The sequence below is a fragment of the Ottowia thiooxydans DSM 14619 genome (assembly GCF_000422885.1).
Lineage (GTDB): Bacteria > Pseudomonadota > Gammaproteobacteria > Burkholderiales > Burkholderiaceae_C > Ottowia > Ottowia thiooxydans.
Genome location: NZ_AUGX01000009.1, coordinates 115,344 through 171,438, shown reverse-complemented (window position 1 = coordinate 171,438; position 56,095 = coordinate 115,344). Strand labels below are relative to the sequence as shown.

56 protein-coding genes (2 of these 56 only partly in view) are annotated in these 56,095 nt (G+C 59.5%); 14 read left to right on the top strand and 42 right to left on the bottom strand.

All coding sequences use genetic code 11. The features are described from left to right. The 7 genes from G518_RS34195 to G518_RS0106720 all read right to left on the bottom strand — a co-directional run. On the bottom strand, positions 1-187 hold the beginning of the coding sequence (locus tag G518_RS34195; RefSeq protein WP_051236146.1) for an enoyl-CoA hydratase/isomerase family protein. The gene continues 596 nt to the left of window position 1, outside the view; only the first 187 of its 783 coding nucleotides appear in the window; its start codon is at positions 185-187; its stop codon lies beyond the left edge, outside the window. Positions 188-709: 522 nt separating this feature from the next. Next, positions 710-1,162: an HU family DNA-binding protein gene (locus tag G518_RS40930; RefSeq protein ID WP_028601867.1), complete on the bottom strand. Its 453-nt coding sequence runs from the start codon at positions 1,160-1,162 to the stop codon at positions 710-712. 349 nt (positions 1,163-1,511) lie between these two features. After that, positions 1,512-3,173 (bottom strand): MFS transporter, encoded by a 1,662-nt coding sequence (locus tag G518_RS0106735; RefSeq protein ID WP_028601866.1) that lies wholly within the window; start codon positions 3,171-3,173, stop codon positions 1,512-1,514. Between the two features lie 310 nt (positions 3,174-3,483). After that, complete coding sequence (locus tag G518_RS0106730) at positions 3,484-4,119, bottom strand: 2-hydroxychromene-2-carboxylate isomerase (RefSeq protein WP_036593801.1); 636 nt, start codon at positions 4,117-4,119, stop codon at positions 3,484-3,486. An 11-nt stretch (positions 4,120-4,130) separates the two neighbouring features. Then, positions 4,131-4,349: a DUF1289 domain-containing protein gene (locus G518_RS39170; RefSeq protein WP_245597913.1), complete on the bottom strand. Its 219-nt coding sequence runs from the start codon at positions 4,347-4,349 to the stop codon at positions 4,131-4,133. A gap of 55 nt (positions 4,350-4,404) precedes the next feature. Next, positions 4,405-4,893 carry a YbaK/EbsC family protein gene (locus tag G518_RS0106725; RefSeq protein WP_036593798.1) on the bottom strand — a complete coding sequence of 163 codons (489 nt, stop codon included), beginning with the start codon at positions 4,891-4,893 and terminating at the stop codon, positions 4,405-4,407. Between the two features lie 4 nt (positions 4,894-4,897). Further along, entirely contained in the window at positions 4,898-5,806 is a 909-nt protein-coding gene (locus tag G518_RS0106720; protein WP_028601863.1) for a hydroxymethylglutaryl-CoA lyase, read from the bottom strand. A 187-nt stretch (positions 5,807-5,993) separates the two neighbouring features. On the opposite strand from G518_RS0106720, the gene G518_RS0106715 reads away from it, so the two are divergent. Beyond that, positions 5,994-6,761 carry a metallophosphoesterase family protein gene (locus G518_RS0106715; protein WP_028601862.1) on the top strand — a complete coding sequence of 256 codons (768 nt, stop codon included), beginning with the start codon at positions 5,994-5,996 and terminating at the stop codon, positions 6,759-6,761. Next, the gene (locus G518_RS0106710; RefSeq protein ID WP_028601861.1) at positions 6,758-8,224 is read left to right on the top strand and encodes a bifunctional serine/threonine-protein kinase/universal stress protein; all 1,467 of its coding nucleotides are present in this window, start codon (positions 6,758-6,760) and stop codon (positions 8,222-8,224) included. The genes G518_RS0106715 and G518_RS0106710 overlap by 4 nt, the downstream gene beginning before the upstream one ends. 93 nt (positions 8,225-8,317) lie before the next feature. Here G518_RS0106710 and G518_RS38330 read toward each other — a convergent pair whose 3' ends face one another. Genes G518_RS38330 through G518_RS0106680 form a run of 6 tightly spaced genes read right to left on the bottom strand, consistent with a single transcriptional unit; the run spans position 8,318 to position 14,663 of the window. Continuing rightward, positions 8,318-8,902 carry a DUF2799 domain-containing protein gene (locus G518_RS38330; protein ID WP_028601860.1) on the bottom strand — a complete coding sequence of 195 codons (585 nt, stop codon included), beginning with the start codon at positions 8,900-8,902 and terminating at the stop codon, positions 8,318-8,320. Positions 8,903-8,919: 17 nt separating this feature from the next. Next, complete coding sequence (locus tag G518_RS0106700; RefSeq protein ID WP_028601859.1) at positions 8,920-10,926, bottom strand: acetyl-CoA carboxylase biotin carboxylase subunit; 2,007 nt, start codon at positions 10,924-10,926, stop codon at positions 8,920-8,922. A gap of 30 nt (positions 10,927-10,956) precedes the next feature. After that, on the bottom strand, positions 10,957-11,718 hold the full coding sequence (locus G518_RS0106695) for a DUF4126 domain-containing protein (RefSeq protein ID WP_028601858.1): 762 nt from the start codon (positions 11,716-11,718) through the stop codon (positions 10,957-10,959). Positions 11,719-11,752: 34 nt separating this feature from the next. Further along, positions 11,753-12,541 (bottom strand): enoyl-CoA hydratase/isomerase family protein, encoded by a 789-nt coding sequence (locus G518_RS0106690; protein ID WP_028601857.1) that lies wholly within the window; start codon positions 12,539-12,541, stop codon positions 11,753-11,755. Next, positions 12,538-13,053, bottom strand: a complete 516-nt coding sequence (locus tag G518_RS0106685) for a DinB family protein (protein ID WP_028601856.1) — start codon at positions 13,051-13,053, stop codon at positions 12,538-12,540. Before G518_RS0106685 ends, G518_RS0106690 begins: the two co-directional genes overlap by 4 nt. 2 nt (positions 13,054-13,055) lie before the next feature. After that, a complete protein-coding gene (locus G518_RS0106680) occupies positions 13,056-14,663 on the bottom strand; it encodes a carboxyl transferase domain-containing protein (RefSeq protein ID WP_028601855.1) in 1,608 nt (535 codons plus the stop codon). Positions 14,664-15,005: 342 nt separating this feature from the next. On the opposite strand from G518_RS0106680, the gene G518_RS0106675 reads away from it, so the two are divergent. From G518_RS0106675 to G518_RS0106665, 3 genes are read left to right on the top strand one after another with little or no spacing between them, the layout of a single operon-like run. After that, positions 15,006-15,449 (top strand): RrF2 family transcriptional regulator, encoded by a 444-nt coding sequence (locus G518_RS0106675; RefSeq protein ID WP_028601854.1) that lies wholly within the window; start codon positions 15,006-15,008, stop codon positions 15,447-15,449. 2 nt (positions 15,450-15,451) lie between these two features. Then, positions 15,452-16,375: an NAD(P)/FAD-dependent oxidoreductase gene (locus G518_RS0106670; protein WP_028601853.1), complete on the top strand. Its 924-nt coding sequence runs from the start codon at positions 15,452-15,454 to the stop codon at positions 16,373-16,375. Beyond that, positions 16,372-17,046: a class I SAM-dependent methyltransferase gene (locus G518_RS0106665; RefSeq protein WP_028601852.1), complete on the top strand. Its 675-nt coding sequence runs from the start codon at positions 16,372-16,374 to the stop codon at positions 17,044-17,046. Before G518_RS0106670 ends, G518_RS0106665 begins: the two co-directional genes overlap by 4 nt. 31 nt (positions 17,047-17,077) lie before the next feature. On the opposite strand, the gene G518_RS0106660 is transcribed toward G518_RS0106665, so the two are convergent. The 6 genes from G518_RS0106660 to G518_RS34180 all read right to left on the bottom strand — a co-directional run bounded on the left by G518_RS0106660 (position 17,078) and on the right by G518_RS34180 (position 21,570). Beyond that, positions 17,078-17,656, bottom strand: coding sequence for a hypothetical protein (locus tag G518_RS0106660; protein WP_028601851.1), 579 nt, complete (start codon positions 17,654-17,656; stop codon positions 17,078-17,080). A gap of 54 nt (positions 17,657-17,710) precedes the next feature. Next, positions 17,711-18,094: a hypothetical protein gene (locus G518_RS0106655; protein ID WP_028601850.1), complete on the bottom strand. Its 384-nt coding sequence runs from the start codon at positions 18,092-18,094 to the stop codon at positions 17,711-17,713. Positions 18,095-18,293: 199 nt separating this feature from the next. After that, a complete protein-coding gene (locus tag G518_RS0106650) occupies positions 18,294-18,803 on the bottom strand; it encodes a hypothetical protein (RefSeq protein ID WP_156909303.1) in 510 nt (169 codons plus the stop codon). Between the two features lie 565 nt (positions 18,804-19,368). After that, positions 19,369-19,716 carry a RidA family protein gene (locus G518_RS34185; protein WP_036593796.1) on the bottom strand — a complete coding sequence of 116 codons (348 nt, stop codon included), beginning with the start codon at positions 19,714-19,716 and terminating at the stop codon, positions 19,369-19,371. Beyond that, the gene (locus G518_RS0106640) at positions 19,713-20,438 is read right to left on the bottom strand and encodes a GntR family transcriptional regulator (protein WP_028601848.1); all 726 of its coding nucleotides are present in this window, start codon (positions 20,436-20,438) and stop codon (positions 19,713-19,715) included. The genes G518_RS34185 and G518_RS0106640 overlap by 4 nt, the downstream gene beginning before the upstream one ends. Positions 20,439-20,454: 16 nt before the next feature. Continuing rightward, positions 20,455-21,570, bottom strand: a complete 1,116-nt coding sequence (locus tag G518_RS34180) for a 4-oxalomesaconate tautomerase (RefSeq protein WP_051236142.1) — start codon at positions 21,568-21,570, stop codon at positions 20,455-20,457. A gap of 134 nt (positions 21,571-21,704) precedes the next feature. Between G518_RS34180 and G518_RS0106630 the strand changes: the two genes are divergently transcribed. Beyond that, positions 21,705-22,676 (top strand): Bug family tripartite tricarboxylate transporter substrate binding protein, encoded by a 972-nt coding sequence (locus tag G518_RS0106630; protein ID WP_036593793.1) that lies wholly within the window; start codon positions 21,705-21,707, stop codon positions 22,674-22,676. A gap of 130 nt (positions 22,677-22,806) precedes the next feature. On the opposite strand, the gene aliB is transcribed toward G518_RS0106630, so the two are convergent. Genes aliB through badH form a run of 3 tightly spaced genes read right to left on the bottom strand, consistent with a single transcriptional unit; the run spans position 22,807 to position 25,565 of the window. Continuing rightward, positions 22,807-23,973: a cyclohexanecarboxyl-CoA dehydrogenase gene (gene aliB, locus G518_RS0106625; protein WP_028601846.1), complete on the bottom strand. Its 1,167-nt coding sequence runs from the start codon at positions 23,971-23,973 to the stop codon at positions 22,807-22,809. Positions 23,974-23,978: 5 nt separating this feature from the next. Further along, positions 23,979-24,761, bottom strand: a complete 783-nt coding sequence (badI, locus tag G518_RS0106620) for a 2-ketocyclohexanecarboxyl-CoA hydrolase (protein WP_028601845.1) — start codon at positions 24,759-24,761, stop codon at positions 23,979-23,981. Between the two features lie 36 nt (positions 24,762-24,797). Next, complete coding sequence (badH, locus tag G518_RS0106615; protein ID WP_028601844.1) at positions 24,798-25,565, bottom strand: 2-hydroxycyclohexanecarboxyl-CoA dehydrogenase; 768 nt, start codon at positions 25,563-25,565, stop codon at positions 24,798-24,800. Positions 25,566-25,676: 111 nt separating this feature from the next. Here badH and G518_RS0106610 point away from each other — a divergent pair, with 111 nt between their 5' ends. Further along, a complete protein-coding gene (locus G518_RS0106610) occupies positions 25,677-26,189 on the top strand; it encodes a MarR family winged helix-turn-helix transcriptional regulator (RefSeq protein ID WP_028601843.1) in 513 nt (170 codons plus the stop codon). 119 nt (positions 26,190-26,308) lie between these two features. Here the strand turns inward: G518_RS0106610 and G518_RS0106605 are convergent, their stop codons facing one another. The 7 genes from G518_RS0106605 to G518_RS0106575 all read right to left on the bottom strand — a co-directional run bounded on the left by G518_RS0106605 (position 26,309) and on the right by G518_RS0106575 (position 34,316). Next, entirely contained in the window at positions 26,309-27,559 is a 1,251-nt protein-coding gene (locus tag G518_RS0106605; protein ID WP_028601842.1) for an ABC transporter substrate-binding protein, read from the bottom strand. Positions 27,560-27,650: 91 nt separating this feature from the next. Beyond that, complete coding sequence (locus tag G518_RS0106600) at positions 27,651-28,466, bottom strand: ABC transporter ATP-binding protein (RefSeq protein ID WP_028601841.1); 816 nt, start codon at positions 28,464-28,466, stop codon at positions 27,651-27,653. 9 nt (positions 28,467-28,475) lie between these two features. Then, entirely contained in the window at positions 28,476-29,549 is a 1,074-nt protein-coding gene (locus G518_RS0106595; protein ID WP_028601840.1) for a branched-chain amino acid ABC transporter permease, read from the bottom strand. A 3-nt stretch (positions 29,550-29,552) separates the two neighbouring features. Further along, positions 29,553-30,437, bottom strand: a complete 885-nt coding sequence (locus tag G518_RS0106590) for a branched-chain amino acid ABC transporter permease (protein ID WP_028601839.1) — start codon at positions 30,435-30,437, stop codon at positions 29,553-29,555. Between the two features lie 3 nt (positions 30,438-30,440). Beyond that, positions 30,441-32,369: an AMP-binding protein gene (locus tag G518_RS0106585; protein ID WP_028601838.1), complete on the bottom strand. Its 1,929-nt coding sequence runs from the start codon at positions 32,367-32,369 to the stop codon at positions 30,441-30,443. Next, positions 32,356-33,147, bottom strand: coding sequence for an ABC transporter ATP-binding protein (locus G518_RS0106580; protein ID WP_028601837.1), 792 nt, complete (start codon positions 33,145-33,147; stop codon positions 32,356-32,358). The genes G518_RS0106585 and G518_RS0106580 overlap by 14 nt, the downstream gene beginning before the upstream one ends. Continuing rightward, positions 33,144-34,316, bottom strand: a complete 1,173-nt coding sequence (locus tag G518_RS0106575; protein ID WP_051236140.1) for an acyl-CoA dehydrogenase family protein — start codon at positions 34,314-34,316, stop codon at positions 33,144-33,146. Before G518_RS0106575 ends, G518_RS0106580 begins: the two co-directional genes overlap by 4 nt. A 452-nt stretch (positions 34,317-34,768) precedes the next feature. Between G518_RS0106575 and G518_RS0106565 the strand changes: the two genes are divergently transcribed. The 4 genes from G518_RS0106565 to G518_RS0106550 are packed head-to-tail and all read left to right on the top strand — an operon-like array spanning position 34,769 to position 40,744. After that, on the top strand, positions 34,769-36,127 hold the full coding sequence (locus G518_RS0106565; protein WP_028601835.1) for a phenylacetate--CoA ligase family protein: 1,359 nt from the start codon (positions 34,769-34,771) through the stop codon (positions 36,125-36,127). After that, positions 36,124-37,734, top strand: coding sequence for an acyl-CoA carboxylase subunit beta (locus tag G518_RS0106560; RefSeq protein WP_425414277.1), 1,611 nt, complete (start codon positions 36,124-36,126; stop codon positions 37,732-37,734). Before G518_RS0106565 ends, G518_RS0106560 begins: the two co-directional genes overlap by 4 nt. A gap of 21 nt (positions 37,735-37,755) precedes the next feature. Next, the gene (locus G518_RS0106555; protein WP_028601833.1) at positions 37,756-39,750 is read left to right on the top strand and encodes an ATP-binding protein; all 1,995 of its coding nucleotides are present in this window, start codon (positions 37,756-37,758) and stop codon (positions 39,748-39,750) included. 22 nt (positions 39,751-39,772) lie between these two features. Then, on the top strand, positions 39,773-40,744 hold the full coding sequence (locus G518_RS0106550; protein WP_028601832.1) for a hydroxymethylglutaryl-CoA lyase: 972 nt from the start codon (positions 39,773-39,775) through the stop codon (positions 40,742-40,744). Between the two features lie 248 nt (positions 40,745-40,992). Here the strand turns inward: G518_RS0106550 and G518_RS0106545 are convergent, their stop codons facing one another. Next, positions 40,993-41,595: a TetR/AcrR family transcriptional regulator gene (locus G518_RS0106545; RefSeq protein ID WP_028601831.1), complete on the bottom strand. Its 603-nt coding sequence runs from the start codon at positions 41,593-41,595 to the stop codon at positions 40,993-40,995. A gap of 263 nt (positions 41,596-41,858) precedes the next feature. Between G518_RS0106545 and G518_RS34175 the strand changes: the two genes are divergently transcribed. Next, a complete protein-coding gene (locus G518_RS34175) occupies positions 41,859-42,449 on the top strand; it encodes a TetR/AcrR family transcriptional regulator (RefSeq protein WP_169457906.1) in 591 nt (196 codons plus the stop codon). 42 nt (positions 42,450-42,491) lie between these two features. On the opposite strand, the gene G518_RS0106530 is transcribed toward G518_RS34175, so the two are convergent. The 4 genes from G518_RS0106530 to G518_RS0106515 all read right to left on the bottom strand — a co-directional run bounded on the left by G518_RS0106530 (position 42,492) and on the right by G518_RS0106515 (position 48,122). Further along, the gene (locus tag G518_RS0106530) at positions 42,492-44,042 is read right to left on the bottom strand and encodes an acetolactate synthase large subunit (protein ID WP_028601830.1); all 1,551 of its coding nucleotides are present in this window, start codon (positions 44,040-44,042) and stop codon (positions 42,492-42,494) included. Between the two features lie 26 nt (positions 44,043-44,068). Next, positions 44,069-45,034 carry a Bug family tripartite tricarboxylate transporter substrate binding protein gene (locus G518_RS34170; protein WP_051236138.1) on the bottom strand — a complete coding sequence of 322 codons (966 nt, stop codon included), beginning with the start codon at positions 45,032-45,034 and terminating at the stop codon, positions 44,069-44,071. Positions 45,035-45,157: 123 nt separating this feature from the next. Next, positions 45,158-45,982 (bottom strand): enoyl-CoA hydratase/isomerase family protein, encoded by an 825-nt coding sequence (locus tag G518_RS0106520; RefSeq protein ID WP_028601829.1) that lies wholly within the window; start codon positions 45,980-45,982, stop codon positions 45,158-45,160. 13 nt (positions 45,983-45,995) lie between these two features. Next, positions 45,996-48,122, bottom strand: coding sequence for an acetate--CoA ligase family protein (locus G518_RS0106515; RefSeq protein WP_084651536.1), 2,127 nt, complete (start codon positions 48,120-48,122; stop codon positions 45,996-45,998). A gap of 188 nt (positions 48,123-48,310) precedes the next feature. Here G518_RS0106515 and G518_RS41285 point away from each other — a divergent pair, with 188 nt between their 5' ends. Continuing rightward, a complete protein-coding gene (locus tag G518_RS41285; RefSeq protein WP_281170514.1) occupies positions 48,311-48,445 on the top strand; it encodes a hypothetical protein in 135 nt (44 codons plus the stop codon). Between the two features lie 360 nt (positions 48,446-48,805). Here the strand turns inward: G518_RS41285 and G518_RS0106505 are convergent, their stop codons facing one another. The 8 genes from G518_RS0106505 to G518_RS0106465 all read right to left on the bottom strand — a co-directional run bounded on the left by G518_RS0106505 (position 48,806) and on the right by G518_RS0106465 (position 55,829). Next, positions 48,806-49,090: a TOTE conflict system archaeo-eukaryotic primase domain-containing protein gene (locus tag G518_RS0106505; protein WP_028601827.1), complete on the bottom strand. Its 285-nt coding sequence runs from the start codon at positions 49,088-49,090 to the stop codon at positions 48,806-48,808. Between the two features lie 9 nt (positions 49,091-49,099). Beyond that, on the bottom strand, positions 49,100-50,251 hold the full coding sequence (locus tag G518_RS0106500; RefSeq protein ID WP_028601826.1) for a hypothetical protein: 1,152 nt from the start codon (positions 50,249-50,251) through the stop codon (positions 49,100-49,102). Positions 50,252-50,341: 90 nt separating this feature from the next. After that, positions 50,342-51,664 carry a type II toxin-antitoxin system HipA family toxin gene (locus G518_RS0106495; RefSeq protein ID WP_028601825.1) on the bottom strand — a complete coding sequence of 441 codons (1,323 nt, stop codon included), beginning with the start codon at positions 51,662-51,664 and terminating at the stop codon, positions 50,342-50,344. Then, positions 51,661-51,942 (bottom strand): helix-turn-helix domain-containing protein, encoded by a 282-nt coding sequence (locus tag G518_RS0106490; protein WP_028601824.1) that lies wholly within the window; start codon positions 51,940-51,942, stop codon positions 51,661-51,663. The genes G518_RS0106495 and G518_RS0106490 overlap by 4 nt, the downstream gene beginning before the upstream one ends. Positions 51,943-52,426: 484 nt before the next feature. Beyond that, positions 52,427-53,434 (bottom strand): Bug family tripartite tricarboxylate transporter substrate binding protein, encoded by a 1,008-nt coding sequence (locus tag G518_RS0106480; protein WP_036593787.1) that lies wholly within the window; start codon positions 53,432-53,434, stop codon positions 52,427-52,429. Between the two features lie 12 nt (positions 53,435-53,446). Beyond that, complete coding sequence (locus tag G518_RS0106475; RefSeq protein WP_028601822.1) at positions 53,447-54,625, bottom strand: 4-hydroxybenzoate 3-monooxygenase; 1,179 nt, start codon at positions 54,623-54,625, stop codon at positions 53,447-53,449. Beyond that, positions 54,625-55,467, bottom strand: coding sequence for a class III extradiol dioxygenase family protein (locus tag G518_RS0106470; protein WP_028601821.1), 843 nt, complete (start codon positions 55,465-55,467; stop codon positions 54,625-54,627). Before G518_RS0106470 ends, G518_RS0106475 begins: the two co-directional genes overlap by 1 nt. After that, a complete protein-coding gene (locus G518_RS0106465) occupies positions 55,467-55,829 on the bottom strand; it encodes a hypothetical protein (RefSeq protein ID WP_028601820.1) in 363 nt (120 codons plus the stop codon). Before G518_RS0106465 ends, G518_RS0106470 begins: the two co-directional genes overlap by 1 nt. A gap of 141 nt (positions 55,830-55,970) precedes the next feature. On the opposite strand from G518_RS0106465, the gene G518_RS34165 reads away from it, so the two are divergent. Further along, positions 55,971-56,095: the 5' end (the start) of a MarR family winged helix-turn-helix transcriptional regulator gene (locus G518_RS34165; RefSeq protein WP_051236136.1), read on the top strand. The gene runs 427 nt beyond the window's last position; only the first 125 of its 552 coding nucleotides appear in the window; its start codon is at positions 55,971-55,973; its stop codon lies beyond the right edge, outside the window.

The window sequence follows — 56,095 nt, the reverse complement described above, 5'->3', positions numbered from 1 at the left end:
CTGCTGAGAACACACGTCCTGTTGATCGCAACAGCACAGCCCGGACGCTTTCATCAGATGCTGCCCGAGCCAAGGCTTCCAGGAGCGCCTCGCACATTCCAATGTCTACGCACGTGGGACGCCCCCCGGCGTCCATCGTCAAAACGACCACATCGTCGTTGCGGAACACATCCACCTTCTGCTTCATTTCGTTTTCTCCTGAACTCGCAGATTCTCGGAGTCTGATCGCCCCACATCAACGGGGTGGCTCCAGACAACAGATATGTGATATTCGGGACAACATCCATTGAAGGCGTCTGAACTTCCATGGATCAAGAACGAATCTGCTCCATCGCTTCGGCGGCGTGCGCTACAACGATCAGGTCGGGATAGGGAGCAATTCGAAGTTGTCGCGCGGCGATTGCAGCGGAAGAGCTGAAACTCAGCAATCACTGTCGTGATGATGAAGAGCTCTCTCGCGTGCCAGCAAGACAGCTGAGCATGACGCTCAAACAACTGGGGTATGAAATCAGCGGGATCTGGTCCAAGCTCCTGGACTACCGCTCAAGATGGAGCCACCAAGGCGTCGTTCGACTCAATGACCTTGAAGACGCTTGCTCTGGGTTCGATACGCTCAAAACATGGCCTGGACGAGCTGCACGAAGCCGATCTGTCAAAGAACTCTGTGGAGGGCTATGAGCCCTCCACAGGAAACCCAACTAAGTTGAGCTTAAGCTGCCGCGTCCTTCAGCTTTTTCAGTGCACGTGCCTTGATCCGCACGCTGGCGGGCTTGGCAGGGAACCAACGGTCCTGGCCGGAGAAGGGGTCTTTGCCGAAGCGTTTTTTCTTCGCTTCGATCTTCTGCACGCCAATCTTCAGCAGGCCGGGCAATGTGAATTCGCCTTGGCCCTTTTTATGAACCGAGCCCAACACTGCGGCTTCCAGCGCTGCCAGCACGGCTTTGACGCCCTTGGACTCCACGCCCGACTGCGTTGCAAGATGCTCGACCAACGCGGCCTTGGTGAAAACTTCCTTGATCGGTTTGATGACCGCCGAGACTTTCGCCACAGGTGCTGCTACCTTCTTCGCAGGAGCTGCCTTCACGGCGGCCTTGGCTACAGGGGTAGGCTTCTGGACGGCTTTCTTGGTTGCAGGAGCTGCCTTCTGGACAGGCTTGGCCACAGGTGCTGGCTTCTTCACAGCCTTAGTCACGGGCGCAGTTTTCTGGACAGCTTTAGTCGCAGGAACAGGCTTGTTGACGGCCTTGGTGACAGGGGTAGGTTTCTTGATGTTCTTCGTCGCAGTTGCCATTTAGCTTCCAGAAAGTTAGTTATGAAATCCCTGCCTTTTGTGCGCAGGTAGGCCCATTTTAAGAAACTCTGCACATGCAAGGCGAAAAACGGCTCCTGCACGCCTCTATGCGGTAGTCCTTTCAGCGCAAATTCTTCACGTCGGAGGCGCTTTTCGCTCAAAAAAAAGCCGCCCAATGGGCGGCCTTAATGCGCAATCCTGAGATTACGCGATTGGGAAATCAGTCACCAGCGTAGATGTCCACGTCTTTGGTTTCACGCACGAACAGCAGACCAATCACGAAGGTCGCAGCGGCGATCACGATTGGATACCACAGCCCGTAGTACATGTTGCCGTTAGAGGCGACCATCGCAAACGAGATGGTAGGTAGCATGCCCCCGAACCAGCCGTTACCAATGTGATACGGCAAGCTCATGGAGGTGTAGCGGATTCGGGTGGGGAACATCTCCACCAGCGCCGCTGCAATAGGGCCATAAACCATCGTCACATAGATCACAAGAATCGCAAGGATGCCCACCATCAGCGGCTTGTTCATCTGCGCAGGATCAGCCTTGCTCGGATAGCCGTCTGCCTTCAGGGTGTCCCCCACTTCCTTCTTGAAAGCGGCGATAGCAGCAGCACTGGCTTCATCGAACTTGCTGTTCACCACCACACCAGTTGGCGCAGGGATTTCCTTCGTCCCGATCTTGACCACAGCAGGACCCGTACCGGCTATGTTTTCGTAGCTCACAGCGTTGGCCGCCAGGAAGCGCTTGGCGATATCGCATGAGCTGCGGAAATCGATTTCACGAGCCACTGGGTTACCACCGAACGAGCATTCCGCTGGGTTGGCTGTCACCACGACCTGGTTGGCTACTTGCGCAGCCGCCAAGGCAGGGTTGGCCGCCTGAGTCAGCGCTTTGAAGAGCGGGAAGTACGTCACGACAGCCAACAGCAAGCCGGCCAGGATGATGGGCTTGCGACCGACCTTGTCAGACAGGCTACCGAAGATGACAAAGAACGGTGTGCCAATCAGCAGTGCGATAGCGATCAGGATGTTGGCCGTGGAGGCATCAACTTTCAACACGCTTTGCAGGAAGAACAGTGCGTAGAACTGGCCTGTGTACCAAACCACAGCCTGCCCCGCCACGAGACCGAACAGCGCCAACAGCACGATCTTCAGGTTCTTCCATTCGCCGAACGATTCAGTCAGAGGAGCCTTGGAGGTTTTGCCTTCCGACTTCATTTTCTGGAAGGCTGGCGATTCATTCATCGACAAGCGGATCCACACCGAAACGGCCAGCAGGGCGATGGAAACCAGGAACGGAATGCGCCAGCCCCAGGCCGCGAACGCCTCTTCACCGACCACGTTACGCACGACCAGGATGACGACCAGCGAAAGGAACAACCCAAGCGTTGCCGTCGTCTGAATCCACGAGGTGTAGGCGCCCCGCTTCCCGTGAGGTGCATGCTCAGCCACGTAGGTAGCAGCACCGCCGTACTCACCGCCGAGCGCCAGCCCTTGCAGCATACGCAGCACGATCAGGATGACCGGTGCGAGTACGCCAATGGATGCGTAGTTGGGTAGCAAGCCGACGATGAAGGTCGACAGACCCATGAGCAAAATGGTGACCAGGAAGGTGTACTTCCGGCCAATCATGTCGCCCAGGCGGCCAAAGAACAGTGCGCCGAAAGGCCGCACGATGAAACCTGCCGCGAACGCAAACAACGCAAAAATGAACGCTGATGTGGGATCCAAGCCAGCGAAGAACTGCTTGGCAATGATGGCTGCCAAAGATCCGTAGAGATAGAAGTCATACCACTCGAATACTGTGCCCAGCGAGGATGCGAAGATAACTTTCCTCTCCTCCGCGCTCATGGGCCGTGCGGCCGTTGTTGCCATGCGTGTCTCCTGTTGATCGAAATTTCGTGAATGCAGACTGGTGTGCTGCACACCACCTGTCGCACTGCGAATGTGTGAGGAGTAGCTGACCTGTTTCTGACAACTTTTCTAACAACTCGATCGATATTTCCAGACAGCAAAAAAAATCAGGGGTAACCCTGACGTTATTTTTTTGGATGTGAAATTTTGCGCAGAAGACGCGTCTTTCTCTTCGGGAAAGTACGTAGAAAAAAAATACTCCGCTTTCGCCTGCTTTCGTCCGCTTTGGCTTATCCGGCGGTGCCTATGAACCCGTCACCGCCGTGATTCGTCACTCGCGCCGCAAACCTTGCTCCACGCCCTCAGGCGCGGTCCAGATTTGATCGAAGCCTCGATCTCCTTCGAGATAGGCCCTCAGCATGGGTAAGGCATCGAAGCCCCAGAACACCCTGCCATCCACCACCATGCTCGGCACGCCGAAGAGACCGGCGGAGATCGCAGCTTGCGTGGCAGACTTCAACTCCTGCTTCACTTCGCTGCCCGCAGGATCGCGTGAAGGGTTGAGCTGCCTGGTCAACGCCGCCAACCGCGTCACATCATCGGCCACACCACCTTGAGACCACGCATGGCGAAAAATCGTCTCGCATTGATAGCGGTTGGGCGTGCCCTGGCTTGCGCACGCCAGCGCCAGCCGCAGCAGCGGTAACGGATTGAACGGGTGGGCATGGGGCATGCGCAAGGAAATGCCATTCGTGTGCGCCAACCAGGCCACCTGTCGATAAGTCCACTCACGTTTTCCATCGATCTCTGCGGGGCCGAGTTGACCGTGGTGCTTGAGCAGCCCCGCGAACAGTATCGGGCGATACGTCACTTCGTAGCTCAAGCCTTCCAGCGCCTGCGGCAGACGCTCGAACGCGAGATAGGCGTAGGGGGAAATGAAATCCAGGTAAAAGTCGATGTGTTTCATCCCTATCCTTGTCAGCTTCCGCGGCGCAATTGGACCTGCCGCCATATGCCCCACTTATCACTCTCGCTCTTTGAGCTCCACCCGGAAATCTCCTCCAGGCGTCGAAAGCAGCCTTCACACCAACCCGTTTGCTCGTCAATACGGCAAGTCCGTACGCAGGGCGATGGCAGCGGAGTGCCATCGTCATGAGCGAGTTGAGCTTCGAGCGCGATGGCGTCGAGATCGCGCACAGATGTCACTCTCAAGTGAGCGTCCGGCTAGCTGCGGCAGAAGTCAGACACGCACTCACGGCAGCTCCACGACATCTGCCACCGGCGCGCCGGTCAGACGTTCGAGATCGGCAGGGGCAAGCTTGAACACTCCGTGCGGATGCCCTGCGGCAGCCCAGATTTCCGTGAAGCGGTAGAGCTCGCGGTCGATCAAGGTGACGGGGCGATCAGAATGCGCGACGGGCGACACGCCACCGATGGTAAAGCCCGTCCGGAGCTTGACGAATTCGGCATCCGCTCGGCCGATCTTGCCGACCAGCGCAGCCACTTTCTTTTCATCCACCCGCCGGTCACCGGAAGTGATAACCAGCACCGCCGCTTCATCCAGCTTGCGACGAAAAATGATGCTCTTGGCAATCTGCCCCACGGCAATACCCAGCGCATCAGCCGCTTGAGCGGCCGTGCGGGCCGCATCATCAAGCATCACAGGAGCATGCGGGTGCCCTGCTGAAGCGAGTGCTTCGGTCACGCGCCGCACGCCATCGGGCAGGTTTTCCAGGCCCATGCCTTCACCCCGCTCGCTTGTTCAGCATGGCTGTCGCCGCGCGCGAATTGGGTTTGCGCTGCAGAAAGTCGCTGATGTAGGCGCCAGCATCCACCAGCTTCTCGAAATCTATGCCGGTATCAATATCCATGCCGTGAAGCATATAGACCACATCTTCCGTGGCCACATTGCCAGTGGCGCCCTTGGCATAGGGGCATCCGCCGAGGCCGGCGATGGAAGTGTCGTACTGCCACACCCCCATCTCCAAGGAGGCCAGCGTGTTGGCCAGCGCCTGGCCATAGGTATCGTGGAAATGGCCGGATATGTCGTCCAGCTCGTAGTGCTTCAAGGTCTCTTCGACGACGCGTTGCACCTTGCGAGGGGTGCCCACTCCAATGGTGTCGGCCATACCGACGTGTTGCACGCCAATCCCCTTCATGAGCCCGGCGAGGTAGCCCACGCGCTCAGGGGCTACATCACCTTCGTAGGGGCAGCCCACCACGCAGCTCATAGCACCGCGCACATAGATTCCATTGGCACGTGCCGCTTCAACCACAGGCGCGAAGCGTTCAATACTCTCGGCAATAGAGCAATTGATGTTTTTCTGACTGAAAGCCTCGCTGGCGGCCGCGAACACCACAATTTCATCGACACCCGCAGCCAGCGCACCCTCAAAGCCCTTCATGTTCGGTGTGAGAACGCTGTAACGCACTCCCGGCCGCCGCTCCATGCCGGCCAGCACTTCTGCGGCATCGGCCATCTGAGGCACCCATTTGGGACTGACAAAGCTGGTGACCTCAATCTCTCGGAGGCCGGCTTCTTGTAAACGATGCACCAGACCGATCTTGACGGCGGCAGGCACCGGTTGCTTTTCGTTCTGAAGGCCGTCGCGCGGCCCTACATCAACAATCTTCACGCGCGTGGGTAAGGACATGGCAATTCAATAAATGGATGCAGCTAATGAGTGTAGCGGCGCACTGGCCGCTCGATAACGTTCATTTTGCTCTCAGATTACCCCTGGAACGTGCTCAAAGTCTCTCAGAACGTGTTCATAATCTTTTCGAGGTCGAAAAGACCGTGAACACGTGCTTATGATGGTTCGCGCTCATTCGAAAGCACCTATGAAGCTCGCTCTGCTTGCCGATATCCATGCCAACCGCCATGCGCTGGAGGCTTGTTTGGCCCATGCCGAAAAGGCCGGCGTCGAGCGCCATGCGTTCCTGGGCGATCTGGTCGGCTATGGAGCGGAGCCAGGAGCTGTGGTGCAGACCGTGATGGCGCTGCAGGAGCGCGGTGCTATCGCCATCAAGGGAAATCACGATCTCTATAGCTCCATGCCCCTGGTGGAAGGGAAAACGGATCTTGGCTATGCGAGTGTCGCCTGGACTCAGCAGCAGCTCTCCCGGGATGAGCGAGCCTTCCTGGCCAACCTCCCAATGACGCATACCGAAAGCAGCTTTTTATTGGTACACGCCAGCGCCGACTCCCCCGAGCGATGGCGCTACGTGGAGACCCCCGAGCTGGCGGCCGCCAGCCTCGACGGCGCGATGCAACCGCCTGTGGGCAACGAAAATGTGCGCCATGTGTTTGGCGGCCACGTGCATGCGCAAGCCCTGTTTTTCCGGGGTGGTGCCGGCAAGTTGATGCCGTTCATTCCGACACCGGGGGTGCCCATTCCCGTGCCCCGCCACCGGCTCTGGCTGGCCACCGTAGGTTCAGTGGGGCAGCCGCGCGACGGGAATGCCCTGGCCATGTACGCAATCTTCGACGACTCCGCCCAGCTACTGACATTTCATCGCGTGCCCTATGACGTGCAGGGAGCCATGGCCGCGATCCGCGCCACAGAGTTGCCAGCCTTCTTCGCCGACCGCCTGGAGCAGGGGAGATGAAGCCACTGACTCCGGGCTCCCACCTTGACGGCTTTTGCATTGGGGAGCTGATACACAGTGGCGGCATGGCGCTGATCTACCGCGTGACCTATGCCAATAGCCGCCCATCCCCCTTCGAAATGGTGATGAAGGTACCCCGCATGACCGCTGGCGACGGTGCGGAGAACATCGTCGGCTTCGAGGTAGAGGTGCAGATCATGCAGGCCTTGAGTGGCCCTCACCTGCCGCGGCTGGTCGCCACAGGCGACATCGCCCAAGTGCCCTATCTGGTGATGGAATACGTAGCCGGCCACACACTGGATCATTGGCTTGAAGAAGCTCAACAGGGCAAGCCTGTCTCGCCCGAGGTCATAGCGGCACTTGGGGCAGCCATGGCCACGGCCGCACACGCATTGCACCAGCAAAACGCTGTGCATCTGGATCTGAAGCCAGCCAACGTCATGATCCAGAACGGAGAGCTAGAGGCGGGGGAAGGGGGCGGCACAAATAAATTCCAGGCGGTACTGCTCGATTTTGGTCTGAGCTATCACGCCCATTACCCGGATCTGCTGGCGGAAGCGATGCGCAAGGCGGTGGGTTCACCCGCTTACATGGCGCCAGAGCAGGTGGTAGGCGTTCGCGGTGACCCACGCAGCGATGTGTTTTCCATCGGCGTGATGCTGTATGAGCTCGCGACGGGCGAATTGCCCTTCGGAGCCCCCACCACAACCGGCGGGCTGCGCCAGCGGCTGTGGGCGGATCCCCTGCCTCCGCGCAAGCACCGGCCCGATTTGGCGCAGTGGCTACAGGAGGTCATCTTGCGCTGCCTGGAGCCGGCCGCAGACGACCGCTACCCCTCAGCGGCGCACCTTGCGTTTGACCTCCTCCATCCTGAGCAAGTAGAGGTGGGCGAGCGCGGCAGGCGCCTCGAAGGTACGGGGTTATTCACGCATTTCAAACGATGGATTCGCGCTGCCGGTGCTCAGTACCAAGCCAGCCCGTTACCGGCCAGACAAATCGAGGAGGTACCGATCTTGTTGGTGGCCGTTCCACACCGGGACGTCACCGAAGACACGCTGTATTCACTGCGCATGGCGGTGGGCCGATCCCTGGGCATCCGCCCGGGAGCACGCCTGGCCTGCGTCACGGTGGTCGCGCCTGGCAGCAGCACCGACGAGGAAAAAAGTGAGACCACCGTCCACCGCGCCATGCTGGGAATGCTGAAGAACTGGGCTCGCGGACTTGATCTGACTACGCATCAAACTTCCTACCATGTGCTGGAATCGACAGACGTGGCGGAAGCCATCGTGCGCTATGCCAGCGCCAACAATGTCAGCATGATCGTCATGGGCGCCGCCACCCATGGCTTGCAGATGCAACGCTTCGTGGCCACGGTACCCATGCGGGTGGCTATGTATGCCGCCTGCACGGTGACTCTTGTGAAACAGAGTTCGCCCGTCGAATTCTCGGCAGGGCCCATTTAACGCTATCCACTATCTAACAGCTGGCAAGAGGACTGCCGGCGCCTGAACGGTTCTGATCACTGGTTGATGCGAAACAGCAGACGCCCGGGAGATTTACCTCACCACGCGCATGATCGTTTCGGTGCGCATGCGATCACGCAAATTACGGATCTCATGCTCCAACGACGATCTGCGCGCTGCCAATTCGGCCCGCCTCTGTGAAGTCTGATTTTCTGACCTGCCCGTGTCGCGGATCACCTCCTCCAGCCTGCGGGAGCGGTCATCGATCTGGAACTGCAGATCCCTGATGCGCTTTTCGTAGCGGTAACGATCACGGGCCGGCGCATAGATAGACAGGAACAGCGGCTCCATATCCGGAGGGCAGAAACCTGGTGTGTACTCGCTATCGCGCCGAGCCCAGGAGTCGGCATTCCCAGGCACGCAAACCTCGCGCCGGCCTTGCTCCCAGCCGCGCTGCCATTCCCTCAGATTGCCCGAAACGCCTTTCTCAGCGCAACTCTGCACACGCTTGGCACCAAAATCTGGCATATCGCCGTCACGGGCGTCAGACTGGCCCAGAGCCGCCCAGTTAGCGCCCCGGCACTGCTCTTCACTCATCGAGGCGCAGCCCGAAAGCAACACAGCCCCCAACACCAAGCCTATTGCGCCCAAGCTGGTACGTATCCTCGAATCCTTCATGAAATATTTCTCCTGATTTACGACGCCAACCGGAGCAACTCTGCTCCTTCGGTCACTTGTTCGCCCGGCGCAAAAAGCAGCTCGGCCACCACACCGTCTTGCGGTGCAGCAATAGTGTGCTCCATCTTCATGGCTTCCATCACCACCAGCAACTGACCTTTGCTCACTTTGTCGCCAGCCTTGACAGCGATGGAGACCACCTTGCCTGGCATCGGGGCGGTCAATCGCCCTGCTTCGGCGGCGCCTTCGCCCGCATGGGAAAGCACATCTAGCGTGGTGATCGTGGCCGCACCACGAGTACCAAATACGTGCCCGACCTCACCGGCCTTGTAAATCTGCACCACTTGACGGTCACCGCCAAAGCGGACATCTATGCGGCCTTCTGGTCCGGCACTGAACCCCAGTGGCTGCGCCTCATGCGCGCCCACCGCCAATTGCAAACCATCGTGCAGGTAGCGCAGCTTCGCCACCACTGGCTCACCTTTGTATTCGAAATCGAGCCGCCTCGACGCCGTACCATGTGAGCGGAAGCCATCACAACGGCTAAACGGGTCTTGGGTTTCGGCCTCGCGCTCTTCGAGCACAGTTTGCGCCACTGCGGCAGCCACCACCATCTGCGCACCGAGCTTGTCTTGCTTGAAAAGATGCTGGGATTCACGCTCGATCAGTGCGGTGTCCAGCTTGGCCTGGCTAAAAGATTCCGAACTCAGGACATGGCGCAGAAACTGCACATTGGTCTGCAAGCCAACAATGTGAGTGGCAGCCAAGGCAGCATCCAGTTTGGCCAGTGCTTCCTGCCGCGTTTCGCCCCAGACGATGAGCTTTGCAATCATGGAGTCATAGAACGGGCTGATGACATCGCCCTCCCGCACACCATCGTCCACGCGCACCACGTCGAACTCGAAACTCGAATGCGGCGGCTTGCGGTAAACCTTCAAGGCACCGGTAGCGGGCAGAAAATTCTTGTCCGGGTTTTCAGCGCAGATCCGCGCCTCAATGGCGTGGCCGTCAATCATCAGATCATCCTGCTCCAGAGGCAGCGGCTCGCCGCTCGCCACGCGCAGTTGCCATTCAACCAGATCGAGCCCCGTAATGGCCTCAGTGACCGGGTGCTCCACCTGCAAGCGTGTGTTCATTTCCATGAAGTAGAACTTCATCTGGTCTGGTCGCTCGTAACCACCCGGCTGCTCGACGATGAATTCCACCGTGCCGGCGCCTACGTAGCCCACCGCGCGGGCCGCGTTCACAGCGGCCTCGCCCATGGCCGCGCGAAGGCTCTCAGGCATTCCTGGTGCAGGCGCTTCCTCTAGCACTTTCTGGTGGCGGCGCTGCACCGAGCAATCACGCTCGAACAGGTAAACATAATTGCCATGCGCATCGCCAAAGACCTGGATCTCGATATGACGCGGGCGCTGTACGTATTTTTCGATCAGAACGGCGTCATCACCAAAGCTGTTAATGGCTTCGCGCTTGCACGATTCCAGCGCCGCAGAGAATTCTTCGCTCTTGTGCACCGCCCTCATGCCCTTGCCACCACCGCCCGCGCTGGCCTTGATCAACACGGGGTAGCCTATTTTGTCAGCCTCCCTGTGCAGCATGGCAGGATCTTGATCAGCGCCGTGATAGCCGGGAACCAGAGGCACGCTGGCGGATTCCATGAGGCGCTTGGATTCGGCCTTTAAACCCATCGCCTTGATGGCCGAAGCGGGCGGACCGATGAACACCAGGCCATTTTTTGCACAGGCCAGGGCGAACTCCTCGTTCTCGCTCAGAAACCCATAGCCTGGGTGGATCGCCTGTGCGCCCGTCGCGCGGGCCGCTTCCAGGATTCGCTCCCACTTCAGGTAGCTCTCTTTAGGAGAGCTGGCCCCTATGTGCACCGCCTCATCGCAGGCAGCCACGTGCTTCGAATGCGCGTCGGCGTCCGAATACACCGCCACGGTTTTCACGCCCATGCTGCGCGCGGTAGCCGCCACGCGGCAAGCGATTTCGCCACGATTGGCGATCAGGATCTTGTTAAACAAAGCTTTGTCTCCCCAGGTTGGCAGCGTTCATCAGGCGCTGCTTGATTCGAGCGGCGATGCACCAAAAAAACGGCGCAGTTTACGCACGACCGATATTAAAAACTTATAAAGCACCACCAGCAGCAGTGCAGAAATCAACAGCATCACGACCAGCGCAATGCCGAATGCGAGCGGATGTGTCGTCGCCAGCCACATCACCAGCACCACCAATCCGTCTTCGAAAAACGATGCCAGCCAATTTGAAAATGGCTCCGGCGAAGTATTAATGGCTGCACGCGTTGTGGCCTTGGTGGCAAATGACGTGGCGGCGAGCCCCCCGCCAAGCAAACCGGCCACCAAGCCCATCACGGCGGAGTCCGCGCCAAACACGCCAGCCGCCAGAAGAGCTCCACCTGGAATTCGAACCACGCTGTTGATCGAATCCCACATGCTGTCCACCCACGGAATCTTATCGGCGAAAAACTCAATCAAGACCATAAAACCACTGGCCGCCATGACCGCCGGGTGTGCGAGGAGGTGTAACCCAGGAGGAAGTGGCATCCACCCTGCGTAGCCCATAAGCCCAGTCAGAAAGACCACGGCGTACAGCCTGAAACCGCTGGCCCATCCAAGCGCAGCCGCCAGGGCCATGAGCGAGGCCATATCCATCTTGGCGACCACAGGCGCCACGGCGCCGCCCACAGCCGCACCTGCTTGCCCTACCGCATCGCCAATGGCGTGCGCCGTCTCCTGGCTGGGATGAATGCCCATGCCATGCAACCATTGCACGAGTTGTTGAATGAGCTCTTGCATGTGTGGCAGTGCTTAGAACGTGTTCATGCGCCTATCAGGACGCCAGCCAACTCGGTTTGCTCTTGTTCAGAAAGCTTTGTACGCCTTCCTTACCCTCATCCGACGCGCGGATGTCCGCGATCGCCTTCACGGTGTGATCGACGAGCAGGCGAGTGATGTCCCGGTCAGCCACATACTGCACCAACTTCTTGCATTCCTTGAGAGCGGTCGGGCTACCCGCCAGAAAGGCCGCGACCCAGGTGCTTACCGTGGCATCAAGCTGATCAGCGGGAACCACCTCATGCACAAAGCCGATGCGCAGCGCTTGCGCGGCATCAAATCGCTCGGCAGTCAGGAAGTAGCGGTGTGCCGCACGCGGCCCCATGGCCCGGATGACGTAGGGGCTAATGGTGGCAGGCGTCAAGCCGAGTTTGACCTCGCTCAGGCAGAAGTGAGCGGTATCCACGCTCACCGCCAGATCGCAAGCTGCCACAAGCCCCATGCCACCGGCATAGACGTCACCCTGCACGCGCGCGATGGTGGGCTTTGGGCATTCATAAATGGTACGCATCATGAAAGCCAGCTTTTCGGCATCGCGTTCGTTTTCCTCGCGCGAATAGTCGGCCATGCGCCGCATCCAGTTGAGATCAGCCCCAGCACAGAACGCCGGGCCTTCGGCCATGAGAACGATTGCCCGCACCTGCGGATCGTCGCCTAGCTGCGAGAACGCTTCGGACAGATCAGCGATCACTTCCTCGTTGAATGCGTTGCGCAACGCAGGGCGGCTCAGCACCACCGTAGCAACCTGGTTCTTCACAGAAGTTCGGATGGCGGATGTGGTCATGACTGTGTGGACTCCTCTTGCAGCATATAAACCAGGTCGAGTTCAGGGATCGTTCGGCCTAGCGCGGTAAGCGCCGCCGTGACCTGGCCACGGTGGTGCGTCCCATGATTAAAAACGTGCGCCAACGTGACCGAAAACGGCAAATTGGCCGGCTGACCACGCATGGTCATGTAGTTCAGATTGCCTTCAAAGCGCTCCGCGGGCCAGCTTTGAATCAACGAGGGCCACGCCTGCGCCCCCGCAATCAGCCGCTCTTTCAAGCGAAGACGGTCAGTCTCCAGCTCCTCATCCAGGGATAAACGCGGAGACCGGCCTTCCGAGAAGCGCACATACCAGAGGTGGTGCTCGCCCAACAGCAAGTGATTGAGCGTGCGGTGAATGCTCTTGAAAAAGAGCCCCACATCCCGGCGATAAACGTCTTCAGGCAGCTCGTCTACGGAGGCAAATAACCGCCGTGTAGCCCACATGTTGTAGCGGGCCAAGGTGGAGAAATGCTGCGACCAGGAAGGCATGGCTACATACGGAAAATACCGAACTTCACGTCTTCTATGGGTGCGTTCTGGGATGCGGACAAACCCAGCGCCAGCACACGGCGAGTGTCTGCCGGATCGATCACGCCATCGTCCCACAGGCGGGCGCTGGCATAGTAGGGGTGGCCCTGGGTTTCGTACTGCTGGAGAACAGGCGCCTTGAAAGCCGCTTCCTCTTCGGCACTCCACTGGCCGCCCTTGGCTTCGATCCCATCACGCTTGACGGTGGCCAGCACACTTGCTGCCTGCTCGCCCCCCATGACGCTGATGCGCGCATTCGGCCACATCCACAGGAAGCGTGGCGAGTAGGCACGACCACACATGCCATAGTTCCCGGCGCCAAAGCTACCGCCAATGATTACAGTGAATTTGGGCACATTCACCGTGGCCACCGCCGTCACCAGTTTGGCGCCATGGCGCGCAATGCCTTCGTTCTCGTACTTGCGGCCAACCATGAACCCCGTAATGTTCTGCAGGAAGATCAGCGGAATCTTGCGCTGCCCACACAGTTCGATGAAGTGAGCGCCCTTTTGCGCACTCTCGGAGAACAGGATTCCATTGTTCGCGACAATCCCGACCGGCATCCCCTCAATATGAGCGAAGCCGCATACCAGCGTGGTGCCGAACCGCACCTTGAACTCATGAAATTCCGAACCATCAACGATGCGGGCAATGATTTCCCGCACATCAAATGGTTTGCGCGTGTCTGTGGGAATCACGCCATATAGCTCTTCAGCAGCGAATTTAGGCGCACTAGGAGTGCGCAGGTCGCCGGAAGGTACTTTTTTCCGGTTCAGATTGGAAACCACCTGCCGCGCCAGCGCGAGCGCATGCATGTCGTTTTGCGCCAGATGATCTGCCACGCCAGACAGGCGCGTATGCACATCCCCGCCACCCAGGTCCTCGGCCGTGACCTCTTCACCCGTCGCAGCCTTCACCAAGGGAGGGCCACCCAGGAAAATCGTGCCCTGGTTCTTGACGATGATGCTCTCGTCACTCATGGCGGGCACATACGCACCACCTGCCGTACAGCTCCCCATGACAACAGCGATCTGCGCAATCCCCTTGGCGCTCATATTGGCCTGGTTGTAGAAGATGCGCCCGAAATGATCTCGATCAGGAAACACGTCGTCCTGTTGGGGCAGGTTAGCGCCGCCCGAGTCAACCAGGTAGATACAGGGCAAACGGTTGGCATCCGCAATTTCCTGCGCGCGCAGATGCTTTTTCACTGTCATGGGGTAGTAAGTGCCACCCTTGACCGTGGCATCGTTGCACACGATCATGCAGTCGACCCCACTGACTCGCCCAATTCCGGCCACCATACCGGCCGAAGGTGCATCCCCGCCGTACATGCCCATTGCAGCCAGCGGCGCAATCTCCAAAAAAGGCGTGCCGGGATCCAGCAGCATCTGCACCCGGACGCGAGGCAGCAACTTGCCCCGATCAGTGTGCTTCTTGCGTGCGGCCTCTCCGCCTCCTTCGGCCATCTTCGCGACCTGCTCCTTCAGATCTTCCACCAGCGCTCGCATGGCAGTGGAATTAGCCTGAAACTCTGCAGAACGGGCATTGAGTTTGGTCTCTAGCATCGTCATGGTCTGTCTGCTTCGCTTTGTCTCTATTGTTTGGGAACGCCTCAAGGATAGCTCGCGCAGCTGACACGCAGCGCGCTGGCACATAGCCTGAGCTATCGGTACGGGATTTGTATTGTGACCGGAGGAAGCGGGGCCAACACCTCAAACGCAAAAAGAAATAGGGGTCAGAGCCCTATTTTTCATTCCGAATTTGGCTCCTGAATTCCCTATGCCGAGATGACACCCCATCGCCGGCCAACGGAAAAAGGCTCGCGCACGTCGACTCATCGAATAACAAAGCCCGCAGTGCGGTGATTCCGTGGCCTCTTGACATTCATCGCATCATGAAACATCATAAGTTACATGAAACGCAATAGCCGACTTTCGTCTGTCCTGCATGCGCTGCTGCACATGGCAGAACAGGATGGGCCCGTCACTTCAGACTTCCTGGCCAAGTGCCTGCATACCAACCCGGTCGTTGTCCGACGCACCATGGCCTACCTGCGGGATGCAGGCATCGTCACCTCAGATCGCGGTCACGCGGGCGGGTGGCGCATCAAGGCCGATCTTTCTTCCCTCACCCTGCGCCAACTACATGAAACGCTGGGCGAGCCGACCATGTTTGCCATCGGCAACAGCAACGACCATCCGCAATGTTTGGTTGAGCAATCGGTGAATGCCGCACTAGAGGGCACGCTCGCTGAAGCTGAAACGCTGCTGCTGAAGCGCTTCTCCGAAATCACCCTCGCCGATCTGGCCAAAGACTTTGCCCGTCGGCACGCGGCAGAACGCCAAAAAAGGAATTAAGCATGAATCACGATGTCATCGTCATAGGCGGTAGCTACGCAGGAATGGCGGCAACCCTTCAGCTGCTCCGAGCCCACAAAACTGTGCTGGTCATAGATGCGGGCCAACGGCGCAATCGCTTTGCCAGCCATTCACATGGGTTTATCGGCCAAGATGGCGTCAACCCGGGAGAAATCGCCGCGAAGGCGCGCAGCCAACTTCAAGCCTACCCAACGCTGTCATGGATTGAAGCCCAGGCCTCCGCCATCTCTGGTCAACTGGACAGCTTCACCGTCACCACTGCCAGCGGAGAGTCTCACTACGCACGCCGAATCTTGCTCGCCATCGGCGTGGCGGACCAGTTGCCGGAGGTTAAGGGACTCGCCGAACGCTGGGGTCAATCGGTGTTCGCCTGCCCGTACTGTCACGGGTACGAACTCCACCGAGGCCGGGTCGGCATCATCGGCTCCAACCCCATGTCGATCCACCAGGCGGAGCTTCTCACTGAGTGGGGGCAAGTCACCCTTTTTGTGAACGGCGCGTTGGCTGTTGACGATCAAGCTCGGGGCAAGCTGGAGGCGCGCGGAGTGGAGATCGAGGAGCCCCTGATCGACAGGATAGAAGGGAATGCTGATGTGGTCTTGATCGACGGACGGACGCAACGTTTCGCAGGCCTCTTCACCGCAACGCGCACATCACCCGCCAGTACGCTGGCCGACTCCATGGGTTGCGTCCTGGAAGAAACACCAATAGGCATTCAAGTACGCACGGGTGCAGAAAACAAGACTTCGGTGCCCGGCGTTTTTGCTTGTGGTGACCTGGCGCGGGTACCTCATTCGGTATCGCTGGCCGTGGGCAGCGGCGCGATGGCTGGTGCGCAAGTACACCGATCACTCGTTTGGCCAGACACGATGCTGCCGGTACAGGCAAGCATTAAATCTGCATGAACTCACACTTTGATCACACGGCTGCGTCCGGTTACGCCGAGAGGACTGCACGACTCGTTCCCGGGCTTAGAGACCTGCACAAGATGGCTTGTGTTTTGATGGACGAACGAGCCCACTCCAAGGCGCGTGTTCTGGTGCTCGGCGCTGGAGGAGGCCTTGAGCTGAAGGCCTTCGCAGAAATGCAGCCAGATTGGCGATTCGATGGTGTAGACCCATCTGGAGAAATGCTTGAGCAAGCCCGCAGCACGCTGGGCCCCCTGGCTTCCCGGGTACAGTGGCACGAAGGCTATATCGACAGCGCCCCTCCTGGGCTCTTCGACGCAGCGACTTGCCTGCTAACCCTGCACTTCCTTCCCGCCACTGAACGCCGCAAGACACTAGAAGCCATGCGCACTCGGCTCAAGCCTGGTGCCCCTTTGGTTGTCGCGCACCACAGTTTCCCCAACCACGGCAAGGAGCAAGACAAGTGGCTCGTGCGCAATGCCGCACTCGCCATAGCCTCAGGGGTACCGGTCGCCCAGGCTGAGGGCAGCATCGCGGCCATCAAGGAGCGACTACCTGTCCTTTCGCCGGAGCAGGATTCCGAACTGCTCCATGAAGCCGGATTCACGGGCGTAGAGATGTTTTACAGCGCGTTTACCTTCAAGGGGTGGGTCGCTCTAGCACCGTAGCACCGTCCTTGACCGCATGACAGCGGAAGGTTCAGGGCCGCGGCAGAAACAACTTGGTGGCTTCTTTCCTGAAAATGCGCTGAGGTGAAAAAAGCGTGTTCATGACCCGGTGTGGCATGTCCGGAAGAGGGATGGCATGACAGCTCTCACCAACGTAGAACCGGAATGAGCCTTTGATGGTCCGGCTGACTTTTAAAAGCGCCGCCAGCCCCACATCTGGGTAGTCAAGGTTTCCAACGAACAGGCCCACCCCACCAGTCTGGAACTCTTGAAGAATCCCGACACCCTCGATGGCAACAATGCGGTTTTTTCCTCCCCTACGAAACTCGCTCTCGAAGGAAAAGTCGATAAAGCCGGGAACCTCCTGCGTCCGGGATATCGCGGTAGATGCATCGTGAAGAATCAAACGGGTGGATTCACGCACTGGGCTGCGCAGAAGGGTGAAGTACATCTTGCCCGTCTGGTGGTTTCCGTATTGGAGCCAGGCAGAGCCACCGCCCAAACCCCATTTCCAGGTGTTAACCGAATCAGGCTGGATACACGCAGCCGTGCTGGCCAGGGGAATCGCCATGCCGAAGACGAACCAAGCGTACGCAAGAAAAAGTCGCATTTTTAGACGGCGCGGTGCTCTTCATCAAGTCCAGAGAACAGGGGCAAGCGGACCTCAGGGGTTTTGTCGGCCGCCCAGGCAAACGCCACGCCTTTCGTTAAGAAGTCGCTCCTGCTTCTGAATTTCAAGGAGGAAGGGCATGTCTTTTCCGTCATCGGCGCGAAGGAAAAGCACATTCGCTTCCAACATGGCAATCTTGGCCTTGACGGCCTCAGTGCATGGCGGCGAGATGTTCGCCCTTTTGGCCAACTGCCTCAAGGACGGAATGAACTTCTCGATGTTGTCATCGTCGCCCTCTCGGGACAAACGCAAAGCGCGCTTGTTCAGCTCGACAAACTCAAGCATATAGGCCTTGTCCTCGGGAGTCTCCGCCCTTGCCGACACGGCGGCCACCATAAGTGTCAGGGACAGGAGAGCCAGTGTGAATTTCTTGGTCAAGCGTGTGACTCCGACGATCATCGAATATACCGAGAGGGATTGGGAGATTGACTTACCCCTCTCAGCGCCCTGCCAACGTCGTGGCAGTAAGGTCCGCCCACCAGGAGAGCGACGGAATGAGAAATAGCGGGCCCGCCGATGAACAGATCACCAAACAAGCTCATCAGAGAAGCTTTTCGGTACTGATTCGAGCAACCAGTTAGCTGGGTAGAGATGGGTGGTCTATGACATAGCCACCGAAATCCTCATCGCAATGAACGCAGGATTCGAGAAATGCGGACATTGATGGCGCATGAAGCCAAGCCAGACCCATGTTTTCATCGAGAAGAGCCGCGGCTTTTTCTTCCACACTCATCTCGGTGAAGCCCTCTATCTCGAACTCCTCTGCGAACGCCTCTACGCTCTCGCTACCTGCATACATCTCATGGTCCAAGCTTGCAACATACCCGGCTTTGGGACCGACCAGGACCACCACATAAGAGTCGCCACCATATCCAGCGCCAATGGGAAGGAACACACCACCAAAGGTTCCTTCTTCCTTGATGGCAGTTTCAAGGTCGTAGAGTTCGTTTTCTCTGGCCAGGCCGAAAAGCGCCCTTAGATCTGGGTAAGCAGACGGTTCGTCTTGTTCTTCATGCTCTTCAAGGAACTGCTGCGCATCATCAGCGTAGCCGGCCATTGCTCGGAAGACGAGTCCGTTTTGACTCATAAGAAATCTTCGGTAGTCTTCAGGAATAGGTAGTTCTTTGCACAAAGCCTCAAGGCGGCTACTCGGCGGAAGTGGAAATCCAAACGGGTTTGGAAATCTGATGCGCATAGGATTCTTTCAAAATCAAATAAGAGATCAGCGCAACGGTTTCCGCAAGTCCTGCAGGAGAAGTCACACAACGCGAGATATTCTAGGCATCGCTTCCTAGGAAATTTGCCTTGTAATCCAGGTTTCCCACTTCTCTTTTGTGCATAACTGCACGGATAAGAAGCTCTTGAGTTTCCGCCATCACATTCGCGTTTTATCTGTATTTTTCACCAGGGCAACGAGTTTGGTTAAAGAGGGTTGCAGGTTTCTACAGACTGCCCGGCCGGGCGCCACGCCCAAATCAAACAAGCCCGCACACCAATCAAGCCAGAGGTCCATATCAAGATTGGAAGCACCGGCTCAGAAGCGAGGCGGGCCCAGTTCATCAAGTCCCGATTTGGATTGTTGATCGGTACCGGATGAGATCAATGCTGAATGAGATGGGTGAACCTATTCGCCGCTGAAGTTCCATGTCGAGTTAGTGTTTCCCGTCGAAGGCCCATACCTCCACCTCAACCAATGCATCCCGAGATAACTCTGAAACACCCACCGTGGTACGAGCCGGCAAGTGCTCTCCAAAAAAATGGGAATAGATCGTGTTCATCACCTCACGATCGCTCATCTTGCGCAAATAGATATTCACCTTTGCCACTGCAGTCAATGGCACGCTTTCCTGCTCAAGTACATGCCGTACGTTCTTGAGGCACTGCGAAAACTGTTCAGGAAACGCGTCACTGACAAGTTTTTCCCCAATTCTTCCCGTCTGGCCCGAAACGATGACCCAGCCGCCCGCACGAAAAGCGGGTGTGTTGTGGACTTTGCTCATGGTGTCTCCTCTGTGTTGGCAGGAACAGGGTTCGCAGAGACGCGCGGCAGCAAGTCCTCTGCTGTTTCGCGAACATGCACCTCCATAACCCGATAAGCGGCATCGCCGTCGCGAGAGCGAATAGCTTCGAGGATCTGGCGATGGTGCAACTGCTTGATCTTCAAGCGGCTAAGGTAAACCGCGCTTTCCTCTGTCGAAGCCTCTGCCTGCCGCAGGACGCTAGCCCGGTAGAAGAAGATCATTTTCCGGAGCGATTCGCACACCTGCTTTACATACGCATTTTTCGAAATGGAAAGGACAGACGAGTGAAAACTCGAATTGAGCTCGAATGCCGTCTGCTTATCTCCGTTTTCGATGGCTGCGTCGCAACGGTCAACGATACTGCTCAAGGCTGCCAACTGCGCCTCGCTGGCGTACTGAGCAGCATCTTGAGCGGCAACCGCTTCCAACGCAGCCCGGCAACGGTAAAGGTCGATGATGTCACCAGGTAACAGGCTCTTGACTTGGTAGCCGCCGTTGGCGAGTGGTATCAAGATGCCTTCCTGGTACATCTTGCGCATGGCTTCGCGTACCGGGGTGCGGCTCACATTCAACGCTTGCGCCCATTCGATATCCTTGAGGCGTTGCCCGGCCACAATTTCACCAGCGCCTATCTTTTTCCAGAGAATTTCATAGATCCGGTCGAAGAGGTGTTCTTTCTGAAGGTGTTGAGATTCGGTCATGGTTTAGGTTCTGCCTTTAAGCGATATCGTCGCATGAAGCGGCCCTGTCCTCTCCGTTCCAGATCGCCCCAGGAATACAGACAAACCCCTCGAAAAGCTTTCTACAGGTCCTGGCAAGGTTGGCATCCAGCAACTGGAAGGATTCACCCTCCCCACTCGTCCTGATGCCGATCTCCATCGTGCCGCTGGGGTGCTCGATCACTACCGCGCCGTCCTTAACCTCGCCCATAACGTCTGCCGCGGTCGTCCCTGCCATGGCGCACGCCGTTGCCAGCGCCATGGCGCCCGTCACTGAATGTGTGGCGTGGCAGTTGTAAGGAACGAAATCGCGAGAGGTAATGGTTCCACCGAAGCGTGGCGTGGAGATCAACATAGGTTTGGGCACGACAAGCTCCGTGCAATCCCCCATCCCCATGCGCAAGCCCGCTTCAACCCGAATTCCGTTCAGCCTTTTGATCAGTTCCAGGTCTGCATCCAACTCAGCCTTGGTTTCATGGCCGGTTTTGCCAACCGCGGAGGCAGGGATCAAAACAGCAGGTACGGCAACGTCAATGCAAGTCACTTCTATGCCGTCAATCTCTTCCTTCAGCTTGCCCGTTGGAAGGAGTTTTTTCGTCTTGCTGCCCACGGTGCCTGCGAAGTTTTGCCGGACCAGCGCCGCTGTCCCGGGGACACCGTCAATTGCGGCCGTGCCTTCATAGGTAACTTCGCCGTTGGGCGTCTCAAGTTCAACGGTGATCAGTGAGTCAGTGTTCAAGTTGTAGATCCGAACCGTTGTCTTTCCCGACTGATCTGCCTTGACTAGTCCCTTTTCGATGGCAAAAGGACCCAGCGCAGACAGCATGTTCCCGCAGTTGGAGGAGTAGTCCACGATGGGTGAATTGGGATTGATCTGGACGAACAAATAGTCGATGTCAACTTGAGGTCGTGTTGACTTGGACACGATTGCGACCTTACTGGTTAGCGACTCTGCACCGCCTACTCCATCTACCTGCCGAGGATGGGGAGAGCCCATGGCTGCAAGAAGCACGCGGTCCAGCACATCGCGGCTTCGTGGAAGGTCTTGGGCCAGGAAAAGAGGTCCTTTCGACGTACCGCCGCGGAAAAGAATGGCCGGGATCTTGGTTTGCATGGATGTCTCGGGTAGTGGCAAAACCACGATTGTAGCTATTTTTCAAAATTCAGGATACCGTATCCCGAATCCAAAAATAATGGTACATTTGCCAAAAATGGGATACGGTATCCCATTGAAACGAGGTGTCCCGCATGAATTTCCTCTCCCGCCAACTTCTGCTCGGCGTGTTTGCATTGCCGTTCACTGTCTGCGCGCTCGCGCAGACACCTTTTCCCGCTAAACCCATTACGCTCGTCGTTCCTTTTGCGCCTGGTGGAGGATCGGACGCGATTGCACGGGTGTTGGCCGTCAAACTTGGTGAACGCCTCAAGCAACCTGTCATCGTGGAAAACAAGCCAGGAGCTGGTGGAACGCTGGCGACGGCTCAGGTCGCTAGATCAAGCCCCGATGGCTACACCCTGCTGCTGGCGGACACGCCATTCACGGCGAATATTTCCGTTTATCCCAAACCCGGTTATTCAGCCCAGGACTTCACACCGATTGCCCTTGTCGCTTCGGTGCCATCCTTCATCGTCGTGGGCAAACAGGTCCCCGTAGAAAACTTGGGACAGCTGATCTCGCTTGCCAAGAAGGAGCCCGGCAAACTCAACATGGCTTCTGGAGGAGCTGGCGGCGTGGCCCATCTTGCCGCAGCCAGATTCGCACTAGCCACCGGCGTGGAATGGGCGCATGTCCCCTATCGCGGTATGTCGCCAGCCGTCGTCGGCGTGATGAGCGAGCAGGCCGATGTGATTTTTGCGACGGCGCCAACCGTGCTTCCTCAGTTGAAAAGCGGAAAAATCAAAACGCTAGCCATCACGTCGGCCTCGCGCTCTCCTTTTGCGCCAGAGGTTCCAAGCGTGGTGGAGCTTGGCCTGCCGCAATTGGTGTCGGACAACTGGTATGGCGTAGTGGCACCCAAGGGAACCCAGGCAGGGATCGTTAAAACCTTGCTGGACAACATCAACCAAGCCATGCGGGATCCGGACACGAGGTCTAAACTGACCGCGATGATGGCCACACCCACCACAGCCGCGACATCCCAGGAATTTGGGCGGCTGGTGGATAGTGAAGTGCTGGTCTGGGCCAAAACCGTCAGGGCCGCGCATATCAATGCCAATTGAATAAGTCCGGGCAGCCCCATATGAACACGCGTTGCTGACTTCCGGCTTAGCTAATGCCGATGAAAACCGCTCCTCTAGTGGCTCTGTTGCGGCCACGACTGAGGCGCTTAAACGCAACTGCGCATCAACATCAAGCCGGCACAGCCCCGCGCCCTGCTCTCGCCCTCGCAATGATTGTTTTCATGATCTGCGCCGTTCCATCGCCGATCTGAAAGCCCAGCACATCGCGCAATCTTTGCTCCATTGGCCCGCGGTCGTAACCGGCGTGGCCAAAACTCAACAGGCACTGGTGGATGCAGTCGTAGGCGAGCTTGGGTGCCCACCATTTGCACATCGCCGCCTCGGCACTGTGAGGCGCCCCCTGGTCCTTGAGCCAGAGTGCTTGCAGGCAAAGCAGGCGCGCAGCATTTACCTGTGTTTCGAAGTCCGCCAATGGATGCGAAACGCCCTGAAAGGCCGACAGCGGCTTACCGAATGCCTCCCTCTGCGCCGTATAGGCCCAGGTTTCTTCGAGCGCGACGCTCGCGACAGCCAGCACCTGCAGGCCGATAAGCGCGCGCGAAAAATCAAAGCCCTGCATCACCTGCACAAAGCCACGGTTCTCGTCGCCCAATCGGTGATCCAGCGGCACACGCACGTTCTCGAAGAAAAGCGACCCTCGGCCAATAGCACGTTGGCCGTGGCAATCGAAGCGGCTGCGCGTGAGACCCTGTGCGTCACCTGGCACCAGCACGGCCGTGACGCCGTGCGCGCCAGACTCCACGCTGCCGGTGCGGCCAAACACGATGATTGCGTCGGCCTGGTCAGCCGCTGAGATGGATGTCTTCTCGCCGTTGATGACATAGCCGTCTGCAGTGCGCTCCATGCGCAGACGCAGGTTGGCCGCGTCGGAGCCGCCCGAAGGTTCGGTGAGCGCGATGGCGATCAAGGCCTCGCCCTTGGTGAGCCGCTGCAACCAGGGTTTCGCCACCTCGGGTTGGCCGTAGTTCGCCAGGATTTGCCCGTTCAGCGAAGCCAGCAGGTTGATATAGGAAAGGCTTAGGTCAGCGCGCGCGATCTCCTCATGGATCACGCCAGCGGCCAGCGTTCCGGTGCCAAGCCCGCCCACCTCTTCCGGTAGCTCGGGCGCGATGAAGCCCAAGGCGCCCATCTCGCGCATCAGAGTACGGTCGAGCACGCGCGTTCTGTCGCGCTCCTGAAAACCCGGCGCCACGCGGCCCGTGGCGAAGCGACGCGCCTGCTCGCCCAACGCAGCCAGGTCGGCGTCGATGTAGGGGTTGTTGTACGGGGTCTGCATCGCACCTACTTTGCGTACTTGCGGAAATCGGGCTTGCGCTTTTCCTGTAGCGCCTTCACGCCTTCGCGCGATTCATCGGTTTCGTAGTAGAGCTTGAGCGCGTACATGCCCATGCCCGCAATGCCGGCCTGATGTGCGGTGTCCATGTTGAAGCTGCGCTTGGCAATGGCGATCGCCGTGGGGCTGCGCTCGCAGATTTCCTCGGCCCATTTCTGCACCTCGGCGTCCAGTTGCTCGTGTGGCACACACACGTTGGCCAGGCCCATCTCCACAGCTTCCTTGCCGCTGTAGCGCCGGCACAGATACCACATCTCGCGCGCCTTCTTCTCGCCGACCACGCGCGCCAGCAGCGCCGTACCGTAACCAGGATCGACCGAGCCCATCTTCGGGCCGGCCTGGCCGAAGATGGCCTTTTCCGAACAGATAGTGAGATCGCAGATGGTGCACAGCACGTTGCCACCGCCAATCGCATAGCCCTGCACGCGCGCGATCACTGGCTTGGGCACGTCTCGGATGGCCTGGTGCAACTCTTCCATCGGCAGGCCGATGGTGCCGCGCCCATCGTAGTTGCCGTCGTGCGCCGACTGATCGCCGCCCGTGCAGAACGCGCGGTCTCCGGCGCCGGCCAGCACTATGGCGCCCACCTCTCGGTCATAGCCCGCCTTGTGCAGTGCCTTGATGAGCTCGTCGCAGGTCGTGCCACGGAAGGCGTTCATCTTGTCCGGGCGATTGATGGTGATCCACGCGACGCCGTTGCGCACTTCGTAGAGGATGTCTTCGAATTTCATGGGATGGTCTCCTTGTGTTGGCGTGTGGAAGGCCGCTCAGCCCGCCATCGTGAGTCCGCCCGAGACGCTGAGCACCTGCCCCGTCACATAAGCGGCGTCGTCGCTGGCGAAGAAAAGGATGGCGCCCGGCAGGTCGCTCGGCTGGCCAATGCGACCGAGCGGGATCGAACGGCGGAAGGCTTCTTCCAGCTTCTCGGGGTTACCCGCGCCAAGCTTGTAATCAGCGAAGAGCGCCGTGTCCGTGGGGCCGGGGCACACGACGTTCACCGTGATGTTGTGGCGAGAATGCTCGCGCGCCAGCGTCTTGGAGAATGACACGATGCCGCCCTTGCAGGCCGCATATACCGCCTCGCCCGAGGAGCCCACGCGCGCCGCGTCGGACGCGATATTGACGATGCGTCCTGCCTTGCGCTCGATCATGCCGGGCAGCACGGCGTGATGCATGTGCAGCGCGCCCTTCAGGTTGATGTCGATCAGCTTGTCCCACTGCTCAGGCTGTGTTTTCGTAAAGGGCATGAACACGTCCCATCCCGCGTTGTTGACGAGGATGTCGATCGGGCCAAGTTCAGCTATGGCCTTTGCCACCGCCGCGTCGACAGCCGCTCGCACGGTGATGTCACACTCGAAGGCCTGTGCCTGCCCTCCTGCGTCAATGACCTGCTGCGCTGTACGTTGCGCAGACGCCAGATCACGATCGAACACCGCAACGCGCGCGCCCTCTTGGGCAAAGCGCAAACACGTTGCGCCGCCGATGCCGCCGCCACCGCCGGTGATCACTGCCGTTTTGCCAGCCAATCGTGTCATTTTTCAACCTTTCGTCTCTTTGATATTTATGTCAATATATATTCATATATTAGGCTTCATGCACGGGCGACGCAAGATCTCGAATCTCGTCCACATACTACGGATTACCCTATGAACACTTCCTCAGAAACACGCTTGGACATTGCCAATCGGTTGTTCTTCCGACTTTATCAATGTGCCAACATGCTGCATAAAACGGGATCTCGCGCGATCGAGGCAGACGGTCTCACGACGCAGCAATGGGCTGTGCTCGGCGCGCTCTCGCGGCCGCAGACACCTAATGGCATGAAGCTGGGCGATCTCGCCCGATATCTCATGGTCAGCCGCCAGAACCTGTCCGGTGTCGTGGGGCGCCTTGAGCGCGACGGCCGCGTCGAGAGCGCCCCCGATCCGCAAGACGGCCGCTCACGCCTCATCCGCCTGACACCCGCGGGCAGCCACGTGTGGGAGCGTCGCGCTCTGCCCAAGATCCACGACTACTACGAGCAGGCGTTGGAGGGTTTCTCAGTCAACGACATGGTCCACACCGTGCACTATCTGCTGAAGATGCTGGACAACATGCAGAAGCTGGACAATCCGGATGTCGAGGGAGAAGACGGCGACGAGCTGTCATCCAAAACCTGACCGGGATCCAGCGCTCCCTCAAGGAGCGTGGACTTCACGCCAACGTGGATCCCCGGGCGGAATACGGGGTGAAGAGCTTTCACACGCCATCTCTTCGCTCCCCCACTCCGCCGCTTCTCTTACTTACCAGTCTTGGCGAACTCCGCGGACTGCTCCTTCACCACCTTGTCCACTTCTTCCGCATAGGCCGAAATCCAGTCTGACTGCGGTACCCACTTGGTACCGTCCCACATGTCGATGCGTGTCTTGCCACCGCCGCCGTGGTCCTTGGCGGTCACTGTCACGGGCGACATCAGGCCATTGGCGTCGAAGTTGCGCAGGCTCTCCATGCCGGCCTTGATCTTCGCGCCGTTAAGTGGCCAGCCATCCTTCTTGATGGCCGCGCGCGTGGCTTCGAACATCACCGAATACATGGCAAGGCCCGTGTTGTAGTAAATGTCGTCCAGGTTCTTCACGTCGCCATTACCCTTGCCGGTGCCATACAGGTCCTTAATGATCTGCTGGATCACGGCGTGGTTCTTGCCACCCACTACGTTAGTGCCGCGCTTCAGGCCTTTGGCTTCGGCCGCGCCGATATTGTTGATATCCACTTCGTTGAGCCAGTTCACCACGATGAGTTTTTCCATCGGGATGCCATTGCGTTTCATTTCCTTGGCAGCGACAACATGCATGGCTGAGAGGTTCCAGCTGATCACCCAGGCCGGATCGAAACGGCGAATCTGCGTCCACACCGCCGCTTGGTCTCGCCCAGGCATAGGGTTGGGGAATAGGCTCAGCTCGAAGCCTTCCTTGGCCGCCAGCGTCTTCAGGATCGGGATGGGCTCCTGCCCGAACGAGTAGTCGGGGTAGATGAAGCCGATCTTCACGCCCTTGAGGTTACCCTTGTGCTGCGTCTTGATGTAGGCAATGTCGTTAGCCACCTGCCCCCAGTACGTTGGGCCAATGGGGAAGATTTGCTTGAATACCTCGCCGTCCACCGCATCGCCGCGACCCACAAAGGATTGCAGCAAGATGTTCTTGTCTTCCATGACGCGCGGCAGCACCGCACGCGAGACTGGCGTAGACAGCATGTCAAACATGATCACGCCTTCGCGCTTCAGCTTCTCGTAACACTCGAGCCCGCGCTGCGGCTCATTACCGTGATCCTGGGCGATGATCTCGATCGGGTGGCCCTCGATGCCGCCCTTGGCGTTGAGAATGGCCGCGTAGTCCTTGGCCGCCTGCACGATCTGCGGCGTAACGAAGGTGTAGGCCTTGCTCAGGTCGTAGCACAGGCCGAACTTGACGGAGTTGCCCGCCTGCGCATGAGCCTGCACACCGCACAGGGCCAGCGCGAACGCCGCGACCCCTGATAACAACATTCGCTTCATGTCTCGTCTCCTGCGTACGGTGAATGATCCGTTGCAGCCGCCAAGTACGCGCGCTAGCGGCAACGTGTTGCTGAAACTACTGCTGCGCTTCTCAACTCAGCCAGCGCTTGCGCCGGCTGTAGTGTTTGATCTCGCGAAAATCCCGCCCGCCCGCACCACCCAGGTAAAACTCCTGAATGTCGGGGTTACGCTTCATGGTCTCGGCGCTGTCGTGCATGACGATTCGGCCGTTCTCCATCAAATAGCCGTGCGAGACCACCTCCAACGCGGCCAGCGCGTTCTGCTCGACCAACAGGACCGACAGGCCTTCCTGCTGGTTGATGCGCCGCACAATGTCAAAAATCTCTGCAACGAGGAATGGTGCGAGGCCCAGGCTCGGTTCGTCGAGCATCAACAGCTTGGGGCCTGTCATCAACGCGCGGCCAATCGCCAGCATCTGCTGCTCTCCTCCGGAGAGAAAACCTGACTGCGCGTCGCGCCGCTGCTTAAGACGCGGAAAATAGCCATAAACCATCTCACGCTTGCGTTCGGTCTCTGCCCGGTTACCGCCCGCGACGGAAGATGCAGCTGTGAGGTTTTCGTCGGCTGTGAGGTGCTCGAATACACGACGGCCTTCCAGCACCTGCACGATGCCCAACCGCACGCGTTGCTGTGGCGCCAGGCGCTGAATGTCACCACCCATGTAGTGCAGGTCGCCCCGCGTGACAAGTCCGCGCTCTGGTTTGAGCAGGCCGCTGATGGCCTTGAGCGTGGTGCTCTTGCCCGCGCCGTTGGCGCCGAGCAGCGCCACCATGCCGCCCAGAGGTACATCCAGCGACACGCCCTTGATGGCAAGTGCCACATGGTCGTAGATGACCTCGATGTTGTTAACACGAAGAATGTGTTCGGGATTCACAGTGCTACTCATGCGTCAGCCCTATTTCTTGGCATAGCCGAATGGCCACAGCATCAGGTAGCTGCGCACGTTGCCATAAAGCTTGCCCAGGCCCATTGGCTCGATCAGCAACACGATGATGATGGTTGCGCCATAGACCATGTGAGGAATGTGCGCCAGCGCCTCCACGCCAATGTTGATGCCCATGAGCTGCGCCAGCCAGGCAATGAACGCATTCATCTGGCCCGGCAGCAACAGGATGAAGGCCGCGCCGAAGTAACTGCCAATGATGCTGCCCAGGCCCCCGACGATCACCATAGCCAAAAGTTCGATCGACACGTTCACCGCGAATTGCTCAGGCGTCACGGCCTGGTAGAAGCCGAAGATCAGCATGGACCCGCTCACGCCACCAATGAAGGCCGAAGCCGCAAACGCCACGAGCTTGTAGTAGAAGCTCTGTACGCCAATGACAGCTGCAGCGAAGTCCTTCTCACGCACAGCCACCAACGCGCGGCCCAATGCACTACGCCGGAGGTTCAGCATGAACAGCGTGACGAAGAGCGTCCAGGCCAGCACTACGTAGTACTTACCAGCATCTGAGGTGATGGCTTGTCCCAGCAACTTCATGGCAGGCGCCTGCAACGTGGCAGACACGCCGCCGCTAATGGCAGGCACATGAGAGATAACCCAGTCCATGATGAACTGCATGGCCAGCGTGGAGAGCGCAAGGTACAGACCTTTCACGCGCAATGCGGCAAAGGCGAACACCGAGCCAATCGCAGCGGCTGCAGCCCCACCCAGGATCACCGCGATCTCCCACGGTACTCCGCGCCGCGCGGCATGCACCGAGGCATAGGCACCGATGCCCATGATGGCGGCGTAACCAAAGTGGAACTGCCCGGCCCAGCCGAGGATGAGGTTGAGTCCGAGAGCCGCCGCCGTCCAGATCAGCCAGGGCCGCACATAGCTGGTGAGCTGCAGTGAGCTGAGAAGCCACGGTGCTGCGACGGCGAACAACAGAAGCGCAACAACCGCCCAGCGCTCGAAGGGGATCGGGAACAGCGTGCGGTCGGCCGCGTAGTTCGTGTGGAATATGCCTGCCTGGCGGTAGAACATTCGCTAGATCCTCTCAATGTCATGCCGGCCAAACAGGCCATGCGGGCGGATCAATACGGTGAGTATCAGCACCGCGGCCACTACCAGGTCGCGGGTGCCACCGCCCAGTAGCGGATCAAGGTACCCCGACGCCACGTTCTCCAAGATACCCAGGAGCAACCCGGCCAACAGCGCGCCACCCAGGCTGTCCATGCCACCGAGCACGGCGACCGTAAGCCCCTTGAGAAGCAGCATTGACAGCGATTGGTCCACCGTTTGCACTGAACCCCACAGTACGCCGGCCGTGGTGGCGGCCAGCGACGACAGCGCCCAGGAAAGTCCCACGCCGCGTTCCACCGAGATGCCCACGGACCAAGATGCCGTGTAGTCATCCGAGATCGCCCGCAACACCAGGCCGCGCCGTGTGCGGAAGAACAGCATGAAGACCACGAACAGCACCAAAGTCACTGCCGCGCCCACTGCATACGCCCGGTTGACCAGCAGCGTGCCCAGGAAGAGTGGCGCGTCGCTGATGCCCAGCGACATGTTGCGCCCGCTGCCACCCCAGAACGTCAATGCTGACGCGCGCAGGAAGATGTCGATTCCCAGCGTCATCATGAGGATCATCACGATTGGCCGGCCCGCCAGGCGCCGCAACGCCACGCGCTCGATCCCCAAGCCAACCAGGAACATGGCGGCCATGGTGAGCGGGATCGCCGCCCAGATCGGTATGCCGAAGCCGTTGAACATCAGCACCACATACGCGCCCAGCATCACCAACGCGCCCTGCGCCAGGTTGGGCACCGAAGATGACTTGTAGATCAGTACGATGCCCATCGCGACCAGCGAATACATCATGCCGGCGAGGCCGCCGTTGATCGCGAGTTCAAGGAAGTACATGACGTCCATGGCTTAAAGCTCCTTCACCGAAAGAAGGCGCTCGGTCACACCGACCTCGCCGTTCTCATAGACGATCTGCGCCTTCATCGCGACGCTCGCGTGCCCACCGTAAATCGCCTCGATGATCGGCGCGTAACGCTCTTCGACCACATTGCGGCGCAACTTGCGGGTGCGGGTGATCTCGCCGTCATCGGCGTCGAACTCTTTATGCAGGCTCACGAAGTGCCGGAGCGCCAGGAGCTCGGGCAGCTTGGTATTGACCTTACGCACAGCTGCAGCAACGAGTTCCGAGACCTCAGGTTTCTGAGAGAGGTCTGCGTAGGAGATGTATGAGATACCGCGCTGCTCGGCCCAATGGCCCACTGTCTCGCGGTCGATGCAGACGATAGCCGACAGGGTGTCGCGGCCCGTGCCCAGTACGGCCACGTCCTTGATGAATGGGCTGAACTTCAAACGGTTCTCAATGTAGTTCGGGATATAGCGCTCTCCTTTGGCCGTGTGCACGACTTCCGCGACGCGGCCCAACACCACGAGTTGACCGTCTTCCTCGAAGTAGCCGGCGTCGCCCGTGTGGAGCCAGCCGTCTTTCAGCGTCGCCTCGCTCGCGGCCGTGTTCTGGAAGTAGCCTGCAAACACGCTACCCGAGCGGATCAACACCTCGCCGCTCTCGCTGATCTTCACCTCAACGCCCGGCAGCGGCCTGCCCACCGTGTGCAGGCGCACCTCATCGGAGGCCTGGATCGCGTTGAACGCGCTGCTCTCGGTCTGCCCGTAGAGCTGGCGCAGCCGAACGCCCAACGCGCGGTAGAACACGAAGGTGTCCTCGCCGATCGCCTCACCTCCTGTAAATGCATGACGCAGACGCGACATACCCAACTGGTCCTTGATAGGCCGCATCACGAGGAACTCGCCTAGCGGCCGCAGGAGGCGCTGCGCCGCCGTGGGCTGATGGCCTTCCAGCTTGCGGCGCTCGGCGTCAATCGCCGAATCCATGAACAGGTTGTAGAGGAATCGCTTGAGCGGTGTTGAATCCTCCATACGCACTTGAACCGTGGTGAGCATGTTGTCCCAGCTGCGCGGGGCTGCCAGGTAGAAAGTCGGCGCGATCTCGCGCAGGTCATGCAATACCGTCTCCTGCCGTTCGGGAATATTGATGGTGAAGCGCAACGCAACCCCCGCGCCCATGGTCATCGCAAAATCGCCAACCCAGGCCATCGGCAGGTAAGCCAGCACCGACTCACCGAAACCGAAGGCACCAGCTTCGCGCGCATTGCGCACCCCGGAGAGCACGTTCGCGTGACTAAGCACCACCCCCTTGGGCTTACCGGTGGTACCGGAGGAATGAATGAAGACAGCGGGGCCATCGGGCTGGGCAAGTTGTGTGATGGCATCGCGCAAGCCGGGCTCTGCGCCCAGACGCGCGCGGCCTAGCGTTTGCAGCGCCTCCCACGACATAAGTCCCGGGGCTTTGTACGCATTCATGCCTCGCGCGTTGTCGTAGACGATATGGTTCAAACCAGCCCCGCGTTCCCGCAACTCGAGGGCTTTGTCGACTTGCTCCTGATCTTCTGCCACGACGAACTTCACCGGCAGGTCCTGCACCATGTGCAGCACCTCGTCGACCGTCGCATCGGGGTACACCGGTATGGCATAACCGCCAAGGGCCCCCGTGGCCAGCATCGCGAGATACAAGCGCGGGCGGTTATCGCCAAGCACGAGCACGCCCTGCCCTGCGGAAAGTCCAGTGGCCTGCAGCCCGGCGGCGCAGCACAACACTTCCTCATACACCTGAGCCCAGGTGAGCTCCTGCCAGATGCCCATCGATTTCTCGCGCATCGCGATGCCGCTCGATGCGGCCGCAGCGTTGGCCGCGAGGATGCGCACGAGCGTGGTGCGCGGGTTCTCGTCCCAGATCGCGGGACACAAGTCACGCTGCTGCATGCGCGCTCCCCAGGTAGGCCTTGACCACACGCGGATCGGCCATCACTTCCCTCGGTATGCCGGTACCGATCAGCTCGCCATAGCTCAGCACCAGCATGCGGTCGCAGATGCCGGTAATGATGTCCATGTGGTGCTCAATGATCAGGACCGTGACGCCACGTTCGTCCCGCGCATCAAGGATGAAGCGCGCCATGTACTCCTTCTCCTCCTGATTCATGCCGGCCATTGGCTCATCCAGAATCAGAAAATCCGGCTGCGCGACCAACGCGCGCGCCAGCTCGACACGTTTCTTGAGGCCGAGCGGGATCGACTCGACGTGCTCGCCGCGCACGCTCTCCAGCTGCATGAAGTCGATGACCTCCTCGACGATCTCCCGGTTGGCCATTTCTTCAGGCCGCGCGGCCCACGGATAGAGCATGGTCCGCCACACGCTAGGGTGCATGTGCACGTGCCGGCCGAGCAGGATGTTGTCCAGCACGGTCATGCCGTTGAAGAGCGCCAGATTCTGGAAAGTTCGTGCCACACCCAGACGCGCCACCTTGTGAGGTGCCATGCCTGTAATGTTGCGGCCATTCAGAAGGATCTGGCCCTTCTGCGGCGGGAAGAACCCGGTGATCGCATTGGTCATCGTCGTCTTGCCGCTTCCATTGGGGCCGACGAGGCCGAAGATCTCGCCCTTCGCTATGTGCATGTCGACGCCAGTTAGCGCAACCAGACCTCCGAACCGGCGCTCGATGCCTTTGCACTCAAGCACATGCGGAGTCGAAATATCGCTCATGCCGCCTCCCTCATCATCTCGCGCCCAATCAACATACGGCGAATTTCAGAAGTGCCCGCGCCGATCTCATACAGCTTGGCATCGCGCAGCAGTCTGCCCGCGTCGTAGTCGTTGGTGTAGCCATTGCCTCCAAGGCATTGGATCGCATCCATCGCCGACTGCGTGGCCGATTCGGCCGCCAGCAGGATCACGCTAGCCGCCTCCTTGCGCAGCGAATAGCCGAGATCTGCGCGGGCTGCCATCGCATATAGGTGCGCACGGCTGGCACCCAGGCGCGTGAACATGTCCGCAAGCTTGGCCTGGATCAGTTGGAACTCTCCAATGGGCTGACCAAACTGGCGTCGCTCGGTCACGTAAGGCATTACGATGTCCAGCGCCGCCTGCATGAGCCCGACGCAGGCGGATGCCGCGATCAGCCGCTCATAGTCCAGCCCCCGCATCAACACGCGCACGCCTCCGTTCAACTCGCCCAGCACATTAGCCGCCGGCACCCGGCAGCCAGAGAACACCAACTCGCAGGTACCCGAGCCACGCATGCCCAGCTTGTCCACACGCTGGCGTGTGTCGAACCCGGTCGTATTTCGCTCGACGATGAAGGCGGTGATACCCGCCTTGCCGGCGCCAGGTTCGGTCTTGGCATACACCACAAAGGTGTCTGCGTACCAGCCGTTGGTGGTCCAGAGCTTGGCACCGTCCAGGATGTAGGCATCGCCATCGCGGCGCGCCTTGAGCTTCATGGAAATGACGTCGGAGCCGGCGCCGGCCTCGCTCATCGCAAGAGCGCCTACGGCCTCGCCACTCAATAAGGGAGGCAGGTAGCGCGCCTTCTGCGCGTCTGTGCCATGGAGCTGGATCTGGTTCACGCACAGGTTGGAGTGCGCGATGTAGGAGATGCCAACCGAGCCAGAGGCCCGCGAGATTTCCTCAGCGATCACGACGTGTTCCGCATAACCAAGCCCGGCACCGCCATCAGCCTCAGACACCGTGGGCCCGAGCACGCCCAGGGCACCGAGCCTCGGCCAGAGCTCGCGCGCAAACCAGTCGTCGCGGTCGATCTTCTTCGCGAGCGGCGCGATCTCGGCTGCGGCGAAGCGGCGCACCGCACCGCGCAAATCTTCATGCGGTTCTTCGTGCAAAGCACTTGCAACACTGGCTCGTTCTTGTCTCATGTCTCCTCGTTCTTCACCGGCGGACTGCCCCGGAACATCTCCCGGGTGAGCCACTCTTTATGACAACATGCAGCCGAATATTAGGGATATTGAAAGGTAACCGCAAGCCATTGCCACGGTCTTGTTCTCATGGATTACGCTAGGAAAACGAAGATATCAGAACAAAAAATCATGATGCATTGCAGCAATTTTCTATTCGCCATATAGGCAATGTATTGCCTATATTTACGCTCTCCCGAGAGTCCTACGCCTCACGTTTCGCGTCAGATTGGTTACGTTCTTCCGCAAATGCCCTGATGCTTGGGCGTGCATCGCTGAAGGCCAGCAGGCTTGCGAAGGCGGAGTGGTTGATGGTGACGAGAACATTGGCTGAAGCCGTACAGATGATGTTAGGATTCATAAACGGACAAATGACCGATTAATGCAATTCTGGTTGTTCACCAGGAGACCACATGACGCAAGCCATAGCCGCGCCGTTCAGCACGGTGGAATCCCAACCCTGGCACGAAATCCAGGCGATGCAGATACAGCGGCTGCAAACCCAGCTCACGTATCTCTTGGCGCATTCGGCCTTCTACCAGCACAAGCTCGTGGACGCAGGCATCACCAAAGGCGGCGTCCGCAGCTTGGCAGATTTGCAACACATTCCCTTCACCACCAAGCAGGAATTGCGTGACAGCCTCAAGGCGGCACCCCTGCTCGGTCTGCACCGCGCGGCGCCCGAAGCCGACATCGTGCAGGTGCAAGCCTCCTCCGGGACGACCGGCAGCCCGGCCTATGTGGGCCTCACGCGCGAGGACCGCGATCACTGGACCGAGATGACGGCGCGGGGCCTCTACGCCTGCGGCATCCGCCCGCGAGATAGGGTTCTGCACGCATTCTCGATGAGCAAAGGCTTCGTTGGCGGCGTGCCGATCTACCAGGGCGTCACCCAGATCGGGGCGGTGGACCTGCCCATCGGGGCGGATGGCGGCGTAGACCGGCTGTTGGTCGCCGCGCGCGATGCGCGCCCGCGCTGCATCGTCGGCACCCCCAACTTCCTGCTGTACATGGCGAGCGTGGCGCCAGAGTTGATTGGCAGGAGGGCTACCGACATTGGCGTGAAACGTCTGGTGGTTGGCGGCGAGCCGGGTGGGGGCATCCCCGCAATCCGACAGGGGCTCGAGGAGCACTGGGGTGCCATATGCTGTGAGGTGATGGGCGGCACGGACCTCGGCTGTGTCTACTGGGCCGAGGCCGACGACCAGCGCGGCATGTACTTCGTCGCGCCAGACTTCATCCTGGCCGAGCTGATCGACCCGGAAACCGCAGAACCCATCGAGTGGAAAGAAGGGGCGACCGGCGAGCTGGTCTACAGCTCTCTACAGCGCCAGGCCTCGCCCGTGTTGCGCTTCCGTTCCGGTGACCATGTGACTGTCACCGCCATGGGCGGGCCGGGTGGCCGCACCACGCCAGCTATCCGCTGCTTCGGCCGCACTGACGACATGCTGATAGTGCGGGGGGTGAATCTCTTCCCCTCGGCTGTGCAGGACGTGGTCTCGTCGATGAAACCAACCGTGGGCGGCGTAATGCGCGTACTGGCAGACTTCGAAGGCCACACCACGCAACGCAACCTGCAGCTGCTGGTGGAACGCGCTGCTGGCGCCGCTGCATCCGACGACGCCGCCACCGCACTGAACGTAGAGGCACGGGTGCGCAACGCGCTGGCGGTAAAAGCCGAGGTTCGCATGGTTCGCCATGGCTTCTTTGACGCGCCAGGCGCACAAAAGGTCGCCCTCACGTTGCGCAAGGTCCCGGATTTCAACGCATGAATGACATGACCACACCCAGCAAGGCGCTCTCAGACGCCGAGGAACGCACCGCCAACGAAGCGGCCTACCGCGAACTGCTGGCCAGCTTGCACGTCGCGCGTCACGCTGCCTGGCTCGGGGGCCCCCAGGCCACTCGTGACAAGCACATTCAACGAGGCCGGCTACTGGTGCGCGAGCGCATCGCCATCTTGCTCGATCCGGGATCGCCCTTTCTCGAGATCGGCGAGCTGGCCGGCGAAGGCCTGTATGAAGGCGTCGCGCCGGGTGCGGGCATTGTTACCGGCGTGGGTCTCGTGCAGGGCCGCGCCTGCATGGTGATCGCCAACGACCCCACGGTGAAGGGCGGCACCTATTTCGGCATGACGTGCAAAAAACATGTACGTGCGCAGCGCTTCGCTCGCCAACATCGCCTACCGTGCATCACGCTAGTGGACAGCGGCGGTGCTTTCCTGCCGGATCAGGCCAACATCTTCCCAGACGAGGGCCTCTTCGGCAGCATATTCCACCACCAGGTGGGCATGTCGTCCGAAGGCATCGCTCAGATTGCGGTCGTGCTGGGGGCCTGCACCGCGGGTGGCGCCTACATCCCGGCGCTGTGCGACGAAATCGTGATCGTGCGGGCCAAGGGCTTCATGTTCCTGGCAGGCACCCAGCTCGTCCAAGCAGCTACCGGCGAGCGGGTCGATCCGGAACAGCTGGGTGGCGCGGACATGCACAGCAGCGTGAGCGGCGTGACGGACCACATCGCCGACGACGACGGACAGGCCATCGCCATCGCGCGGCGCCTCGTAGGGGAGTTGCCTGCTATGCCGCCTTGCCTGCGAGATCGCGTGCCGGTGGTTGCGCCTTCGCGCCCCCCGACCGACATCTACGGCATCGTCAACCGCGACACGCGCAAGCCCACACCGATGCGCGAATTGCTCAAGTGCCTCCTGGACGCTGGGGACCTCGGAGAATTCAAGGCCGAGTTCGGCGACACACTTATCACCGGCTTCGCCCGCATCGGTGGCTGGCAGGTCGGCGTGCTGGCTAGCAACGGCGTGCTGTTCACCGAAAGCGCTGCCAAGGCTACGCACTTCATCGACCTGTGCTGCAAGCGCAACGTGCCATTGCTGTTCCTCTCCGATGTGGCCGGCTTCATGGTTGGCCGCGAAGCCGAACAAGGCGGCATCTCCAAGGCGGGTGCGAAATTCATCACCGCGATGAGCTCGGCCCGTGTCCCGAAGTTCACCATCATCACCGGCGGCGCGTATGGCGCGGGCTATCTTGCCATGTGCGGCCGCGCATTTCAGCCGAACGCGATGTTCATGTGGCCCAACGCCAGGGCCGCCATCATGGGACCGGACCAGGCGGCGACGACGCTCGCGCTGGTCAAGCGCCAGAACCTTAAGGCCGGCGAAACCTGGACCGCTGATGAGGAGGATGCCTTCAAGGCGCCCATTCGCCAGCATTACGAAACCTTCGCTGCCGCGCGCAACTTCGCTCGCCAGTTGTGGGTAGATGGCATCTTGGACCCGGCTGAGACGCGCGAGACGCTCACACTGCTGCTGGACATCGCCTCTCGCGTTCCGACGCCCGAGACACACTTCGGTGTCTTTCGCATGTGACCCTGAAACTCAGCCATAACCATGTTCAAGAAAATCCTCATAGCGAACCGCGGTGAGATCGCCTGCCGCATTGCCCGCACGGTGCGTCGTATGGGCCTGCGTGTAGCGACCGTCCATTCAAGCGCCGATACCGAAGGCCTGCATGTGCGCGAGATCGGCGAGTCGGTTTGGGTCGGTGAGGGCCCGGCCCGCCAGAGCTACCTCGACATCGAAGCCGTGTTAGCGGCTGCCCAGCGAGTGGGCGCGGATGCGGTGCACCCGGGCTACGGCTTCTTGTCGGAAAACCCGCAATTCGGGCGTCGTTGCGCTGACCTCGGTATAGCCTTCATCGGCCCTTCACCCGAGGTGCTTGCACTGTTCGGTGACAAGACCGCGGCGAAGAAACTGGCTGTGCAACTGGGCATCACGACAGCGGGCGGGCTGGATGAACCGAGTGACGATGTCGAGGCCTTGCTTGCAGCAGTCTCGTTGCTGCCCACGCCCTACATCCTCAAGGCCGTAGCGGGCGGTGGCGGCAAGGGCATGCGCGTGGTGCGCGACGCCCTGCAGGCACGCGAGGCTATCACCGCGGCGATCCGCGAGGGCCGCTCTTCATTCGGGGATGGGCGGCTCCTCGCCGAGCGCTACCTCTCCAAGCCCCGCCACATTGAAGTACAAATCCTGGGCGACGGTTCAGGCAAGGTACTACACCTGTACGACCGCGAATGCAGCCTGCAGCGGCGCTACCAGAAGGTCGTTGAAGAAGCGCCTGTGACGAACCTGCCTCAGTCATTGCGTAAGCAACTATGGGCGCATGCTGTGGCACTGGGGAAGGCGGTCAACTATCGCGGTCTGGGCACCGTCGAGTTCGCTGTGACCGGCGAGAGCGCCGTGTTCCTCGAAGTGAATCCAAGGTTGCAAGTGGAGCACCCGGTGACGGAAGCCGTGACCGGGCTGGACCTGGTGGAACTTCAGATCCGCACGGTGGCCGAAGGCCGCCTGCCGTTCTCGCAGGAGGAGCTTGCAGATCCGCGGGGCGTGTCTGCGCAGGCACGCCTGTATGCGGAAGACCCTGCGCAGAACTTCCTGCCGAGCACTGGCTGCGTCGAGGTGTTCGAAATGGCGCCAGGACTACGCACGGACACCGGCGTCTCCAGCGGGAGCGTGATCAGCGCGCACTACGACCCGATGATCGCCAAGCTCATCGCGCACGCGGACACCCGAAAAGGGGCGCTCGCGCAGTTGCGCGAAGGCCTGGCGGAAACAACTGTGCTGGGCGTCACCAGCAACCGAGGCTTCCTGCTTGACCTGCTGGCTGATGCCGACGTACAGGCGAACGGGGTCACAACGGAGTTCATAGACGGCTGGCTTTCCCGACGAGGAACGCAGCCTGAGCCGACAGCTCACGTGGCGGCGCTGCTGGCGTTGTGGCTCGCGCAGCAACGCGCTTCGACAGGCTCAACGGCAGGTGCCTGGTACGACGCCGCGTTAACCGGGTGGCGCATCGCGCGGGGAGGTGTGGAGAGCGAGGCAGCGGCGACTTACAAGGCGCTTTCATCCTCAGGTGACTGGAAGATCGGCTTCGCGCCGTCACCAGCCCCCGGCGAGTTCGTTGTTGACGTCAATGGCACACGGCATCGCGTCGCCGCACACGAGGCCTTGTCCGGATGGCAACCCGTTACCGTCGATGGCCTCACGCTGCGCCTGCGCGCGCATTGCTTCGTCGAGCGTGCGAGTGCTCTGATCGGCGAAGCGCAAATCGTGCTCGACATCCGCCCGGCCCACGATGCCCGGGCTGGCGCCAGCGCCGCACACAGCGGACTGGTGCGTGCGCCGATGATGGGGCTCGTGGTCGGGGTCCACGTCGCCAGCGGCCAGCTAGTGACCGCTGGCCAGCGGCTTGCCACTATCGAGTCGATGAAAATGGAAATGGCGATCACCTCGCCTATGGCGGGCACCCTGAGCTGGGTCGGCTGCGCGACGCAGGCGCGGGTGGAGCGACACCAGGACCTGTTTCGTATCGATCCCGCTGCATAGAACCCAAGCAAGGAGATCGACCATGACACATGAGCTACCGCAGCGCATCGATATCCACGAAGAAGGCCCTCGCGAGGGCTTCCAGATTGAGCCAGCAGGGTTCTCCATCGCCGAACGTACTTCGCTGGTAGAAGCCCTCGCGGACGCGGGGCTGAAGCAGATCCAGGTCGCCTCCTTCGTCAATGCCAAGCGCGTTCCGCAGATGGCCGACGCGGCCGAACTATTCGCGGCCGTCAATAAGCGCGAGGGCGTGAAGTACACCGGCCTGTGGCTCAACCCGCAAGGTTTCGAGCGTGCTCGCGCTGCGGGCCAGGTGGATCTCGCGGGTACCCTTTACTTCTACGCCTCAGATGCGTTCAGTCGCGCCAACAACGGCATGGGCATGGAAGAACACGCCCAGGCACAGCGCGCCTGGGTGCACCGCTACCGCGACGTGGGAATTCCCATAGACACTGCTTACGTGATGACAGCCTTCGGCTGCCACATCGAGGGCGCAATCAGTGAAGACCAACTAGCCCGCTCGCTGCGGTTCGTCGCCAGCCTGGAGCAAAGCGAGAGCTTCAAACTCCAGAATTTTTACCTGGCTGACACAGTGGGCATGGCCAACCCGGCTGCCATTCAACGGCGCGTAGCGATGGTTCGCGAGATCCTTCCACATGCGCGGGTGGGCCTGCATCTGCATGACACGCGTGGCCTCGCGCTGGCCAATGCACTGGCTGCGCTGCAGGTGGGCGTGGACTTGTTTGATGCCTCGATCGCGGGCTTGGGCGGCTGCCCGTTCTGCGGCAATGCGCACGGCGGTGCGTCTGGCAACATCTGCACCGAGGACCTGGCCTTTCTCTGCCGCGAGATGGGCATCGAAACCGGCCTGGATCTGGAGAAGCTGCTCACCGCTGCGCGGTTGGCTGAAAAAATCATCGGGCGCAGGCTCGACGGACGGCTGATGCACAGCGGACTACCTGAGCATCTGCACGGCACGCCTGGCACCTCTTGATATCAATCTGCTTTCAAAAATACAAACCGCTCGCATTGAGAGGGGGCTGTTCTGAAGGTCTATGGTTTCGGTCAAGCAATAAAGCCGTTCGGGCTGAGCTTGTCGAAGCCTTGCGCAACGCTTCGACAAGCTCAGCCCGAACGGTTCTTTATCGATCGAACGCAACTCGGCACGATGCTTTTCGACGCTGCATGATGAGCTAACCTCGTGCCGCTATAACAGGTCGCTGAGTTCTGCGCCCCCCGCTCTTAGGCCTTCACCGAAACGCCCAGAAGCTGCTTGGCCAGCCGCTGGTAGATCTTGATCAGCCGTTGCTGTTTGAGCCGACCTTCCTCGCTATACCAGGCGCCTATGCCAGTCAAAAGCGAAAGCAGTGCCAACGTCGTCACCGCCTTGTCCTCCAGTTTCCATAGGCCGGCCTTCTCCCCATCTATCAAGATCTTGCGCAAGTGGGCCTCGTACTGCTTGCGCATGGCAACGACCTTTTCGTACTGCGGCGGAGACAGGCTGCGCAATTCCATATTGCCGATGAAGGTCTCTTCCTTGCGCACGGTATGCCACTCGATGTGGAACTGCACAAAGCACTCGAGCCGCTTCATCGGGTCAGTAAGACCCGCCATGCGCGCATCAAGATCGCCTAGCAACTCAATCATGACGCCTTCAAGCAACGAGGCCAGGAACTCCTGCTTCTGCGGCACGTGGTTGTAGAGCGAACCCAGGCGTAGGTTCACGTCAGTGGCTAGCTCGCGCAGATTCATCGCCTCGAATCCGTGGCGGTAGATGCGCGAGACCGCCGCCTTGCGGATTGCGCGTAAGGTGTCGGCGCCATTAACGCCAGCGGGGCGTCCCATCAGGCGGCCGTCCCGAGGTTGAGAGAAGCGGTGCAGTGCATGACCTCGATGATCTCAGATAACGCGGCCCTGCATCAACCCGGCCACCCAACTGCGCGGCTCAACCTGAAGAATTGGCGCCATGGCACACTTGAAGCCAACACGCAGCATGGAGCTATTCCGAAGTGACCGCCAAGCATTTGCCGACTGACCCTGTCTCAGAGAAACCAGGACGCGGACGGCCCAAGTTAGAGCCGCTAAGCCAGAAAACGAGAGCCGCCATCTTGAAGGCTGCGATCAAGGTGTTCTCGCAATATGGGTACGACGCGGGGAGCATAGAGAAGATTTCGAAAGAGGCGAAGTCTGTTGACCGGATGATTTACTACTACTTCGGCAACAAGCAGGGACTCTACACCGCTGCACTAGAAGAAATGTACCAGCGCATGGGAGCGGCGGAAGAAGCCCTGGAGATTGATCTGGGGGATCCGAAGAAGGCCATCACCAAAATCGTTCAATTCGTTTTTGGGTACTACATGGCTCATCCCGAACTCATCGTGCTTCTCAATAATGAGAACATGCACAAGGGACGGCATTTGGCCAAAAGCCGGCCGCTGGAGCCCGGCGGCGCGGTCTCCCCTGTTTTGACACGCATTGAGAAGATCGTCGCCGAAGGTCAGCGCACTGGCCTATTCAGGCGCGGTGTAAAGGCTCGTCACATCTACCTGATGATCCTCGCCTCGGGATATTTTTTCGTGTCGAACCGGTACACGCTGTCCCGGTTTCTGGGTGAGGCGCTAGACGATGAAGCGCACAAGGAGTGGACGGCTTTCGCATCCGACTCTGTCATGCGTGTTCTGGAGAAAAAATCGGTCTGATGAGGCAAGGCCCTGCAGTAACACTGCCGCGCTGCAAGCTTGTCAGTTGGGAATCTGCAATTCAATCAGGAAGGGTCCGCTACGCGTCAGTGAATGTAGAAAAAGATCGTTGAACTCATCCATGGTGCACGCCGTCGCCGCTTCAACGCCGAAGCCCTGCGCGATGCGTACCCAGTCAAGTGACGGATTTTCAAGCGAGAAGAGTTTGTCCGCGCTCGCGCCTGGGTCTACACCCATTCGCTTCATCTCATTGAAGAGAATCTCGTACTTCCGGTTCGAGAAAACGACTGTTGTGATGTCCAGCCGCTCACGAGCTTGCGTCCAGAGAGCTTGCACCGTGTAGAGGCCTGAACCGTCAGCCTGGAGAGAGACGACGCGCCGCTGCGGTGCTGCAATCGCAGCACCTGTTGCAAGCGGCAACCCGGATCCTATGGCCCCGCCTGTTAACTGAAGCCAATCATGGCGTCGCGCGCAGTGCGTAGCCCCGTAGGCCGAGCGCCCGAAAGTCACACCTTCATCCACGACGATGCAGTCTTCGGGCATCAACGCCGCCAGCGATTGTCCGAACGCCAGGGAAGATATCTCTCCGTGAGCTCGCTCGATAGGATCCCAGGCCCAAGAGGACTCCGGTTTCAACAACTCGCAGCCAAGCCGGGCACTCACCTCGCGCAGCGCGCCTTCGATATCGTCACCCGCCGCCCCCAGACTGCTGAAGAGGGTACCGGGTACCTCGGGGCCGCTAACCCCATCTGGACCTGCAAAAGCGAAAACCGGGCGTTGGGCTCCAACAAGAACCACATTTCGAATGTCTGCAAACAGCTTCTGTGCAGGTGGCACGGCGTAAGGCACCCGTTCGATCAGAGGCCGGTCACCCCCACGCTCGACCCTGCGAATAAAGCTATGCGCCAGAACGATGGCACCCGTCTTCGCAGCGATCGCAGCCGCGAAGCGAGGCGCGTCGCCGCATAGGGCGTCATCGCCCAGAATGAAGGCAGTCGAAGAGCCAAAGCCGGCAAGACTGGCGGCGGCAGAGACCGCTTCGTCGGGCACACTCGGCCGGGGGCCGAACGGTGCCACCGTACCTATGCTTCCTCCTGGCCCCCAACAGACATCCGAGGGGAGGATAAGGCTGGCGATTGCACCACCACCGCTTCTTGCCTGAGCGATGGCGGTGGCAGCATCTGTGCCTACTGAGAGTGAAGATTTCGACTGCCGTGTCCACGCCGAAACAGTACGTGCGTAGTTCAGCGTCTCAGATGCCAAAGGGGGGTTCAAAGGCGCGTGAAACTGCGCCTGGTCTCCCACTACGTTGACAATCGAGCTGCCAGCTTTCTGCGCGTTATGCAGATTGGAGAGTCCGTTCGCAAGTCCTGGCCCACAATGGAGCAAAGTTGCGGCAGTGCCCCCGGAAATTCGCGAAAAACCGTCCGCAGCGCCGGTAGCGACGTTTTCAGCCAGGGCGAGAACACAGCGCATCTCAGGAACGGTGTCCAGGCCCTTCACGAAGTGGACCTCGCTCGTTCCCGGATTGCCAAAGCAGGTGGTTACCCCGCCTCTAACCAGGGTGTGAAGAAGCGTCTCGGCACCGTTCATAGAGAATCCGTTGTCCACACCGGAGATCAATCGAGCTTCAGCTTCAGTTTGGAGAAGGCCTCGCGCCAGCCCACCGCATCCTGCTCGATGAGTTGCTGGAAGGCCTGCGGATCTAGCTGTAACGGCTGGGAACCATCGCGTGTGATGATTCCCGAGACGCGTGCATCCGCCACAGCGGTTCGGACGGCAGCGTTGATCGTAGCGACCGCGTTTTGAGGGGTGCCGGTGGGCGCAACCAGCCCGTACCACACCGACAGTCCCAGCTCTGGGAACCCCTGCTCATACACTGTGGGAACATTGGGTGCACCCGGCACTCGAGTCTTGCTGGTCACGGCAATTCCTTTGTATTCGCCGTTGGCCACCTTGTGGATCGATGTCGGGATGCCGTCAAAGTAGACATGAATATCGCCCCGCGAAAGAGCCGTTAACGCGGGAGCAGCACCCACATAGTGAACGGAGACCATCGACTCGTCAGCCGCCTTGGACAGCAAGGCTCCAAGCACATGGTTGGAACTCCCATTTCCGAGCGTGCCGTAGTTGAGAACGCCAGGCTTGCCTCGGGAGACGGCCACCAGCTCTTTAAGAGAGTTCACCGGCAGATCTTTATTGATGTCGAGCATGAAAGGCATCAACATGATCCCGGCCACAGGGATGAACTGAGATGGCGAGTAGGGAATTTGCTTCTGCACCAGCGGCACGATGCTCAATGTCGTTGATGTTGCGAAGAGCAGGTTGTATCCGTCAGCGGGGGCTTTCGCGACGGCCGTGGCGCCGATGACCGTGCCCGCTCCCGGCTTGTTGTCAATGATCACGGGCTGTCCCAATTGCGCCTGAAGCCTTTCGGCAAGCACCCGGGCGATCACATCCGCAGAACCGCCAGCAGCGTAGGGCACTGTAATCTTGATCGGACGCACTGGAGCCCAGTCGGCCGCTTGTGCACAAGCGGCCATGAGAAAGCTAATTGTCGCGAGAAGAATCTTTCGGGGGGACATATTGGGCTCCTTTACTGGCGCAACGATGCGCGTGATGGTTGAGGTTAGAAACGCATGGCGAAATATCAAAGGTAAATGGGTTCGGCTTGCTCCATCTGTTGAGTGTCAGAGAGCTCTTTGAATTCAGGTGAAGTCAAATGCTTTGAACTGGTCTTCGCGCCAGGCCAACGCCGCTTTCAGACCGTCCTTCTGAACGCGCTCGGCAAACTCATCATTCACCTTGGTCCGCCCGGCATAGAGGCTGATGTAGCTATCCACCCCCGCTTCAATCGCGGTCCGAATCCCAGCCACCTCGGCGCCGCGGTTAATGGAACGCTTCGCCCAGCGCAGGGCCTCTGGAGAAACCAGGGCCAGACGTTGTGCATACATGCGAGCCTTGGCGGGAAGTTCCGCTGCAGGAACCACTTTGTTCACCATTCCATAATCCAGCGCAGTCTTCGCATCGATCAAATCTCCGAAGAAAACCAGTTCGCGCGCGCGCTTTAGGCCAATCATCCAGGGCATCACCATCACTGGCCCCACATGAGAGAACTTCACCTCCGGCTCTCCGAATTTGGCGTCGTCGGCGGCAATGGTCAGGTCACACATCATTGCAAGTTCGCACGCTCCTCCAAGCGCATAACCTTGGACCGCTGCGATCACGGGCTTGTTCATGCTCCAAGGGGCCAGGGCCATGCGCATGCTGTTGCGAAGAATCGATTCCCAGCGAAACGGGTCATGAGCGCTTGCATCGTCGCTGGACGCGCCCACAATGTCGAACCCCACTGAAAAGGCACGGCCTTCAGCCTCCAGCAAAACCACGCTCGCTTCGTCATCTGTATCTGCACCTTCAAGCGCCGCGATCAGTTGCTCTTTCAATGCGGCGTTTATCGCGTTCAGTTTGTCGGGACGGCGAAGCGTAACGACGCCCACTTTGTCCTCGCAGTGGTAAGTGACGAGTGTGCTCATTCGGGATTTCCTTTCAAGAGTTCGCTTTGATCAAGGCGTCAACCACCAGGCATCCTTGCCCCTGGGGAAGCACCAGAATGGGGTTCAAGTCCATCTCTTCGAGTGAATCGCCGCAGGTCGCTACAAACTTGCACACGGCCAAGGTGCAGTCGACCAAAGCCTGGATATCGCCGGCAGGCCTTCCACGAAATCCCTGAAGAAGTTTCCCGGCGCGGCCGATTGTCAGCATCTCCCGGACCTGGGCCTCGCTTACCGGCAGTAATCTCAACTCCAACTCGTCTATGAGTTCGATCAGAATCCCGCCAACCCCAAATGCCAGTACATGCCCCCAGGCTGGATCGCGCTTGACCCCAAGGAACACCTCCATGCCACCCTTAACCATCTTCTGAACGAGGAGGTGGTCTTTGGACAAACCCATCGCTGCGCAGCGGGTGCACAGCACGTCCCAAGCGTTCTTGAGGTCGCTGGCGTCCTGAATACTGAGGACGACAAGGCCCGCCTCTGTCTTGTGCGGTACCTCATCGGATGCCACCTTAAGAACCACCGGCCATCCGAATCGCTCCGCCGCCGCCAGGCATACCGTGAAGTCATTGGTGAGGAGTTCAGGAACACAGGGAACGCCGAACTCCCGAAGCAGCGCCTTCGCGTCGTACTCGTTGACCGTCGTTCTTGCGCCCATTGAAGCCAGTACGTTCTCGCCCCGAGGCACGGGTAGCTCCGCAGATTGCACATCCGTGCGGCTCCAACGCGCAAGCACATCGATGGCGGAAAGCCCCTGCCGGACGCCACCGAGCATCGCCGCACCCGCGCCACCCAAAAGCTCCAGATTTCCCGTATGCATCAAGCCAGGCCGGGTATTAAGGAGGTAGTGAGGTTTTTCGGATGTCGCCGCTGACTGTGCAAACACTGTGCATGCCAGCTCCGACCGCCCAATCGCCGCGTTCTCATTGTTCTCGTTGCACAGGACAATGGCGTCGTAATCCGGGGACAAAGAGAAGTGTTGCAGTGCCGTTCTCAGGTTGGCACTGACGTCACCCGCTCCCCACGCGTCAAGCGGGTTTCCATCGCCCGCAAAGTGTCCAATCGCCGCACGCATGGATTCGATTTCACGAGGCTGCATCGGGGGAAGATTCAGGCCTGCACGGTCGACCGTGTCCAACACCAGTTCGGTGTGTCCACCCGACCCGGTGACCACTGCGATCCGCTCGCCCTGGGGAAGTCTTTTGGCCTGGAAGGCGGCAAGGATTTCCGTCATTTCATCAAGCGACGCCACTTCGATAGCGCCAACGGTCTTGAGAAGTTCGGAGAAAACCCTCGCTTCGCCGGCGAGCCCTCCTGTGTGGCTGGCCACGGCTTCCATAGCCCGCCGGCTGTTGCCCACCTTCAAGACGACTACCGGCTTTCTGGTTCTGGCCGCTTTCAGAAGTGCCGATCTGAATTCAGCCGGATTACGCACCGCTTCCAGGAATAGCGCGATGATTTCTGTATTTTCGTCGTCCACCAGAAAGTTAACGTAGTCCCCTGCCGTGACGACGGCTTCGTTACCCGCGGAAACCACATGGCTGAAGCCGAACCTGCGCGTATCGCTCAGAAGGCCAATCGTGATCGATCCGCTCTGAGACACCAGGCCAATATTTCCGCGCAGCGCTCGCCCATCCAGGATAGGCAGCTTGTATGTTGAACTGCCATCAACCAGGTTCACAATACCCATGCAGTTGGGTCCGCAAACGGCCATACCAGCGTTCTGCGCTATGGACAACAGCTGCTCCTGCTGCCTTTGGCCCTCTTCCCCCGCCTCTGCAAACCCACCGTCATACATCACTGCGGCTCTCGCGCCAATCCTCGCGAGATTGCCAAGTTCGTGGAGAGCGCTGCTGCCATTCAGGCAGATCGCCGTCACATCCGGAACTTCACTCAGATCGCCCAGGGACGCGAAGCACTCATAACCCAATAACTTTGGATACTTTGGATTGATGGGCCAGACCTGACCGTCATATCCGAGATTCCTGAGCGAGTTCAGAATGATCTCGCCAATCGATCCGGGCCGATCCGAGGCACCAACGATCGCAATGGAGCGCGGAGCGAGAAGATGACGCAAAGGCATTGGACGATCTGACCGAGGGCGTTCCGGGCTTTTCATGTTGTTCTTCTCATAAATTAATGTATGGATCAATCCATGAATAAATTAGGGAAAAAATTCACACCTTGAAAGCAAGAAAGGCGTTCTCAAGGATTAAATGTAGCGTTCAATACATTAAATGATATCCGTTACGTGGAATGACGGCAAGCAAGTAGTTTCCCGACCTCATCGCGCGAAAAAGTTGCGCAATGCTGTGGGCAGTAGCGAACAACGTGCGCCAGGGGTATGTCACGGGATCCCAAGCGAAAGCCCCCTACTGCATGGGGCTGCTGGACTACGGCGACGTGGAAGCAACTGCGACCGCTCCGTTGCGATTTGGTTGATGCCTCAATCCGCGACACCTTCTCAGCGGGCTGGCTGTATATCCCGAGTCCCGGTCTATCACATCCGGACCGAAGACTAGGCATCGGCGCCTCAGGCTATTCGTCCGCCCCGATACGCCCTAGCAGCTTGTAGACAGATTCGTGCCGATGGCGTCTAGCTGGCCAACCACCTATGGATTTCCTCGCAACTCACGGCGCCACAGATTCAAAATCCAGACTGTCATTGACCAATTTGGCAGGAACTCGGTAGCCCATAGCTTGATAGCCGCGCTGGCGCTTGCCCCACATTCTCAATCGACTGGCGTCCGTCACGCCGGATAGGCGTAGCGGTCAGTCCGCACACTTGATGAGAGGCTTCTCTTAAATTCCCGCACGCCATTCGTTGGCGCAGGCCGGCGAGTATCCGCTCTTTCCTGCCCTGCTTTCCCATCGGATCGGGTACACGTCGGTCCGTCCACGAAACAGACGCCCGAAGAGAACGACCTTATCGTCTGTGGTGAACGGCGACGATGCCGCCTGCGTACTCGGCGATGAGGCTTCGCGCCACGCAATACTGTGAGCTTCAAGCAGACCAATCAGGCGCGCGTTTTCTGCACGCAGCTGTGCCAGTTCGTGCGTTACGTGATCAAGGTCGCCGTCGGGCATAAGCCTTCCTTACCCCGACCACAGGCCGGCCGCGGTCAGGCGGCGTAGCAACGCTCCCCGAGTAGCATGGCGCACCACCAGGTTTCGCAGTGCGCGATCGAAGGCTTTGGGACTGGAGGTGAGCGCGTAGCCCTCAGCCAGATCCGCCACCGCTCGCACAGCCTGCTCATAACCCGATGCCGAGCCTCGCTGCGCCAGGGCATCGACAACGGCCCAGCGCTGAGCCACGTCTGCCATCAACAGCCTCAAAGTTGCCTCGCGTTGCTCGCGGCGATCGGCTTCCTGTCTTTCACGCTCCTCGGCTTCGCGCGCCAGCCGCATACCCGACTCAAGTTGCGAGAGTTCGCACAACAGTCCCACCGTGCGACGTGGCTCACTAGTTGCAGATAGCGGATGGTGCGCCTTCAGCCACGCGGCGTGGCCAGACCTGATTCGACGTTCTGCCTCCCGCCCCTGACCTTGCGCGATCAGCTTCAGCATGGCCACCATCTCCTCACGCGACCATCCGACGAGCCATGCATTGATACCGGCCGCTTGAGCGGAATCGTCGTTCACAGTCTGCCCGCTTCCCATCGCTGCGGCCGCGAGCATATCGGGATCGACTTCGATGAAATCGACCAGCGCCTGCTGCGCCAGGGATAGGTCCAACAAACCGGGCGGGACTTGCGGCTCCAGCACATCATCGCAGATATCGTCAGCCGCAGCGAGCCACCCAAGGTACAGCGACCGCAGGTCGCCGCGCAGGAGTTCGTCGCGCAGGGGCGCCAAGCGTCGCATCCAACCATGGCCTGCTTCCGCGCCGAACCGGTTGTAGTCCTCACTCTCTTCGAGCGACCAATCGAAGATCCAGTGCTCATCGCCGGCCTCAATAGTCAACCGGCTCCCTCCGCTAAAAGGCTCCAGCTCTGCCTTGCGAAACGTAGAGCGCGGCACGCGCAAAGCCAACCGACAACTACACCAGTTGGCGGTGTAGACAAAGGCGTCGAAATAACACCGCATCCAGTCGGCGGGATCGGCCTTCAAGTCGCCCCACTCGTAATGGTTCATGAAGCCAAAAGGAGTGATCTCTGCGCGAGTGGAAACCGCGCGCAATTGCGCCATCTCTGCGTCGGTGAGCGCACAGTCGATCGCAGCAAACTCGTAGTACTGATACTCACTCATGATGGTGGACGACTTCCTGCTATCAACTTGACTTACGCCTGCGCGCGAAGAGGGCCAGCTTTCCCACGCGATAGCTGCTTGCGGCAAGCATCAGCGCTTTCCCAGAAGCGGCGAGCGACCAACTTTTTCCTGCGGCGTCGGCACCGCAGGTATGACATCCGAGAAGCGGGCCTGGGTGATCGCAACATCCAGCGACGGTAGACTCCAGGTCCTTTGTAGGCGCAGGCTGTTCATCCCGGTATTCCATGCATGCAGCATACGCTTGCCCGTCTCGTGGAATCCGGGATAGCGGTTGGTCGCCTCCACCACCTGAGGAGTCACATGGACAATAGCATCACAGATGCGCTCCACTCGCTCCCTGGTCTGTGTGGGCATCACGCCGCACCGCGTCTGCAAAAACCGCTCCAATGCCTTTCCCGGCATCCAGGTGCTGCGCCCTTCAACAGGCATTCCCGGAGGGTTCTTCGCATAGTCGTCGTAGACCGAAATGGTCAGCATGTCGTAGACCGGAGCCAGTGCAATGCTTTCGCGCGATGAGTAGAGCAGTGCGATGTTCTTGGTGTGGCAGTCCGCGTTTCGTAGCGCATAGGTCAGTAGCAGGAGATCCGCCAGTTGCGACAGTGCCGCGTTTTGTTGTGCCGGCACACCCACCACATCCTTGATACGACCAACCACGCGCTCCCAAGTCGACTGGTACTTTTCTTCAGGTCGTAGCGACAACAAACTACACAGATCTTCCATGCCCCTGCGCGTGACGCCGTCCTCCTCCAAGTCGAACCGATGTACTACAAGCGCTTGACCATCCTCGGAAACTTCAGTCATCGCAGTAGGAATATCTGCCTGACGCGACACCTCCATGCAGAGGTGTTCATTCAGCGCGACGCCCGGAAACCGGGCGGTGCCTCCCTTGATGATGTACCTGTCAGTGGCCAGCGTCCCTTTACCGTATTCCGTCAGCGCGTTGGGTGAAAGAAATTTTGGGACGACGCCCGACACACCAGACACGGCGTAGCGGCGCACCAGATCAACGAAAGCCGCTTCGGAGTTATCCCCGCGCAGAATGCCTGTAAGCTCAAAAGGCACGGGCGGTTGTGTCGGATCCGCGCCCGGCGCCGCGACCTTGACGCGCCCGATAGCGTTGCGCCCGACCACCGACAGCAGGTTGAGTGGCGAAGCGCCGACCTGGGGCCCCAGTTGCTCCTGGAGTATGGACAGCAAAAAGCCTTCCGGCAGGTTCATTCTGAAAATGGGGTGCAGATCAGGATAGGCATAGGACTCCGTCCGCACGGGCATCAGCAGAGAAACGAACTGCTCGGGCAGGGCATCCGGGTGATAGGACATCACGTGGCGAAAACCATCCGTGGATTCCAGAGTTGCTACTGGCTTGTCATGAACGAAGACATGCAGTTTCATGATTGCGCTTCGCGGTCACCGGAGAAGGCACGCTGCCGTTCCGCCAGCGCGTCGTCGAGCGTGAAGTCTCGTTTCATCGGCACGTAGCTCATCTCATAGCCGAGGACCTCGAGCAGGCGCAGCAGTTTGCGGGAGCCAAACTCGGCGACACCGCCCGTCTCGAATCGCGCAAGCGTGGATTGGCCCATGCCACTCAACGCGGCCAGCTCCTTCTGAGTCATACCGCGCTCTTTGCGCAGGCGGGCAACTGCTCGACCGAGGTCAGGTAGGCTATTCATATGCTCTATTTGCTATAAATTTTTACGTGACATGATTGCAAACCCAGCGGGATTTCCAAAAAACCCTCTTCAATATATAGCAAATAAGGCAAACCTACGCAAAGTCCTATGTATGCTGTATTTGCTATTAGCTTCCTATCTATAAAGATCATCTAACAATGTAGATTGGCTAATTTCGATAGTTTTTTCATATCAAATAGAGCACATCTTATATTTCTTAGCACTTTGACGCACGACCGCGTACACCCAAATTAGTACCAAACCGATCAAGTAGCACTCGTCCCCCGTCACTTCAACCCTCCCAGCAGGGATCTGGCAGAACGCGGTGAGGTAACTCGCGCCCAAGAACACCAAGGATGAACCTGGTCGCCGGGATGTCCTTCCAAGAGCCTCGTAAGCGGCGAACTCAGGTGCAATGCTTGCGATGAGCTGCAAGCTGCGGCGTTGTTGAGATGACTCCGAGCGAACGCACGTGTCGCAGGCCTCAATCCGCCTTGATGTTCCGCTCCTTAATGATCGCTCCATAGCGCTTACTGTCGTCGGCCATCACAGTTGCGAACTGCGGCACCGTCAGGGGCGTGGCCTCGGCCCCGATCGTTTCAATCTGCGCTTTTACCGCTGGCGTCGCCAATACGCGGTTGATCTCGCGGTTTAGGCGCTCTACCACTGCCGCGGGTGTACCCGCAGGTGCATAGAAGCCGTGCGTCTGGCCGGCATCAAATCCCGTAAGGCCAGCTTCGTCCAACGTAGGCACGTTGGGGAACGCCGCCGAACGGCGCATGCCGGCTACCGCCAACAGGCGTAATTTTTCAGCCCGCACGTGGGTCAGGCCGATGCCGGGATCAAAGAAAAAATCCACCTGTCCAGCCAACAGATCTTGCAATGCAGGAGCCGAACCACGGTAAGGCACGTGCAGCGCAAATACACCAGCCCTGCTCTTTAGCATCTCACCGGCCAAGTGTAGGCCTGTGGCATTGCCAGCAGACGCGTAGCTCAGCTTGCCGGGGTTGGCCTTGAGATAGGCGAGGAATTCCTTGACGTCCTTCACCGGCAGGCTGGCTCTTGTTTCGAGGAACAGCACGATTCGCGCCACCGCGGCCACCGGCGTGAGGTCCTTCGCGGTGTCGTAAGGAATCGAGGCATAGATGAACGGATTGGTGGTGATGACACTGCCCGCCGTCATCAACAGCGTGTGCCCGTCAGCCGCGGATTTCGCCACGACCTCAGCGCCAATCATCCCGCTGGCACCTGCGCGATTCTCGATGACGACCGGCTGACCCAAGGCTTGCTGCAGCGGTTGCGAAATCGCGCGCGCAAGCACGTCGGGTGAACTACCAGGCGGGAAGTTGACCACTACCCGGATTGGCTTTGAGGGCCAGGCACTGGCCTGGGCTAGTGCGGTGGTGGGCATCGCCAGCGGCACAAGGACAGCCATGACGCTCGCCAGCAGAGTCCGGCGCGCTGAAGAAGACAGGGAGGGCAGGTGTGGCATGAGATAGCTCCTTCAGGCGTCGATGGGAAGACCAGTGAAATTTTCGGAAAACTGCAGACGGCCGGCATGGGTGCCCGTCATGTATTCCAGGTCGGCGCGCTGCAGGCGCTTGATGAATGAGCTGTCTCCTTCGAAGCTGTGCACCATCGTGCACAGGCCGGCAGAGAACCGCTGCACCAGCCACATGCGCTTCAGGCATGTCTGCGAGTAACGCTCTAGCAGCCCGTTGACACCGCGCCTGTAGTGCTGTTCGAGCGCACGGGCTAGCACCTTCACGTCTGCCATCGCCGAGTTCAGGCCTTTGGCGCCGGTGGGCGGCACGATGTGTGCGGCGTCGCCGGCCAGGAACAAGCGCCCGTGCTGCATGGGTTCGAACAGAAAGCTTCGCATGACCGTCACGCCTTTCTGCGTGATGCGGCCTTCATTGATCGGCGGCAAACCCGGTACGTCGAGTCGTTTGTGCAGCTCCGACCAGATGCGGTCGTCGGACCAGTTATCAGGACTCTCATCCGGTGCGCACTGCAGGTAAAGGCGCGTGATCGACTTCGTGCGGATGCTCATCATTGCAAAGCCGTCTTCGTGGCAGCCCCAGGTCACTTCGTTCGTGGCGGGCGCGGCCTCTGCCAGGATGCCGAGCCAGCCAAAGGGGTAGATACGATCGTGCACCTCGCCCGCCTGCGAAGGAATGGCGTGGCGGCTAATGCCGCGGAAGCCGTCGCAACCGACCACGAAGTCGCAGTGCAGTTCGCCGGGTACACCATTTTTCTCGAAGCGCACCACCGGGCGCGGCCCGCCGATACCCTCTATCGCGGTCACTGGGGTTTCGAACAACATCTGCGCCCCAGCCCCAGTGCGCGCGGCCATCAGGTCTTTCACCACCTCGTGCTGCGGATACACCCAAGCGCTGCGCCCTCCCGTAGCCTCGTGAAAGTTGATTGGGTGCGACTCGCGCCCAAAGCGGAAATCAATGCTGTGCTGCTCCAGCCCGAACTGGCCAATGCGCTCACCCAAACCTAGAGACCGCATCATCTCCACTGTTCCTTGCTCCAGCACGCCGGCACGTAAACGGTTTTGCACGTGTTCTTGCGCCGCACGCTCAATGATCACGGATTCAATGCCTTCGAGGTGCAACATGTGCGAGAGCATCAGCCCAGCCGGTCCTGCGCCAATAATGCCAACTTGTGTCCGCATCAAATGGCCTCCTCTAGTGTGATGAGGCCCATGCCGGTAGTCATGGGCGCGTAGTAATTTCGGTGCATTTGCTTCACGCTGCCAGAGAGCGCTCCGCGCATCACCAGCCACATAATCAACTCGATACCTTCCACGCCAAACTTCTCCATCAGAGTCTGGTGTGTGAGCTCGGTCAGACTCTCGGGGTCATGCTCGATGCGATTGAGAAAGTCCAGGTCGTTATCGCGATGCATGTCACCAAAATGCTTGCCGGTGAGCTGGTGCGACATACCGCCGGTGCCTATGATGGCCACGCGCAAGTCGCGCTCATAGCTTTCCACCGCACGGCGGATTGACCGCCCTAAGCGGAAACACCGGCGCGCGGTAGGCAGTGGGTGCTGCAACACGTTGACCGCGATCGGTACCGAGGCCACGGGCCAAGTATCTGTGTGATCGAAGCACAGGTGCATAGGCACCAAAAATCCGTGCTCCACTGCCATCTTCTGGCACACCGTGATGTCGAACTCGTCGTACACCAACGAGCGGCATAGGTGCTGAGAGAACGCCAGATCGCCCGGGATGGCCGGCAAGGGCCGCGTGCCGAAACCTTCATCGGCAATGGCGTACTGGTCCGCGCATCCCACGGCAAAGGTTGGATACTTGTCGAAGAAGAAATCGGCCCCGTGGTCGTTGTAGACCATGATGGCTACGTCAGGTTTGATCTCCTGGAGCCATTCGCGAACCGGCACGTAGGCATCAAAGAGTGGCTTCCAGGCCGGTGTCTGAGCGCGGCCACGGTCGTAGGCGCCGCCGATGGAGGGAACATGTGAAGTGCCGATGCCGGCGATGATCTTTCCACCCATTACACCGCTCCGCTGTCGTTACGTGTGGCCAGAAACTGCTCGTGTGTTTCCCCACGCATAGAAGCGCCCATCTTGTAGAGACCGTTGCCCGTGACCACCCCCAGCTTAAGTAAAAAGTAGATGTTTCCACCGACGGCGAGCAATCCGCTGAAATCGCGTGCACGCACCAGTTGTTTCTCGGCCTCGGTCAGCTCGAAGCGTGCCATAAAAGCTTCTTCGTCAGCCTTGCAGGCTTCGCGGTTGGTAGGGTCAGAAAGCGCGTTGCACATCGTGTTGATGCGGAGACCGCGCCAGGACATGTTCAGATCGAACACGTCGGAATCAGAGATTTTCAAGCCCTGCGGGGGCAGCTGCTGCGTCATTCAAAGGCTCCAGAGTAGGTCGCTGAAACCAGTCTAGGATTGAATGCGGTAATTCTTCTATACAACTAACTCGGGCTTACTTGCCAAGAGGTGCAGGGGTCGTTCACACTGCGCTGGCGTCTTTCTTGCATCATCTGCCCCATGTCCTTTGCCCAGCCCACCACCGTCGATGACCTCCTGAACTACCGGCTCAACCGACTATTGGCCAGCAGCGGAGCCTTGGTAACGCGCATCTGCGAGGGCCGCTACGGCATCACTCGCCGCGA

Bases quoted from the DNA above. Each gene is read 5' to 3' on its own strand.
- G518_RS0106735 (WP_028601866.1), bottom strand. From the start codon at position 3,173: ATGGCAACAACGGCCGCACGGCCCATGAGCGCGGAGGAGAGGAAAGTT.
- G518_RS0106730 (WP_036593801.1), bottom strand. From the start codon at position 4,119: ATGAAACACATCGACTTTTACCTGGATTTCATTTCCCCCTACGCCTAT.
- G518_RS0106725 (WP_036593798.1), bottom strand. From the start codon at position 4,893: ATGGGCCTGGAAAACCTGCCCGATGGCGTGCGGCGCGTGACCGAAGCA.
- G518_RS0106720 (WP_028601863.1), bottom strand. From the start codon at position 5,806: ATGTCCTTACCCACGCGCGTGAAGATTGTTGATGTAGGGCCGCGCGAC.
- G518_RS0106715 (WP_028601862.1), top strand. From the start codon at position 5,994: ATGAAGCTCGCTCTGCTTGCCGATATCCATGCCAACCGCCATGCGCTG.
- G518_RS0106710 (WP_028601861.1), top strand. From the start codon at position 6,758: ATGAAGCCACTGACTCCGGGCTCCCACCTTGACGGCTTTTGCATTGGG.
- G518_RS38330 (WP_028601860.1), bottom strand. From the start codon at position 8,902: ATGAAGGATTCGAGGATACGTACCAGCTTGGGCGCAATAGGCTTGGTG.
- G518_RS0106695 (WP_028601858.1), bottom strand. From the start codon at position 11,718: ATGCAAGAGCTCATTCAACAACTCGTGCAATGGTTGCATGGCATGGGC.
- G518_RS0106690 (WP_028601857.1), bottom strand. From the start codon at position 12,541: ATGACCACATCCGCCATCCGAACTTCTGTGAAGAACCAGGTTGCTACG.
- G518_RS0106685 (WP_028601856.1), bottom strand. From the start codon at position 13,053: ATGCCTTCCTGGTCGCAGCATTTCTCCACCTTGGCCCGCTACAACATG.
- G518_RS0106680 (WP_028601855.1), bottom strand. From the start codon at position 14,663: ATGACGATGCTAGAGACCAAACTCAATGCCCGTTCTGCAGAGTTTCAG.
- G518_RS0106675 (WP_028601854.1), top strand. From the start codon at position 15,006: ATGAAACGCAATAGCCGACTTTCGTCTGTCCTGCATGCGCTGCTGCAC.
- G518_RS0106670 (WP_028601853.1), top strand. From the start codon at position 15,452: ATGAATCACGATGTCATCGTCATAGGCGGTAGCTACGCAGGAATGGCG.
- G518_RS0106665 (WP_028601852.1), top strand. From the start codon at position 16,372: ATGAACTCACACTTTGATCACACGGCTGCGTCCGGTTACGCCGAGAGG.
- G518_RS0106660 (WP_028601851.1), bottom strand. From the start codon at position 17,656: ATGCGACTTTTTCTTGCGTACGCTTGGTTCGTCTTCGGCATGGCGATT.
- G518_RS0106650 (WP_156909303.1), bottom strand. From the start codon at position 18,803: ATGAGTCAAAACGGACTCGTCTTCCGAGCAATGGCCGGCTACGCTGAT.
- G518_RS34185 (WP_036593796.1), bottom strand. From the start codon at position 19,716: ATGAGCAAAGTCCACAACACACCCGCTTTTCGTGCGGGCGGCTGGGTC.
- G518_RS0106640 (WP_028601848.1), bottom strand. From the start codon at position 20,438: ATGACCGAATCTCAACACCTTCAGAAAGAACACCTCTTCGACCGGATC.
- G518_RS34180 (WP_051236142.1), bottom strand. From the start codon at position 21,570: ATGCAAACCAAGATCCCGGCCATTCTTTTCCGCGGCGGTACGTCGAAA.
- G518_RS0106630 (WP_036593793.1), top strand. From the start codon at position 21,705: ATGAATTTCCTCTCCCGCCAACTTCTGCTCGGCGTGTTTGCATTGCCG.
- aliB (WP_028601846.1), bottom strand. From the start codon at position 23,973: ATGCAGACCCCGTACAACAACCCCTACATCGACGCCGACCTGGCTGCG.
- badI (WP_028601845.1), bottom strand. From the start codon at position 24,761: ATGAAATTCGAAGACATCCTCTACGAAGTGCGCAACGGCGTCGCGTGG.
- badH (WP_028601844.1), bottom strand. From the start codon at position 25,565: ATGACACGATTGGCTGGCAAAACGGCAGTGATCACCGGCGGTGGCGGC.
- G518_RS0106610 (WP_028601843.1), top strand. From the start codon at position 25,677: ATGAACACTTCCTCAGAAACACGCTTGGACATTGCCAATCGGTTGTTC.
- G518_RS0106605 (WP_028601842.1), bottom strand. From the start codon at position 27,559: ATGAAGCGAATGTTGTTATCAGGGGTCGCGGCGTTCGCGCTGGCCCTG.
- G518_RS0106600 (WP_028601841.1), bottom strand. From the start codon at position 28,466: ATGAGTAGCACTGTGAATCCCGAACACATTCTTCGTGTTAACAACATC.
- G518_RS0106595 (WP_028601840.1), bottom strand. From the start codon at position 29,549: ATGTTCTACCGCCAGGCAGGCATATTCCACACGAACTACGCGGCCGAC.
- G518_RS0106590 (WP_028601839.1), bottom strand. From the start codon at position 30,437: ATGGACGTCATGTACTTCCTTGAACTCGCGATCAACGGCGGCCTCGCC.
- G518_RS0106585 (WP_028601838.1), bottom strand. From the start codon at position 32,369: ATGCAGCAGCGTGACTTGTGTCCCGCGATCTGGGACGAGAACCCGCGC.
- G518_RS0106580 (WP_028601837.1), bottom strand. From the start codon at position 33,147: ATGAGCGATATTTCGACTCCGCATGTGCTTGAGTGCAAAGGCATCGAG.
- G518_RS0106575 (WP_051236140.1), bottom strand. From the start codon at position 34,316: ATGAGACAAGAACGAGCCAGTGTTGCAAGTGCTTTGCACGAAGAACCG.
- G518_RS0106565 (WP_028601835.1), top strand. From the start codon at position 34,769: ATGACGCAAGCCATAGCCGCGCCGTTCAGCACGGTGGAATCCCAACCC.
- G518_RS0106560 (WP_425414277.1), top strand. From the start codon at position 36,124: ATGAATGACATGACCACACCCAGCAAGGCGCTCTCAGACGCCGAGGAA.
- G518_RS0106555 (WP_028601833.1), top strand. From the start codon at position 37,756: ATGTTCAAGAAAATCCTCATAGCGAACCGCGGTGAGATCGCCTGCCGC.
- G518_RS0106550 (WP_028601832.1), top strand. From the start codon at position 39,773: ATGACACATGAGCTACCGCAGCGCATCGATATCCACGAAGAAGGCCCT.
- G518_RS0106545 (WP_028601831.1), bottom strand. From the start codon at position 41,595: ATGGGACGCCCCGCTGGCGTTAATGGCGCCGACACCTTACGCGCAATC.
- G518_RS0106530 (WP_028601830.1), bottom strand. From the start codon at position 44,042: ATGAACGGTGCCGAGACGCTTCTTCACACCCTGGTTAGAGGCGGGGTA.
- G518_RS34170 (WP_051236138.1), bottom strand. From the start codon at position 45,034: ATGTCCCCCCGAAAGATTCTTCTCGCGACAATTAGCTTTCTCATGGCC.
- G518_RS0106520 (WP_028601829.1), bottom strand. From the start codon at position 45,982: ATGAGCACACTCGTCACTTACCACTGCGAGGACAAAGTGGGCGTCGTT.
- G518_RS0106515 (WP_084651536.1), bottom strand. From the start codon at position 48,122: ATGAAAAGCCCGGAACGCCCTCGGTCAGATCGTCCAATGCCTTTGCGT.
- G518_RS41285 (WP_281170514.1), top strand. From the start codon at position 48,311: ATGCTGTGGGCAGTAGCGAACAACGTGCGCCAGGGGTATGTCACGGGA.
- G518_RS0106505 (WP_028601827.1), bottom strand. From the start codon at position 49,090: ATGCCCGACGGCGACCTTGATCACGTAACGCACGAACTGGCACAGCTG.
- G518_RS0106500 (WP_028601826.1), bottom strand. From the start codon at position 50,251: ATGAGTGAGTATCAGTACTACGAGTTTGCTGCGATCGACTGTGCGCTC.
- G518_RS0106495 (WP_028601825.1), bottom strand. From the start codon at position 51,664: ATGAAACTGCATGTCTTCGTTCATGACAAGCCAGTAGCAACTCTGGAA.
- G518_RS0106490 (WP_028601824.1), bottom strand. From the start codon at position 51,942: ATGAATAGCCTACCTGACCTCGGTCGAGCAGTTGCCCGCCTGCGCAAA.
- G518_RS0106480 (WP_036593787.1), bottom strand. From the start codon at position 53,434: ATGCCACACCTGCCCTCCCTGTCTTCTTCAGCGCGCCGGACTCTGCTG.
- G518_RS0106475 (WP_028601822.1), bottom strand. From the start codon at position 54,625: ATGCGGACACAAGTTGGCATTATTGGCGCAGGACCGGCTGGGCTGATG.
- G518_RS0106470 (WP_028601821.1), bottom strand. From the start codon at position 55,467: ATGGGTGGAAAGATCATCGCCGGCATCGGCACTTCACATGTTCCCTCC.
- G518_RS0106465 (WP_028601820.1), bottom strand. From the start codon at position 55,829: ATGACGCAGCAGCTGCCCCCGCAGGGCTTGAAAATCTCTGATTCCGAC.